The sequence below is a fragment of the Pseudomonas sp. FW300-N1A1 genome, from assembly GCF_058789115.1.
Window position 1 is genome coordinate 113,979 of sequence record NZ_JBYTBK010000006.1, and the last position, 57,671, is coordinate 171,649.

Below are 57,671 nucleotides of genomic sequence, written 5' to 3' on the forward strand. Positions count from 1 at the left end.
TCCACCAGCAGGCGGCCACGGGGGGCCAGGGTGGTCATGTTGTTGATCAGGCTGTTGGCCAGGGCATAGTTGCGGCTCTGGGCGGCCAGTTTGGCGCGTTCCCAGCGTTTCTGCTCGGTCAGTTGGCCCTGGGCGGCCCACTGGGCAAACAGTGCATCACAGGCTGCCGGCTGGGATTTGCCGGTCAGCCAGAGTTTTTCGGTGTTGGCATAGCCTTCAGCCTTGAGGTTGTGGCTGATCTGGTATTGGGCGTTGAGGCAGTCCAGTTCGGTGAAGTTGAGCTTGGGGTCGTAGTATTTGACGAAGGTCGACCAGTCGCCGCGCTCGGCCAGCCAGCGCAACCAGCGCAGCTTCATCCAGTTGGCCTGTGGCAGGTCACCGTGTTCGGCGAGGAATTTTTCGATTTCGGCATTGCTCGCGCTTTTCAGTCGCGCGGTCAGTTCGTCATAGGCCAGATACGGTTCGAGCGGGTAGTCGGCGAGCGCCTGGCTGTAGCGAAAGTACGGGCCGGTGTCACCCTTGGCCAGGGCGCGCTTGGCTTCATCGTAGTACTGGCGTTGGGTGGACAGGTCCACCGCCTGAACGGATTGAGCGGCAGTGGCTGAAAGAAGCAGGCAGGATAAAAAGCTGAAAAGGCGACTGCGCATGAGACATCCGGGCAGAGAAATCATGACAAGTGCCGGCTGGTGCCGGCACTGATTACCCGTAGCTTAGCCTTTTGCCAGCAACGGGTGAAAGCTTTGCCGGTTCGGCGGTACAAGTTCGCAACATTTAATGTGCAGAGTGCTTCGGCAGTGAAAATGCCGGCCTTCTGGAGCCTCAAGTCAGGTAGAATGCGCGCCCGGTTTTTGGAGAAGCTCATGACCCTGCTCAAATTCAGCGATGTGTCCCTTGCTTTCGGCGCTATGCCGTTGTTGGACAAGGTGTCCTGGCAGATCGCCCGTGGTGAGCGGGTGTGCATCATCGGCCGCAACGGCACAGGCAAGTCCAGCATGATGAAGCTTGTCAAGGGCGATCAGAAGCCCGATGACGGCTCTGTATGGCGCGCGCCTGGCCTCAAGATCGGCGAATTGCCGCAAGAATTGCCAGTGGCCGACGAGCGGACAGTGTTCGACGTAGTGGCCGAAGGCCTGGACGGTGTGGGCGAGCTGCTTGCGCAGTACCACCACCTGAGCCAGAACATCGTCACCGATGCCGACCTGGACAAGCTGATGCACGTCCAGCACGACCTCGAAGCCCGCGACGGCTGGCGTTTGCAGCAACTGGTCGACAGCACCCTGAGCCGTCTGCAGTTGCCGGCCGACAAGACCCTCGCCGAATTGTCCGGCGGCTGGCGTCGTCGCGTCCTGCTGGCGCAAGCCCTGGTTTCAGAACCGGACCTGCTGCTGCTCGACGAACCGACCAACCACCTGGACATCGGTGCGATTGCCTGGCTTGAAGAAGCCCTGAAAGATTTCCAGGGCGCCGTGCTGTTCATCACGCACGACCGCTCCTTCCTGCAGAACCTCGCCACGCGCATCCTGGAACTGGATCGCGGCGGCCTGATCGACTGGAACGGCGACTACGCCAGTTTCCTGGTGCACAAGGAAGCCACGTTGGCGGCCGAAGAAACCGCCAACGCACTGTTCGACAAAAAGCTGGCCCAGGAAGAAGTCTGGATCCGCCAGGGCATCAAGGCCCGTCGCACCCGTAACGAAGGCCGCGTGCGTGCCCTCAAGGCCCTGCGTGTTGAGCGCAGCGAGCGTCGTGAGCGTACCGGCAAGGCCAATATCCAGCTGGACACCGCCGACAAGTCTGGCAAGCAAGTGATGGTGCTTGAGAACGTCAGCTTCGCTCACCCGGACGGCCCGTTCCTGATCAAGGACTTCTCCATGGTCCTGCAGCGCGGCGACCGTATCGGCCTGCTGGGCGCCAACGGTACCGGCAAGACCACCTTGCTGAAACTGATGCTCAACGGCTTGCAGCCGACCAGCGGCACCGTGGAGGAGGGGACGCGCATCGACGTGGCCTACTTCGACCAGTTGCGCCACCAGTTGGACCTGGAAAAGACCGTGATCGACAACGTGGCCGAAGGCCGCGATTTCATCGATATCGACGGCCAGAGCCGCCACGTGCTGAGCTACCTGGGCGACTTCCTGTTCAGCCCGCAGCGTGCCCGCACGCCGGTCAAGGCGCTGTCCGGTGGTGAGCGTGCCCGTCTGTTGCTGGCCAAGCTGTTCAGTAAGCCGGCCAACCTGCTGGTCCTCGACGAGCCGACCAACGACCTGGACGTGGAAACCCTCGAGCTGCTGGAAGAGGTCCTGCTGACCTTCAACGGCACCGTACTGATGGTCAGCCACGACCGGGCATTCCTCGACAACGTGGTCACCAGCACCCTGGTCTTCGAAGGCGAAGGCAAGGTCCGTGAATACGTCGGTGGTTACCAGGACTGGCTGCGTCAGGGTGGCTCGCCGCGCCTGCTGGGCGTGACCGAGAGCAAGTCCGGCAAGGCCGACCTGAACTCTGCCGTGGTCACCGCGGCACCTGCGCCGGCATCGGCTGTTCAGGAAGCACCGGCGGCGAAGAAGAAACTCAGCTACAAGCTGCAGCGCGAGCTGGAAGCCTTGCCAGGGCAGATCGAGGCCATGGAGCAGCAGATCGCAGCGGTTGAGGCCCAGATGGCCGATGCCGGGTTCTATCAGCGTCCTGCTGCCGAAGCGGCGGCGGTGATCGCCCAGTTGGAGCAGTTGCAGGCTGAGCATGACGTGATGGTCGAGCGTTGGGCCGAGCTGGATGCCTGAGTGATCCTGCGATAAACCAAAAGCCCGGTGTTCAGTGATGAGCACCGGGCTTTTCATATGGGACGGGATCTGACGCATTCCCCTTGTAGGAGCGAGCGCGCTCGCGAAAGGCTCAAGGACAATGCGGTTGTTCAGGATTAGCGCATTATCGTTGGCGTTCTTCGCGAGCGCGCTCGCTCCTACAGGGAGGGTGGATCAGCTTTTGATCAGGCGCACCGCCAGTACATCGCAAGGTGCACCGTGCAGTACATCATTGGCGGTGGAGCCCAGCAGCAGTGCCAGGCCGTGACGACCATGGCTGCCGACGACAATCAGGTCGCAACCTTGCTCCTTGGCGAAATGGTGGATTTCCTGGCGTGGCTGGCCGTAGGTCAGGTGGCTGTTTTCCTTGGAAAGCTCGGGGTATTTGTTGATCAGGCGCTCGAGGCGCTCCTTGGCCTGGTCGAACTGCTGTTGTTGCAATTGCGACAGGTCCATCGGCACGTCACCACCAAAGGCCATGGCCATCGGTTCGACGATGTGCACCAGGGACAGTTTGGCGCTGTTGCTGACCGACAGTTCGCGAGCGCGGTGAATCACAGGATCGCACTCTTCGGTTAGATCTACGGCGACCAGAATGTGGTGGTAGGGCATGAGGTGCACCTCCTGAGGATTGCGATAAGGGTAAGTATGGCTGGTTTCAAGCGAATGGGTTTCGACAGGGATCAATTCGCTCATCAAGAATCGGGAGTACAGATATGACGGTCTGGATAGTGGTGTCAATCCTTGCAGTAGTGCTGAGCCCCTTGGCGTGGCTTCGGCCATCACGTCGCCAGGGTGGCCAGATGGCGCTGCGCATGGAGGCTCGGCGCATTGGCCTGGCCATGCAACTGGCGCCCCAGGTGTGGCCCCACTGGCTGGTGCCCGAGCCGCCCAGCCCCTGTGCGCAGTACCATCGGCCACGGCGCGGCAATCGGCCGGCGTGCTGGAGTTACTGGCAAAAGACCCCGGGGGTCTGGGTCAATCAGTGGCAGGAGGTCTGCGAGGATCCGGCCTTACTGATTCATTTCGAGAAGTTGCCGGCCAACGTGTACAAGGTCGAGGCCGACAAGCAGATGATTACCCTGTATTGGGGCGAGAAGGGCGAGGTCGAGGTGTTGCAGCACATCGATGCCACGCTCAAGGCACTCGCCTGAATACGTCGCTCCCCGTGGCGGCAGGCTTGGCTGGCCGCCGCAGGGGTGCGTTTTATGGCCGGGCATAAAAAGCCCGACATCATCATCGGGCTGGAGTTGGCCAGGCAGGCCGGCAATCGGCTTCGATCCGATCTCACGCTGGGTATTCGCCCAAAGCGTTGATCTTTTTCCTTCAAGTCCTGCCAGCGTAGCTGCTTGAGCGCACGTTGCGTCGGATTAGGGCGACGTTTCTAAATATTGATTCTATGAATGTCTATACAGGCTTCGGCGTGTTGCGGCTCTTCGCGTTACGGAAATGACTGCAAAGTCGAGTTTCAACCCGCATTTTGGGCGATTGACAATTGTCGGAAATTCCGTGAAGGTGGCGTACCCAAATCAAACGGGCGTATGAATTGAGCGTTTGTATTTCAGACCGCTCCTACAGAATCCCGACTATCGCGTTGGCGGGTGTGCCTGGTGGAATGGTGTCAGCATCGACGTATACGTCCATGCCGAGCCAGAACATCAGCGTCCGACGTGTACTGTTCAGCTTCCATATCGTGGAGATCAGTTGATGATTTACGAAGGTAAAGCCATCACGGTTACGGCTCTTGAAAGTGGCATCGTCGAATTGAAATTCGACCTCAAGGGTGAGTCCGTCAACAAGTTCAACCGTCTAACCCTGAACGAATTGCGTCAGGCCGTGGACGCCATCAAGGCAGATGCGTCGGTCAAGGGTGTGATCGTCAGCAGCGGTAAAGACGTCTTCATCGTCGGCGCCGACATCACCGAATTCGTCGACAACTTCAAGCTGCCGGATGCAGAGCTGGTTGCTGGCAATCTCGAAGCCAACAAGATCTTCAGCGATTTCGAAGACCTCAATGTTCCGACCGTCGCCGCGATCAATGGCATCGCATTGGGTGGCGGTCTGGAAATGTGCCTGGCAGCGGACTTCCGCGTCATGGCCTCCAGCGCGAAAATCGGCCTGCCGGAAGTCAAGCTGGGCATCTACCCAGGTTTCGGCGGTACCGTGCGCCTGCCGCGCATCATCGGTGCCGACAACGCCATCGAGTGGATTGCCGCTGGCAAGGAAAACCGTGCTGAAGACGCGCTGAAAGTTGGCGCCGTCGATGCCGTGGTTGCTCCCGAGAAGCTGGCAGAAGCCGCATTGAGTCTGATCAAGGGCGCCATCAGTGGCGAATTTGACTACAAGGCCAAGCGTCAGCCGAAGCTGGAAAAACTCAAGCTCAACGCCATCGAACAAATGATGTCGTTCGAAACCGCCAAGGGTTTCGTGGCCGGCCAGGCGGGCCCGAACTACCCGGCGCCGGTTGAAGCGATCAAGACCATTCAGAAAGCCGCGAACTTCGGTCGCGACAAGGCACTGGAAGTCGAAGCTGCAGGTTTCGTCAAGCTGGCCAAGACCTCTGCCGCGCAGAGCTTGATCGGTCTGTTCCTGAACGATCAGGAGCTGAAGAAAAAGGCCAAGGCCTACGACGAAATCGCCAAGGACGTGAAGCAGGCCGCCGTATTGGGCGCCGGCATCATGGGTGGCGGTATCGCCTATCAGTCGGCGTCCAAAGGCACGCCGATCCTGATGAAGGACATCAACGAGCACGGTATCGAGCAGGGTCTGGCCGAAGCCGCCAAGCTGCTGGTTGGCCGCGTTGACAAAGGCCGCATGACCGCCGCGAAAATGGCTGAAGTGCTCAACGGCATTCGTCCGACCCTGTCCTACGGTGACTTCGGTCACGTGGACCTGGTGGTTGAAGCCGTTGTCGAGAACCCGAAGGTCAAGCAAGCCGTTCTGGCTGAAGTTGAAGACAAGGTCAAAGAGGACACCATCCTCGCCTCGAACACCTCGACCATTTCCATCAGCCTGTTGGCCAAGGCCCTCAAGCGTCCGGAAAACTTCGTCGGCATGCACTTCTTCAACCCGGTGCACATGATGCCGCTGGTGGAAGTGATCCGTGGCGAGAAGTCCAGCGAACTGGCCGTGGCCACCACCGTTGCCTACGCCAAGAAGATGGGCAAGAACCCGATCGTCGTCAACGACTGCCCGGGCTTTTTGGTCAATCGCGTGCTGTTCCCGTACTTCGGCGGTTTCGCCAAGCTGGTCAGCGCCGGTGTGGACTTCGTCCGTATCGACAAGATCATGGAAAAATTTGGCTGGCCGATGGGCCCGGCGTACCTGATGGACGTGGTCGGCATCGACACCGGCCACCACGGTCGTGACGTGATGGCCGAGGGCTTCCCGGACCGCATGAAGGACGACCGTCGTTCGGCCGTCGACGTGCTCTACGAAGCCAAGCGCCTGGGCCAGAAGAACGGCAAGGGCTTCTACGCCTACGAGACCGACAAGCGCGGCAAGCAGAAGAAAGTGGCCGACCCGTCGGTGCTGGAAGTGCTCAAGCCGATCGTCTACGAGCAGCGCGAAGTCACCGACGAAGACATCATCAACTGGATGATGATCCCGCTGTGCCTGGAAACCGTGCGTTGCCTGGAAGACGGCATTGTCGAAACCGCTGCCGAAGCCGACATGGGTCTGGTCTACGGTATTGGTTTCCCTCCATTCCGTGGCGGCGCACTGCGCTACATCGATTCGCTTGGTGTTGCAGCATTCGTTGCCCTGGCTGACCAGTACGCTGATTTGGGCGCGCTGTACCACCCGACCGCGAAGCTGCGCGAGATGGCCAAGAACGGCCAGAGCTTCTTCGGTTAAGCGCCCAAACGACTAGAGCGAGAATATTTATGAGCTTGAATCCAAGAGACGTCGTGATTGTCGACTTCGGTCGTACTCCGATGGGCCGCTCCAAGGGCGGCATGCACCGCAACACCCGCGCTGAAGACATGTCGGCGCACCTGATCAGCAAGTTGCTGGAACGCAACGTCAAGGTTGACCCGAGCGAAGTCGAAGACGTGATCTGGGGCTGCGTGAACCAGACCCTGGAACAGGGCTGGAACATCGCCCGCATGGCGTCCCTGATGACCCAGATCCCGCACACCGCTGCCGGCCAGACCGTCAGCCGCCTGTGTGGCTCGTCCATGAGTGCCCTGCACACCGCAGCGCAAGCGATCATGACCGGCAACGGTGACGTGTTCGTCGTGGGCGGCGTCGAGCATATGGGTCACGTGAGCATGATGCACGGTGTCGATCCTAACCCGCACATGTCGCTGTACGCGGCGAAAGCCTCGGGCATGATGGGCCTGACCGCGGAAATGCTGGGCAAGATGCACGGCATCACCCGCGAGCAGCAGGATGCCTTCGGCGTGCGCTCCCACCAACTCGCCCACAAGGCGACCGTGGAAGGCAAGTTCAAGGACGAAATCATCCCGATGCAGGGCTACGACGAGAACGGTTTCCTGAAACTGTTCGACTACGACGAAACCATTCGTCCGGAAACCACCCTGGAAAGCCTGGCGGCTCTGAAGCCGGCGTTCAATCCGAAGGGCGGCACCGTGACAGCCGGTACTTCGTCGCAGATCACCGATGGTGCTTCGTGCATGATCGTGATGTCGGCGCAGCGTGCCCAGGACCTGGGTATCCAGCCAATGGCGGTGATCCGTTCGATGGCGGTGGCGGGTGTGGATCCGGCGATCATGGGCTATGGTCCAGTACCGGCTACACAGAAAGCATTGAAGCGCGCGGGTCTGGGTATTTCCGACATCGACTTCTTCGAGCTCAACGAAGCTTTTGCAGCACAGGCCCTGCCAGTGCTGAAAGATCTGAAAGTGCTCGACAAGATGAACGAGAAGGTTAACCTGCACGGCGGCGCGATCGCCCTGGGCCACCCATTCGGTTGCTCTGGCGCGCGTATCTCCGGCACGTTGCTCAATGTGATGAAGCAAAATGGCGGCACCTTCGGTGTGTCGACCATGTGCATTGGCCTCGGCCAGGGCATTGCCACCGTCTTCGAACGCGTTTAAGCGTTGCGTTGACGGAAGCCGGGGCCAAGTGCCCCGGTTTTTGTTTTTCTGAAGATTTTTTTGTTTTTTATTTGATTGGATTTCAGTGAGGCCCAAAGCATGCCGATACAACCAGGGCTCTACCAGCATTACAAAGGTCCGCAGTACCGTGTTTTCAGTGTTGCGCGGCACTCCGAGACCGAAGAAGAAGTGGTCTTCTACCAAGCCCTGTATGGTGATTACGGCTTTTGGGTGCGTCCCTTGAGCATGTTCCTGGAGTCGGTCGAAGTTGACGGCGAGCAGGTCCCACGCTTTGCTTTGGTGCAGGTCGAACCGAGCCTTTTTTCAAGGCCATAAGGGCAGGGCGCGCAGAATCCTGCGCTTGACCTCACCTTGTTGCCACTATATATAGCGGTGCCGCGTCAGGCGCCAACCGCCTTTCACTTCTAGAATTCAGGAATTTTCTGATCCATGGGCAAATCGCTGGTCATTGTGGAATCCCCGGCTAAGGCCAAGACCATCAACAAGTATTTGGGCAACGAATACGTGGTGAAGTCGAGTATCGGCCATATCCGAGACCTGCCCACCAGCGGTTCGGCTAGCGCCAGCAAAGAGCCTGCCGCCAAGCGTGGCAAGGCGGCTGCTGGTGAAGTGCCGGCACTATCGCCCAAGGAAAAGGCGCGCAAGCAGCTGGTCGCGCGCATGGGTGTCGATCCGGATCATGGCTGGAAAGCCAAGTACGAGATCCTCCCGGGCAAGGAAAAGGTCATCGAGGAGCTGCGCCGGCTCGCCAAGGATGCCGACACCATCTATCTCGCAACGGACTTGGACCGCGAGGGGGAAGCCATTGCCTGGCACCTGCGCGAAGCCATCGGTGGTGACGACAGCCGCTACAAGCGCGTGGTGTTCAACGAAATCACCAAGAAGGCGATCCAGGAAGCCTTCTCCCGGCCAGGCGAGCTAGACATCGATCGTGTCAACGCCCAGCAGGCACGTCGTTTCCTCGACCGCGTGGTGGGTTACATGGTCTCGCCACTGCTGTGGGCCAAGATCGCTCGCGGCCTGTCGGCCGGCCGTGTGCAATCGGTTGCCGTGAAGCTGGTGGTGGAGCGTGAGCGCGAGATTCGCGCGTTCAACCCGGAAGAGTACTGGGAGGTCCACGCTGACCTCGGCACCGCCAAGGGCGCCAATGTGCGCTTTGAAGTGGCCCGTGAAAACGGCGAGGCCTTCAAGCCGCTCAACGAAGCCCAGGCCATGGCCGCGCTGGAGAAGCTCAAGGCATCCAGCTACACCATCGCCAAGCGCGAAGACAAGCCGACCAGCAGCAAGCCGTCGGCCCCGTTCATCACGTCTACCCTGCAACAGGCCGCGAGTAACCGCCTGGGCTTCGGCGTGAAGAAAACCATGATGATGGCCCAGCGTTTGTATGAAGCCGGCTACATCACTTATATGCGTACCGACTCGACCAACCTCTCGGCCGATGCCGTGACGATGGCCCGTACTTATATCGAAGGCGAATTCGGCGGCAAGTACCTGCCGGAAACCCCGAATGTCTACAGCAGCAAGGAAGGCGCGCAAGAGGCTCACGAAGCGATTCGTCCTTCTGACGTGAATACCGACCCAAGCAAGCTGTCGGGCATGGAACGTGACGCTGAGCGTCTCTACGAGCTGATCTGGCGCCAATTCGTCGCGTGCCAGATGCTGCCGGCCAAATACCTGTCGACCACCGTCAGCGTCGCTGCCAGCGGCTTCGAGCTGCGCGCCAAGGGTCGCATCCTGAAGTTCGACGGTTACACCCGTGTCATGCCGCAAATGGCCAAGCCGGGCGACGACGACGTACTGCCGGACATGGCCCAGGGCGACGTGCTCAAGCTGATCCAGCTCGATCCAAGCCAACACTTCACCAAGCCGCCGGCGCGTTACTCGGAAGCGAGCCTGGTCAAGGAAATGGAAAAACGCGGTATCGGTCGTCCGTCGACCTACGCGGCAATCATTTCGACCATCCAGGACCGCGGCTACGTCGCCCTGCATAACCGTCGCTTCTACTCGGAAAAGATGGGTGACATCGTCACCGAGCGTCTGTCCGAGAGCTTCTCGAACCTGATGGACTACGGCTTTACCGCCGGCATGGAAGAGAACCTCGATGACGTCGCCCAGGGCGAGCGTGACTGGAAGAACGTACTCGACGAATTCTACGGCGACTTCAAGAAGAAACTCGAAGTGGCCGAGAGTCCGGAAAGCGGCATGCGTGCCAACCAGCCGGTCATGACCGATATTCCGTGCCTGACCTGTAGCCGTCCGATGCAGATTCGCACCGCATCGACCGGCGTGTTCCTCGGTTGCTCGGGCTACAGCCTGCCGCCGAAAGAGCGCTGCAAGGCCACCGTCAACCTGGTGCCGGGTGACGAGATCGCCGCGGACGACGAGGGTGAGTCGGAGTCGCTGGTGCTGCGTGGCAAGCACCGTTGTCCGATCTGCAGCACCGCGATGGATGCTTACCTGCTGGATGAGAAGCGCAAGCTGCACATTTGCGGTAACAATCCTGATTGCGACGGCTATGAGATTGAAGAAGGCAGCTATCGCATCAAGGGCTACGAAGGCCCGAGCCTGGAATGCGACAAGTGCGGCAGTGAAATGCAGCTCAAGACCGGTCGTTTCGGCAAGTTCTTCGGGTGCACCAACGCCACCTGCAAGAACACCCGCAAGCTGCTGAAAAGCGGTGATGCGGCGCCGCCGAAGATGGACCCGGTGAAGATGCCTGAACTCAAGTGCGAGAAGGTCAACGACACTTACATTCTGCGTGACGGTGCTTCCGGCCTGTTCCTGGCGGCCAGCCAGTTCCCGAAAAACCGCGAGACCCGTGCTCCGCTGGTGATCGAGATCGTGCCGCACAAGGATGAGATCGATCCGAAGTACCACTTCCTGTGCGATGCGCCGAAGAAGGACCCGGAGGGTCGTCCAGCGGTGATCCGCTACAGCCGCAAGACCAAGGAGCAGTACGTGCAGACCGAAGTCGAAGGCAAGCCTACCGGCTGGAAAGCGTTCTACGACGGCGGCAAGTGGGTGGTTGAAGACAAGCGCGTAGCCAAGTAATCGGGCAGCGCGATACCAAAGGCCGCATGCCAACCCTAGGGTTGGCATGCGGCCTTTGTTTTGGGCTTGCAGTCAGCTCGTCCGATCCACGACACTGTCTGACCTGCATCATGCGTTTTATTTCGTTGTGGAGACTGCCGTCATGGCCTATGAGCTCTATACCCGCACCAATCAGAAAATTTACTTCGCCGGCCTGTCGCTCGAGGCATTGGCCCGAGCGGAAGAGGGGCGGGCGATGAACTCCCTGGCGCTGATTCAGGCTGGGCGCGAATCGGCGCTGTTTCATTTGTACGGCGCGTTGCTGGGCCTGTGCCATGAAATTGCCGGTTTTTACCGGTTGCCTCAGGCCAATGCACCACGGGCAGAACTGCTGCTGACCCGTGAAGTGCTCGAGACTATCGCCATTCCGGAAATGGCTGAAATGGTCGAATTGGCGCACAACCCCGAAACCTGGCTGGCAAAGCTGATAGCCGCCCATGCCGCGTTGTTTCAACCGCCCCGCGCGCCGCACAAACCCAAGGGTGACGTGACGCAGCCGTTGATCGTGGCGGTGAGCCTTGATGACGAAGCGCCGACGGAGTTGAGCAGGGAAGAACTCGAGAGCTGGCGCCAGAACCTTAAAAGCCTGGCATTACGCTTTCGCGAAGGGCTGAACGAGTGTTGAGTGTCCGCGCGATGCGCTGATCGCTCAAGCGTGGCCATGGATCAGGGATGATCGCAAACAGTGGTTTCGGTGACATGCAGCCGGTCAAGATCCCGAGCGAAGCGGCGTCGATGCCTATATAATCCCCGCCTTTCGTGGAGAACAGACCTTTATGCCAACGTCCTTTCTAGAAATTGTCGAACTGCCAGACGGCCGTATTGAACTGCGCAGGGCTGAGGACGAGGGTTCTCTGGTGACGCTGGACTTCTCTGAAGACGCCAAGGCGTTCCTGCAAGGCCAGCACGTCGAGGTCGCCAAGGCGATGTTGAGCGTGGGCGTGCAGATGGCCGGGCGCCTGGTCGAAGGCGAATTTGAAAAGGAAGAAGGGCCACGGATTCTTCATTGATTCCGTTTGTCGGTTTTTCTTGAGGCATCATTGCACGTTATTGTGACAGATCGGCTTCTCTGTTCTGGAGAAGCCCTGCATCCTTCAAGTACGCATTGCGCGTCACTTAACCCAAGCGAATATTCAGGCTCTGTGCATCCCCGATACGGGCGGCGCTGATCAACTGTTGCCGTGCGCTGCCATTCAGCGGGTTCAGCCAGCTGACAACCGTGTGGCTGCGGCCCAGGCGCAAGGCTTCGCAGGCCAGTTGCTGGGCGCTTTGTGTTCCGCTTGGCTGCAACAGAAGAATACGCTCGCGGTTCAGGCCGGCATCGCGTAGCCAGGCTTGAGTCAGGCTGGCTGGCGGCGCAATCAGCGTCAGCCAGCGGGCGTCCTGGTCCTGGCTCAGCTCCCTGAGGATAGGGGCTAGAAGGTTCAGGCAGTTCCCGGCCGCACCACGTAACGACAGCTCACTGAAGGCTTCGGGTTCGGCACTCCAGGGTGTCTCGGCCACCTCTTTGAGGATCGGCGCCAATGGCTGGGCCAGGAACGCTTCGAACAGCGGAAGTTGTGCATGTTGTGGTGTGTGTGGAAACTGCATAACGCCTCCTTTAGCGGCGAATGACGCCGACACTCAAGCCTTCGATCACCAGTTCCTGGTCTTTCAGGTTCACTTCGATCGGGGCAAACTCCGGGTTTTCGGCCAGCAGCCAGACCTTGCTGCCGTCGCGCTTGAAGCGCTTGACGGTGACTTCGTCGCCGATCCGCGCGACGACGATCTGGCCATTGCGGGCTTCGCGAGTGGTGTGTACGGCGAGCAGGTCACCGTCGAAAATCCCCACGTCCTTCATGCTCATGCCGTGGACCCGCAGCAGGTAGTCGGCGCGTGGATGAAAGAACGCCGGGTTGATGTTGCAGGACTCTTCGATGTGCTGCTGGGCGAGAATCGGCGCGCCCGCAGCGACCCGGCCGATGATCGGCAGGGAGGACTCGTCGGCCTTGGCTTCGAAGCCCGGGATACGAATGCCCCGCGATGCACCGGGGGTCATTTCGATAGCACCCTTGCGGGCCAGGGCCTTGAGGTGTTCTTCCGCCGCGTTGGGCGATTTGAACCCCAGTTCCAGGGCGATTTCCGCGCGGGTGGGCGGATAGCCGTTGTCTTCGAGGCAACGTTTGATAAAGGCCAGAATCTCAGCTTGGCGTGGCGTCAGTTTTAGCATCTCGATCGCTCTGTCTTTTTATACAGTGACTGGGATTATATACAGTGGAGTAGGCTTGGCAATCCTCCATTTGCGCAGGGTCGCCGGACGGTCACCGACAGATCGTTGGCCCGCAAGGTGCGGGGCCGGCTACAGCCGGCGGTTTATATGGTTAAATGGCTGACTGGGCGTTCGCAAAACGAACCGGTAGACTTGACAAGATACGGACTGAAACGTATGTTTCAAACAAGTGTTTGTCAGGCGGAGTAGCCATGGCCCAGTCGGAAACCGTTGAACGCATTCTTGATGCCGCCGAGCAGTTGTTCGCGGAAAAAGGGTTTGCCGAAACTTCATTGCGTCTGATCACCAGCAAGGCTGGGGTCAACCTGGCGGCGGTGAACTATCATTTCGGCTCGAAGAAAGCCTTGATCCAGGCGGTCTTCTCGCGTTTTCTCGGTCCGTTCTGCAGCAGTCTCGAGCGTGAGCTGGAGCGTCGTTCCGCCCGGCCGGACAACAAGCCGAGCCTGGAAGAGCTGCTGGAAATCCTCGTCGAACAGGCCCTGGTGGTGCAGCCACGCAGCGGCAATGACCTGTCTATCTTCATGCGCTTGCTGGGCCTGGCGTTCAGCCAGAGCCAGGGGCACTTGCGGCGTTATCTGGAAGACATGTACGGCAAGGTGTTTCGCCGCTACATGATGCTGGTCAACGAAGCCGCCCCGCGTATCCCGCCGATCGAACTGTTCTGGCGCGTGCACTTCATGCTGGGTGCGGCGGCATTCAGCATGTCGGGGATCAAGGCCTTGCGGGCCATCTCCGAAACCGATTTCGGGGTCAATACCTCCATCGAGCAGGTCATGCGCCTGATGGTGCCATTCCTGGCCGCGGGCATGCGCGCTGAAACTGGCGTGACCGACGACGCCATGGCTGCGGCCCAATTGCGTCCGCGCAGCAAATCGGTACCGGTGGCCGCCAAGGTTTAACCGCACACGGGTGGGCGCGGCAGCTGACATCCGCTAAGCTAGCCGCCCATGCCGACTCTCGTTTCAGACCCGCTCCCGTTTCCCTCTACCGACTCCGTTGCGCCGGGCATTGCCCTTGGCGGCGCGGTCGTGTGTCTGCCTCGAGCCGGGTTCTTCAAAGACGCGCCGTGCGCGCATTTCGTTATCAAGGAATTTCTATGACTGCTGGCCTGCAAGGCTCGTTGATGGTGGACGTCGCCGGTACCTGGCTGACGGCCGAAGATCGCCAATTGTTGCGTCAGCCCGAAGTGGGCGGCCTGATCATTTTTGCGCGCAACATCGAGCATCCACGCCAGGTGCGCGAGTTGAGCGCGTCGATCCGCGCGGTGCGTCCGGACCTGCTGCTGGCGGTGGACCAGGAGGGCGGTCGGGTGCAGCGCTTGCGTCAGGGCTTCGTCCGTCTGCCGGCCATGCGGGCGATAGCCGACAATCCGAACGCTGAATACCTGGCCGAGCAGTGTGGCTGGATCATGGCCACGGAAGTATTGGCTGTGGGCCTGGACCTGAGCTTTGCGCCGGTGCTGGATCTCGACTACCAGCGCAGCGCGGTGGTCGGTACCCGTTCGTTCGAGGGCGATCCAGAGCGTGCGGCCTTGTTGGCCGGTGCTTTCATCCGCGGCATGAACAGCGCCGGCATGGCGGCCACTGGCAAGCACTTCCCGGGCCACGGCTGGGCTGAGGCGGATTCCCACGTCGCGATCCCGAATGACGAGCGCAGCCTGGATGACATCCGCGCCCATGATCTGGTGCCGTTCGCGCGCTTGAGCAAGCAATTGGCGGCGGTGATGCCGGCCCACGTGATCTACCCGCAGGTCGACTCCCAGCCCGCTGGTTTCTCGCGCCGCTGGTTGCAGGACATTTTGCGTGGCGAGTTGCAGTTCGACGGCGTGATCTTCAGCGATGACCTGTCGATGGCCGGCGCCCATGTGGTGGGCGATGCCGCCAGTCGCATCGAGGCAGCCCTGACGGCCGGTTGCGACATGGGGTTGGTGTGCAATGACCGCGCGGCGGCCGAACTGGCCCTGACGGCGGCACAGCGCATGAAGGTCAAGCCGTCGGCGCGGATTGCGCGGATGCGTGGCCAAGCCTTCGCCAGCACCGATTACCGACAGGATCCCCGCTGGCTCGCGGCCATCGGTGCCCTCAAAGACGCCCAGCTGATTGATTAAGGACTTTTTGTAATGACGGTTTACGCAATTATCGGTGGCACCGGCCTGACCCAGCTTGAAGGTCTGGACATTCGTCGGTCGTTGGCCTTGGATACGCCGTATGGCGCGCCGTCGGCCGAGATTCAGGTGGGCGAGTACGCAGGGCGTGAAGTACTGTTCCTGGCCCGTCACGGCCACCCGCACCGCTTCCCGCCGCATCAGGTGAACTATCGGGCCAACCTGTGGGCGCTCAAGCAGGCTGGCGCGCAGGCGATCCTGGCAGTCAATGCGGTGGGCGGGATTCACGCGGCCATGGGCACCGGGCATTTCTGCGTGCCTCATCAGTTGATCGACTACACCAGCGGTCGTCAGCACACCTACTTTGCCGATGACCTGGAGCAGGTCACCCATATCGACTTCAGCTATCCCTACAGCGAGCCCTTGCGCGAGCAGTTGATCGCCGCGCTGGCCGCCGAAGGCTGTGCCTACAGCAGTCATGGCGTGTACGCCTGCACCCAGGGCCCGCGCCTGGAAACCGTTGCCGAGATCGCTCGCCTGGAGCGCGATGGTTGCGACATCGTCGGCATGACCGGCATGCCGGAAGCCGCGCTGGCCCGTGAGCTGGAGCTGGATTATGCCTGTCTGGCACTGGTGGTGAACCCGGCGGCGGGCAAGTCGACTGCGGTGATCACCATGGCCGAGATCGAGCAGGCCCTGCATGACGGGATGGGCAAGGTGAAGTCGACATTGGCGCGGGTGTTGAAGGGCTGAGTATTCGTTGCGCCGGTTGACCCTATCGCGGGCAAGCTTGCTCCCACAGGTGCAGTGATCACCTTGTGGGAGTGAGCTCGTCAGGCGCCGCTAGAGCTTTGACTTGTCAGGCAGTGGCGCAAACAACGCCTCGATGTCATCACTCTGCAGCTTCCAGTCGCCCGTCGTGCGGCCATCCAGCACGCCGGCTGCCAGGTCGGATTTTTCCTTCTGCAGGTGCTGGATTTTCTCTTCGACCGTGCCGCGGGCGATCATCTTGTAGACGAACACCGGTTTCTCCTGGCCAATCCGGTATGCCCGGTCAGTGGCCTGGTTTTCCGTGGCCGGGTTCCACCACGGATCGTAGTGAATCACCGTGTCGGCTTCCGTCAGGTTCAGGCCCACGCCGCCGGCTTTCAGGCTGATCAGGAAGATCGGCCGCTTGCCGCTCTGGAATTCCTTGACCGGGGTGCGTCGGTCCCGGGTCTGGCCGGTCAGCAGTGCATACGCGATCCCGCGCTTGTTCAGTTCATCTTCGATCAGCGAGAGCATCGAGGTGAACTGGGAAAACAGCAGGATCCTGCGGCCTTCATCGAACAGCTCCTCGAGCATTTCCATCAGGCTGTCCAGCTTGCCCGAGGTGCTGCCGCGGGTGGGCAGGGCGGCTTCATTGACCAGCCTCAGGTCGCAGCACACCTGGCGCAGCTTGAGCAGCGCTTCGAGAATGATGATCTGGCTACGTGCCACGCCTTTGCGAGTAATTTCGTCGCGGACTTTCTTGTCCATGGCCAGGCGCATGGTTTCGTAAACGTCACGCTGCGCCTCGTTGAGTTCGACCCAGTGGATGATCTCGGTTTTCGGTGGCAGCTCAGTGGCCACTTGTTCCTTGGTTCGGCGTAGCAGGAAGGGTTTTATCCGCCCGTTCAGGTGCTGCAGGCGCACATCGCTGGCGTGCTTTTCGATCGGCACGCGGTAATCGCGGTTGAAGCTCTTGATGTCTCCCAGCCAGCCTGGCAGCAGGAAGTGAAACAGTGACCACAGCTCGCCCAGGTGATTCTCCAGGGGCGTGCCGCTCAGGCACAGGCGCTGGCGGGCATTGAGCTCGCGTGCCGCCTGGGCGGCCTTGCTGGTGGGATTCTTGATGTACTGCGCTTCGTCGAGCACCAGGATGTGCAAGGGTTGTCTGGCGAGGCGTTCGACATCCTTGGGCAGCAGTGCGTAGGTGGTGAGAATCAGGTCGTAGTCGCCCAGTTGCTCGAAATATTTTTTGCGTCCGGCGCCATACAGCGCCAGCACCTTGAGTTGTGGGGCGAAGTGCGCCGCTTCATCGAGCCAGTTGGGAATCAGGCTGGTAGGCATCACCACCATGCAGGGGCGGTCGAGACGTCCGGCGTTTTTCTCGCTCAGCACGTGGGCCAGGGTTTGCAAGGTTTTGCCCAGCCCCATGTCGTCCGCCAGGATGCCGCCGACTTCGAGTTGGCGCAGTGACTGCATCCAGCTCAAGCCTTCAAGCTGATACGGGCGCAAGGTGGCGTTCAGGCCCTCGGGGACTTCGGCGCTGTAGTCCCGGATGTCGCGCAGGCGCTGGGCAAAAGTGCGGATGTGCTCGCCGCCTTCCCAGAGCAGTGGCAAGTCTTGCAGAGGGTTCAGGCGCGTGGCGTCGGCGTTGCTCAGGCGCAGGGTGGTTTCACCGGGTTCTTGCAGGTAGAACTCGCCGAGGGTCGCCAGCACTGGCTTCAAGCGGCCGAACGGCAGTGCGACCTGCAGGGGGCCGTCAGCGTTCGGGCGGTGCGGGATGTTCACCAGAATCAGTTCGTCGTCACGACGCCTGGCCAGGCGCTCCGGATTGAGGATCTCGGTGTGCGAACGCATCAGGTTCAGCAGGATCGGCAGCAGGCTCAGGCGCTCACCGTTGACGATGATCCCCAATTCCAGGTCGAACCAGTCACGTTCCGGCGCCTCGTCGACCGTGGCGTACCAGTCATCGACGGCCGTCAGGTCGAACCCGAAGTCTTCGTCGATCTGCAGTTCCCAGCCCTGGGTGCGCAGCTTGGGCAGCTCATTGAGGGTAAAGGTCAGCCAGGCGCTGTCATTGACCATCTCATAGAGTTCGCCGGCGCTTTCCGGCAATGCCTTGCTTTGGCGGGTGGCGACTTTGAAACCGAGGGCGCGCAGCTTTTCCCTGTAGGTCTGTTCGACTTCAGGGTGACGTTTTATCCGCAACGTCTGCGTCTCCTGGCGAATCAGGATGTCAGCGTTCTTCTGTCCGCTGACGTATTCATCCAGGTAGCTGAAGGACAGCGCCGCGCGATGCTGGATGTAGCGCTGCATCTTGCCGTTGCGCGGTTCGAAGGCGCTGAACTCGACGCTGGCCAGCCACAGGCGCGGCACCGGTTGTACGGTGTCGATCAGCTGCTGTGGAAGCGGTGCGGGTGTGCGGTTTTCCAGGACGGCCTGGAGCTTTTCCAGCAACTGCAGGTCTGTGGCGGCCGCCGGGTATTGCAGGGTGTCCTGGACTTTGAGCAGCACCGCCGCGCAATGCTTGCAGTTCACCCGTACCGGGCAACTGCACAGGGCGTCGACCAGCAACAGTGTGCTTTTGGCCGACTCGCGCAGGGTGATGGTCTGGCGGTAGACATTGCCGCCAGAACCCTCGCAACTGGCGGTGATAGTGCTGTCGCCGACCTCGACGATCCTGACGCGGTTTTCCAGGGCGTAGCGGCGGCCACGCTCCAGGCTTTGTTCCTTGAATCGGCTGGCCCAGGAAGGGGCCAGGGGCTTGCTCAGGCTCGGGGACATAGGGACTTCAATCAGTCCGGAATGACATCGGGAGCTGGTTGCGGTGCAGGTGCCGTCAGGGACGTGATCTTGATCAACAGGCCCAGGTGGCCGTTATCGAGAAAGTTCAGCTGGCCATTTTTGGTGTGGCTCTGCTGTTGCAGGCGTTCGCTGGTGGTGACCAGGCCATTGCTGCCGAATTGATTGACCCAGAAGTCGGCGTTGACGTCGGTAAAGCGCCCCAGTTTAAGGTCCAGCGTGCCTTCGATCGGAAAGTGGCCGTATTGCTCCCGGCCATCGCTGATCGCCACTTTGCTCCCCGTTTCGTCGATGTACTGCTGCCAGGCCTTGTGCAGCAGGACGGTGTAGTCAGCGCTGGCGCTGAGTTTTTCCACGTCGGCGTTGAGGGCTGGCGTGCGCAGGCTGTCAGCACCGACCGGCTGCGCGCCTGCGGCCCAATCTTCGGGTGCGGCGGGGCTGGCAACGGCCGGTACGGCGTTCTGGCGAACCAGGATCATTTCAACCTGATACAGGTCGGCGGCAAATGCGGTGGGGGCGAGCAGCGTCATCAGCAAGGTCAGTGAGCGAAACAGGCGCATGGGGCGTCCTTCAAGCAGTTTTCGGGATGAGGTGCTCAAGCAGCGCCTCTACAGTATTAAAGCGCTCTTCCGCACGCTCCATGGGCACCATGAACTTGAACAGGGTCGCGCCTTCGAACTTGTAGCGTTTGGGCTGGCCCTGGATCAGTTTGATCAGCGTCAATGGGTCGACCGGCGTTTGCGCGCTGAACTCGATGCGGCCGCCTTGCGGGCCGCCGTCGACTTTCTTGATGCCCAGCTTCTCGGCCTGCAATTTCAGGGCGGTGATCCGCACCAGGTTCTTGGTCGGTTCCGGCAGCAGGCCAAAGCGGTCGATCATCTCCACTTGCAGGTCCTTGAGGCCATCCTCGTCGGTGGCCGAGGCAATGCGTTTGTAGAGGATCAGGCGGGCATGCACGTCCGGCAGGTAGTCCTCGGGAATCAGTGCCGGCAAGCGCAGGTTGATTTCCGGTCCGCCACCGAGCGGTTGATCGAGGTTCGGTTGTTCGCCCTTGCGGATCGATTTCACTGCGCGCTCGAGCATTTCCATGTACAGGGTGAAGCCCACCGCCTGGATCTGCCCGCTCTGGCCGTCACCCAGCAGTTCGCCGGCGCCACGGATTTCCAGGTCGTTGGTGGCGAGCACGAAGCCCGCGCCGAGGTCCTGGGTGTTGGCGATGGCTTCCAGGCGCTTTTCCGCGTCCGGGGTGATTTGCTGGCGCGGTGGCGTGAGCAGGTAGGCGTAGGCCTGGTGGTGACTGCGACCGACCCGGCCGCGCAACTGGTGCAACTGCGCCAGGCCGAACTTGTCGGCACGCTCGATGATGATGGTGTTGGCGCTCGGCACGTCGATGCCGGTCTCGATGATGGTCGAGGCGATCAGCACGTTGAAGCGCTTGTGATAGAAGTCGCTCATCACCTGTTCGAGCTCGCGTTCGCGCATCTGCCCGTGGCCGATGGCGATCCGCGCCTCGGGTACCAGTTCGGCGAGGTCGGCGGCACACTTCTCGATGGTTTTCACATCGTTGTGCAGGTAGTAGACCTGGCCACCCCGCAGCAGCTCACGCAGCAGGGCCTCCTTGACCGTGCTCTTGTTCTGCTCCATGACGAAGGTGCGCACCGACAGGCGGCGGGCCGGTGGCGTGGCGATGATCGACAGGTCGCGCATGCCCGACACCGCCATGTTCAGCGTGCGCGGAATCGGCGTGGCCGTCAGGGTCAGGATGTCGACTTCGCTGCGCAGGGCCTTGAGCTGCTCTTTCTGGCGGACACCGAAGCGGTGTTCTTCGTCGATGATCACCAGGCCGAGGTTTTTGATCTTCACGTCGTCTTGCAGCAGCTTGTGGGTGCCGATGACGATGTCGATCTTGCCTTCGGCCAGATCCGCCACTGCGGCATTCACTTCCTTGGTCGACTTGAAGCGACTCATCACTTCCACAGTCACCGGCCAGTCGGCAAAGCGGTCGCGGAAGCTGTTGTAGTGCTGCTGGGCGAGCAGGGTGGTGGGCACCAGGATCGCCACTTGGCGACCGCCGTGCACGGCAATGAAGGCTGCGCGCATCGCCACTTCGGTCTTGCCGAAGCCGACGTCGCCGCAGACCAGGCGGTCCATCGGCCTGGGCGCGAGCATGTCTTCGCGCACCGCTTCGATGGTGGTTTGCTGGTCCGGCGTTTCTTCGAACGGGAAGCCGGCGCTGAACGTGGCGTAGTCGGCCTTCGGGTCGGCGAAGGCATAGCCTTCGCGAGCGGCGCGGCGGGCATAGATATCGAGCAGCTCGGCGGCCACGTCGCGCACTTGTTCGGCGGCCTTGCGCTTGGCCTTCTGCCAGATCTCGGAGCCCAGGCGGTGCAGTGGCGCCAGGGCATCATCGCTGCCGGTGTAGCGGGCGATCAAATGCAGGTTGGCCACCGGCACGTACAGCTTGGCGCCCTCGGCGTATTCGAGGGTCAGGAACTCGGCGGCCTGGTTTTCGATTTCCAGGGTCGCCAGGCCCAGGTAGCGGCCAACGCCGTGATCGATATGCACCACCGGCGCGCCTTCGCGCAGTTCGGTGAGGTTCTTGATCACTGCATCGTTGTTGGCATCGGCGCGTTTCTCGCGACGGCGACGCTGCATCACGCGCTGACCGAACAGCGGGCTTTCGGCAACCAGCGCCAGGGCTGGATCGTCCAGCAGCAGGCCTTCGTCCAATGGCGCGATGGTGATGGCCAGGCGTTCCTTGCCGGCGACGAAGTCCGGCCAGCTGTCGACGGTCTTCGGCCGCAGCTTCAGGCGTTCCAGCAACTCCAGCAGGACTTCGCGGCGACCGGCCGACTCGGCGGTAAACAGCACGCGCCCGGAGAACCCCTCGAGGAAGTTCGCCAGTGCTTCCAGCGGCTGATTGGCCTTGGCCTCGATGGCCAGGTTCGGCAGCGGCCGGGCCGGGAAGCGTTCACGACCGGTACTGGTGTCGACGTCCTGCTGGCTGGCGACCACTCGCGGCCAGTTCTTGAGACGGGCAAAGCAGTCTTCCACCGGCAGGAACAGTTCGGCGGGTGGCAATAAAGGACGGGACGGATCGATGCGGCGCTCTTCATAGCGGTTGCGCACGTCGTTCCAGAAGTTCTCGGCCGCCTGCTCGATGCCGGGCAAGGAGAACACCTGGGTGTCCTGGGGCAGGTAGTCGAACAGTGTCGAGGTTTCGTCGAAGAACAACGGCAGGTAGTACTCGATGCCGGCAGGCGTGATCCCGCTGCTCAGGTCCTGGAAGATCGGGCAGCGCCGGAAGTCGACATCGAAGCGCTCGCGGAAACGCGCCTTGAAGCGGGTCACCGCATCCTTTTGCAACGGAAACTCGCGCGCTGGCAGCAGCTTGACCGAATCGACTTTGTCGATGGAGCGTTGGTTCTCCGGGTCGAAGGTGCGCAGGGTTTCGATTTCGTCATCGAACAGGTCGATGCGATAGGGTAGCTTGCTGCCCATCGGAAACAGGTCGATCAGCGAGCCGCGCACCGTGAACTCGCCGTGCTCGTACACGGTATCGACATAGCGATAGCCGGTGGCCTCAAGGCGTGTGCGCATGAGCTCGACGTCGAGCTTCTGGCCAATGTCCAGCACCAGGCTGCTGCCGAGCAGGAATTTGGTCGGCGCCAGGCGATGCAGGGCGGTGGTGATCGGCACAACCAGAACGCCGTGACTCAGCTCGGGCAACCGATAGAGGCTGGCGATGCGCTGGGAGATGATGTCCTGGTGGGGCGAAAAAAGATCGTAAGGAAGTGTTTCCCAGTCCGGGAAATGCAGTACCGGCAAATCGGGGGCGAAGAAACTCAGCTCCTGTTCCAGCCGTTCAGCGCTTTGGCTGTCGGCCGTCAGTAGCAGGGTGAAACGCTTGGCAGCGCTGGCGGCCTCGGCAATGGCCAGGCTCAGGGCGGCACCGGGCAGGTTGCCCCAGTGCTGTTTACCTGCCGCGGCAGGGAGAAGCGGTAGACGCAGAACGGGCACGGAAGGTTGAGCTCCAAGCGTTGCGACAAAGTCGTCAATTGTAGCGGCCTCGGGTGCCGGCTGTCAGTTGCAGACTGTGTCTATCTACACGGGTTGCGAAAAATGTAGTGGTAATGACAAAAACGGCGGGTGTTTTGCCGGATATGTAGTGCCGAAACGGGGGTGTGTTACGGAGGGTTACAGACATGGCTGCGCTGTCGTCGATTATTTGACGGCGCTGAAAGCCCCGGTTTTACTGGGCTGGCGCAGGGCGTGTTTTTTTTGCAAGAGATTTTGTTACTGCTCGAACGACAGGCGCGCATTGCTACACGAGTCACTCGGCGGCATAATGTAGCCCCTTTTTTCTGCCCCTACATGTGGAAGGTTCCCGTGACTCAGAAGCCCGACCAGTGTCTTGGTGAATGGATCGACCGTGAAGCACTCGCAGAAGCGATGATTCCGCTTATCGGTCAGCTCTACCGCAATAACAACGTGGTGAGCTCGATCTATGGCCGCAGCCTGATCAATCGTTCAGTCATTGCGATTCTCAAAGCTCACCGCTTTGCTCGTCACCGTCAGTCCGACGAAAGCGAGCTGTCCGTCCACGAAACATTCCCGCTGCTCAAGGCGATGAGCGAGCTCAAGCTCGGCGCCGCTTCGGTAGACCTGGGCAAGCTGGCGGCCAAATTCAAGGCCGAAGGCAATGGCCGTACTGCCGAGCAGTTCGTCCGTGACGAGATGGCCGACGTGGTTGGCCAGCAGAACGCTTCCGCCCGCAAAGGCACCGACGTTGTCCTGTACGGCTTCGGTCGTATCGGCCGTCTGCTGGCACGCATCCTGATCGAGAAAACCGGTGGTGGCGATGGCCTGCGTCTGCGCGCCATCGTTGTCCGCAAGGGCGCCGAGAACGATCTGGTCAAGCGCGCCAGCCTGCTGCGTCGCGACTCGGTTCATGGTCCGTTCGATGGCACCATCACCATTGATGAAGCCAACAACACCATCACCGCCAACGGCAACCTGATCCAGGTTATCTACGCCAAGGGCCCGAGCGAAGTCGACTACACCCAGTACGGCATCGAAAACGCCCTGATCGTCGACAACACCGGTGTATGGCGTGACGCTGACGGCCTGAGCCAGCACCTGGCTTGCCCGGGCGCTGCCCGCGTGATCCTCACCGCACCTGGCAAAGGCGCGCTGAAGAACATCGTGCATGGCATCAACCATGGCGATATCACCCCTGACGACAAGATCATCTCGGCGGCTTCCTGCACCACCAACGCCATCGTGCCGGTGCTCAAGGCTGTCAACGACAAGTACGGCATCGTCAATGGCCACGTCGAAACCGTTCACTCGTTCACCAACGACCAGAACCTGATCGACAACTTCCACAAGGGCAGCCGTCGTGGCCGCTCCGCGCCGCTGAACATGGTGATCACCGAGACGGGTGCTGCCACCGCAGCCGCCAAGGCGCTGCCAGTGCTCAAGGGCAAGCTGACCGGCAACGCGATTCGCGTTCCTACGCCAAACGTGTCGATGGCTATCCTGAACCTGAACCTGGAAAAGGCTACCACTCGCGAAGAGATCAACGAGTACCTGCGCCAGATGGCCATGCACTCGGATCTGCACAAGCAGATCGACTACGTCAGCTCCCAGGAAGTGGTTTCCACCGACTTCGTTGGCTCGCGCCACGCTGGTGTTGTCGACGCTGAAGCAACCATCACCCAAGACAACCGCGTTGTTCTGTACGTTTGGTACGACAACGAATTCGGTTACAGCTGCCAGGTGGTTCGCGTGATGGAAGACATGGCCGGTGTAAACCCGCCAGCATTCCCGCGCTAAGCCTTAGCCGCACATGAAGACGCCCCGACAATGTCGGGGCGTTTTTGTTTGTGCGGTCTACCATTCAACATGAATCTCAGGGGGAGCAGGATTTGTCGAGCAGGCAGCTAGGGGGTCTGTTGATTCTGATTGGCATCTTGTCCGGTTGCGGCAATGGCGACACTCAGGAAAGCTTCGGTGGCCCGATCATGGGTAGCCGCTACGCAATCCAGTATGTTCGCCATCCGGGGATGTCGGGGCCGGTCGAGGTGCAGCAGCAGGTCGAGGCGATTCTCGCCGACGTCGACCGGCAAATGTCGACCTACCGCAGTGACTCGGACATCGAGCGCTTCAACAATTTACCCGCCAACCATTGTCAGGCAATGCCTGCGTCGATCCTCGACCTGGTTCGCGTTGGCGAGCAATTGTCTTCGCAGAGCGAGGGCGCATTCGACTTGACGGTGGAGCCGCTGCTCAATCTCTGGGGGTTTGGCCCACAAGCCCGCGAGGAAAAGGTCCCGACCGCCGAAGCGCTCGCCGAGGCGCGGCAGCGAGTCGGTCATGGGCACCTGCGCATCGATGGCGATCAGTTGTGCAAGGACGCTGCGGTCGAGGTCGACTTCAACAGCATCGCCGCCGGTTACGCGGTGGATCGCATCGCGGCACAACTCGAAGCGGCCGGCATTCAAAACTACCTGGTGCAAGTCACCGGCGAACTCAAGGCGGTCGGCAAGAAGCTCGATGGCTCGCCGTGGCGCATTGCCCTGGAAGAGCCTCGGGATGACAAGCAAGTGGCCGAGCGGATCATCGCCATCGACGGTTACGGTGTGTCGACGTCCGGTGACTACCGCAACTATTTCGAGCAGGACGGGCGCCGCTACTCCCACACCTTCGATGCCCGTACCGGCAGGCCGGTCTTGCATGACCTGGCGTCGGTGACGGTGATTCATCCTCAGGCGTTGATGGCCGATGGCTTGTCGACGCTGTTGCTGATTCTGGGGCCCGAGCGCGGCCGGGATTACGCGGAAAAAAACCAGATCGCAGCATTTTTTGTGATGCGTACCGATACCGGCTTCGTCACATCTACCAGTCAGGCTTTTGATCGCCTGAACTCCGGAAAAACCCAGTGAACACGGCCCCGATCGTAAGGATTGCTGGCGTTGTAGTGCAGGCAAAACTAGCCTACGACGCTACCAAGGGTTAATGTGCGCGGCGTTGACGCTGCTATAGACTGTTCCCGGGTTTTCGACTGACCCCAAATTGTTCCTTCATGCCGCGCCGTCGGCATGATTTAGCCGCGGGTGCCAACGGGGTGCCGCGGCCTGTTCTGAGGAGTACGCATGGCTGTCTACAACTACGACGTGGTGGTGTTGGGTTCCGGCCCGGCGGGAGAAGGCGCGGCAATGAACGCCGCCAAGGCAGGACGCAAGGTGGCGATGGTTGACAGTCGTCGCCAGGTCGGCGGCAACTGCACTCACCTGGGCACCATCCCGTCCAAGGCATTGCGTCACTCAGTCCGGCAGATCATGCAGTTCAACACCAACCCGATGTTCCGGGCCATTGGTGAGCCGCGCTGGTTCTCGTTCCCGGACGTACTCAAGAGCGCCGAGAAGGTCATTTCCAAGCAAGTCGCCTCGCGCACCGGTTACTACGCGCGCAATCGGATTGACGTGTTCTTCGGCACCGGCAGTTTTGCTGACGAGCAAACCATCGAAGTGGTCTGCGCCAACGGCGTGGTCGAAAAACTGGTGGCCAAGCACATCATCATCGCCACTGGCTCGCGCCCGTACCGCCCGGCCGATATCGATTTCCACCACCCGCGTATCTACGATAGCGATACCATCCTCAGCCTCGGCCACACCCCGCGCAAACTCATCGTTTACGGCGCCGGTGTGATCGGTTGCGAATACGCCTCGATCTTCAGTGGCCTGGGTGTGCTGGTTGAGCTGGTGGACAATCGTGGCCAGTTGCTGAGCTTCCTGGACTCGGAAATCTCCCAGGCCCTGAGCTACCACTTCAGCAACAACAACATCACTGTGCGCCATAACGAGGATTACGATCACGTTGAAGGCGTGGACAACGGTGTGATCCTGCATCTCAAGTCTGGCAAGAAGATCAAGGCCGACGCCTTGCTCTGGTGCAACGGCCGTACCGGCAACACCGACCAGCTAGGCCTGGAAAACATCGGGGTGAAGGTCAACAGCCGTGGCCAGATCGAAGTCGACGAGAACTATCGCACCTGCATCCAGAATATCTATGGTGCCGGTGATGTGATCGGCTGGCCGAGCCTGGCCAGTGCGGCCCATGACCAGGGTCGTTCGGCCGCTGGCAGCATCGTCGACAACGGCAGCTGGCGCTTCGTCAACGACGTGCCGACCGGGATCTACACCATTCCGGAGATCAGCTCGATCGGCAAGAACGAGCAGGAGCTGACCCAGGCCAAGGTGCCGTACGAAGTCGGCAAGGCGTTCTTCAAGAGCATGGCGCGTGCGCAGATCGCCGGTGAGCCGCAAGGCATGCTGAAGATCCTGTTCCATCGCGAGACCCTGGAAGTGCTGGGCGTGCACTGCTTCGGTTATCAGGCATCGGAGATCGTGCACATCGGCCAGGCGATCATGAACCAGCCGGGCGATCAGAACACCCTGAAGTACTTCGTCAACACCACGTTCAACTACCCGACCATGGCCGAAGCCTATCGGGTAGCGGCATACGACGGCCTCAACCGGCTTTTTTGAGCGGCTCCGGCCGGTGGCCTGAGCCGGCCGGGGAGACCGATTTCAGCAATTCTCGAGGGTGGCAGTGGCCAAACCGGGAAAGTCTGTAATCAGGCTGTCAACGCCGAAATCAGCGAGCCTGCGCATCAGCGCGGGTTCGTTGACTGTCCACACCGACACATGCAGCCCCTGGCGCTGCGCCTTCTCCAGGCGTTCCGGCGTACACAGGGTCCAGTTCAGCGCCAGCATCTCACAGCCATAACCCTGCGCGACCTTCAGCGGGTCGAGCCAGGCGTATTCGGCCACCAGTCCACGCGACACATCCGGTACCAGGTCCAGTGCGGCCTTGAGCACTTCCCGTGAGCTCGAGGTGATCGTCACCTTGTCGAGCAGGCCGAAACGCTGCGCCATTTCGCGAATCGCCAGTACCGTGGTGGCGGCGCGGGTGCGTGAGGCGCTTTTGACTTCCAGTTGCCAGTGCTCGAAATCGCATTGCTCGAACAGCGTCTCCAGCGTCGGGATCGGGCAGGGCTTGATCCAGCCCGGGCCGCCCTTGCGTGCGTCGTAGGTCACCAGCTCTGCCGCCGTATGCTCGACCACCTTGCCGCGACGGTCGGTGGTGCGCTTGAGTGTCGGGTCGTGGATGACCATCAACTCGCCGTCCATGGACAGGTGCAGGTCCAGTTCGCAGCGGCGCACGCCGTGCTTGAGGCATTGCTGGAAACTGCTCAGGGTGTTTTCCGGTGCTTCGCCTTTGGCGCCGCGGTGGCCATAGATGAGGGTCACGGTTCTTCCTTAATTAATTGCCGGATTCGGTGTGCTCGCGTGCCAGGCGCCGTTCTTGGGCCTGTCGCTGCAAGATATAGCGGGCCAGCAATTGTCGCTGGGCATCGGTCAGGTATTGGAACTCGGTGCCGATTGCGAACGTGCCGAAACTCTCCGGTTCACAGTGAGTGACCTTGGCTCGCAACAACAGGCCCAGCGCTTGCGGCATCAACAACAGCTTGATCGCCAGATAGCTGCCGGCCGGGTAGGGGAGGTGGTGCTCGAACTCGATACCGCCTTCCGACAGCACCACGCGCTGCGGCTCATCGAACTTGCCGAGCACGGTTTGGGCGACCACCTGACTGAGCAGGTCGATGCGTTTGTTCAGCACTTTCAGGTACGCCGCAGTGTTTCGGTCGCGCTCAGTGATCTGGCGCAGCAGGTGCTGCGACTCGAATTCGCTCAGGTGCAGTTCGCTGAGCAGATTGAACAGCGGGGAAGCATCCTGCAACACTTCCTGGCCTGCGGCTTCGGGGCCGGACAGGGGCTGAATTTCCAGTGCGATCATGTCCTCGATACGGTAGTATTCGCGGCGATCTTCTTCATCTAATGTCGACATGGCGAACCCATGGTAGCGGCGGTGGTCTGAGTGTAAAGCTGGTTATCGACCCCCGCCACAAGGACGTTCCTTTTCCCTCCGAACAAGCCCCGACATGTTCAGACCACTCTTCGTATTTATCGGCACGCGTTATACCCGTGCAAAGCGTCGCAATCATTTTGTGTCATTCATTTCCCTGACTTCGATGATCGGGCTCGCCCTTGGCGTGGTCGTGATGATCGTGGTGCTGTCGGTCATGAACGGCTTCGATCATGAGATGCGCACCCGCGTGCTGGGCATGGTGCCCCATGCGACCATCGAGTCCGGTGAAGCCATCAACGACTGGCAAGGCCTGGCCGCCAAGGTCAAGCAGAACCCGCAGGTGCTGGCCGTTGCGCCGTTCACCCAGATGCAGGGATTGCTGACCAACAACGGCCAGGTCTCCAAGGTGTTGCTCAATGGCATTGATCCTGCGCTGGAGCGGCAGGTGTCGATCATCGACAACTTCATGCAGCAGGGCAAACTCGACGACCTGTCCCCGGGCAGCTTCGGCATCGTGATCGGTGACAAGGCCGCGGCCAAGCTGGGCGTGGGTGTCGGCGACAAGCTGACCTTCGTCGCCCCCGAGGTCACCGTGACGCCGGCCGGGATGTTCCCGCGCATGAAGCGCTTTACCGTGGTCGGGATCTTCCATGTCGGCGCCGGCGAGATCGACGGCTACCTGGGGGTCACCAACCTGCAGGACCTGTCGAAACTGCATCGCTGGAAGCCGGACCAGATCCAGGGCTTGCGCCTGAAGTTCGACGACCTGTTCCAGGCGCCGCGCACGGCGTGGAGCATCGCCCAGCAGTTGGGTGACGACCGTTTCTATGCCCGTGACTGGACCCGCACCCACGGCAACCTCTATCAGGCGATCCGCATGGAAAAAGCCATGATCGGCCTGTTGTTGCTGCTGATCGTTGCCGTGGCGGCGTTCAACATCATTTCCACGCTGGTGATGGTGGTCAATGACAAGAAGGGCGACATCGCGATCCTGCGTACCCTGGGCTCCACGCCGGGGCGGATCATGGCGATCTTCATGGTCCAGGGCACGGTGATCGGCGTGGTCGGCACGGCGATCGGCGCGGTGGTCGGCATGTTTGCCGCGCTGAATGTCAGCGCCGCGATCGCCGCCCTCGAGAGCCTGATCGGGCACAAATTCCTTAACGCTGACGTGTACTTCATCGACTACCTGCCTTCGCAGTTGCAAGCCCAGGATGTGTTGATGGTCTGCGGCGCGGCGTTGGTCCTGAGTTTCCTCGCCACCCTGTATCCAGCCTGGCGTGCTGCGCGCACCCAGCCGGCGGAGGCGCTACGTTATGAGTGAGTCGGGCATGAGTGATAAAGCAATCTTGAGTTGCCGCAACCTGGGCAAGTCCTACGAGGAAGGCCCGGAGTCGGTGGTGGTGCTGAACGGTTTGCAACTGGAACTGCATCCGGGCGAACGCGCAGCGATCGTGGGCACTTCGGGGTCGGGCAAGAGTACCTTGCTCAACCTGCTGGGCGGTCTCGACACGCCAACCGAGGGCAGCGTCTGGCTGGCCGGCGAAGAGCTGTCGGCGCTGAACGAGAAGAAACGTGGCCTGTTGCGCAACCGCTCCCTGGGCTTCGTCTACCAGTTCCACCACTTGCTGCCTGAGTTCACCGCCCTGGAAAACGTCTGCATGCCGCTGTTGATCGGCCGCACCGCGATCCCGGAGGCCCGTCAGCGCGCCACGGCGTTGCTGGAGCGGGTAGGCCTGAGCCATCGCCTGGAGCACAAGCCGGCCGAACTGTCCGGTGGCGAGCGTCAGCGCGTGGCCATCGCCCGTGCCCTGGTGAACAACCCCGGGTTGGTGATGCTCGACGAACCCACCGGCAACCTCGACTCCCACACGGCCCAGGGCATCCAGGACTTGATGCTGGAGCTCAGCACCTCGATGCGCACGGCGTTCCTGGTGGTGACCCACGACATGAACCTGGCGCGCCAGATGGACCGCGTCCTGCACTTGCAGGAAGGTTTTCTGACGCCCATCTGATGGGTTGAAACCCGGTGCCTGAAGCGGCACCGGGTCTTTTATATTTATACGGTGCCCCAGCGAATGTTCAGACCGTTATCGATCTTTATCGGCACGCGCTATACCCGCGCCAAGCGCCGCAATCGCTTTGTTTCGTTTATCTCGATGACCTCGATGATCGGTCTCGCCCTGGGCGTTCTGGCGATGATCGTGGTGTTGTCGGTGATGAACGGCTTCCAGCGTGAAATGAGTTCGCGCATCCTCGGCATGGTGCCCCACGCCACTATCGTCGGGGTCAAGCCGATCGACGATTGGCAGCCGGTGGCAGCGGCCGCGATGAAAAACCCGGAAGTGACCGCCGCCGTACCGTTCACCGAAATGGAAGGCATGCTGTCCTACAAAGGGTCGATGCAGCCGATCCAGATCAGTGGCATTGATCCGGCCCAGGAAGGCAAGGTGTCCATCGTGGCCCAGCACATCGTGCAGGGGCGTCTGGATGCCTTGAAGCCTGGCGAGTTCGGCGTGGTGCTGGGTGAAATCACCGCACGGCGCTTTCGCTTGAACGTCGGTGACAGGATCACCCTGATCGTGCCGGAGGTCAGCACCGCACCGGGCGGGATCACACCGCGCATGCAGCGGTTGAACGTGGTGGGGGTGTTCAAGGTCGGTGCCGAGCTGGATGGTTCGATGGCGCTGATCCATGTCGCCGACGCCGCGCAGATGCAGCGCTGGGAGCCGAATCAGGTGCAGAGCGTGCGCCTGGCGGTGAAAGACCTGTATGCCGCGCCCAAGGTGTCGAGTGATATCGCGGCAAGCCTGGGCAGCGCCTACAAGGCCGATGACTGGACCCATACCCAGGGCAGCCTGTTCAGCGCGATGAAAATGGAAAAGACCATGATCGGCCTGTTGCTGCTGATGATCGTGGCCGTGGCGGCGTTCAACATCATCGCCACCCTGATCATGGTGGTGAACGACAAGGGCGCGGACATTGCGATCCTGCGCACCATCGGCGCCACACCGCGGCAGATCATGGCGATCTTCATGGTGCAGGGCACGGTGATCGGCGTCGTCGGCACGCTGATCGGCGGCGTCCTCGGGGTGCTCGCGGCGCTGAACGTGAGTGCGCTGGTGGGCTGGGTGGAGCGGGTGAGCGGCCAGCACATCTTCAGTTCCGACGTGTATTTCGTCAGCAACCTGCCCTCGGAGTTGCAGGGCGCCGATGTGCTGCTGATCTGCTCGGCCGGTTTCATCCTGAGCTTCCTGGCCACCCTTTACCCGGCCTGGCGTGCGGCGAAGACCGAACCGGCGAACGCGTTGCGGTATTCGTAAGCTCCCTGTGGATGTTGTGTGTGGGTTCAGTCCTGGTGCGAGGCGTCGAACACACACACACCTTGTGGCGAGCGAGCTTGCTCGCGCTGGGCTGCACGGCAGCCCCGAGACCCGTCGCCGAGTGTTATCTGAAAGACTGCAATCGTCTTGTCGGGGCCGCTTCGCAGCCCAGCGGGAGCAAGCTCCCTCGCCACGCGGACAGTGTTCACCGCGGGTTGAGCTGCGTTACTGCCAACGCGTTGCGTTATTCGTAAGCTCCCTGTGGATGTTGTGTGTGGGTTCAGTCCCGGTGCGAAGCGCCGAACACACACACACACACCTTGTGGCGAGCTCGCTCGCGCTGGGCTGCACGGCAGCCCCGAGACCAGTCGCCGAGTGTTATCTGAAAGACTGCAATCGTCTTGTCGGGGCCGCTTCGCAGCCCGGCGGGAGCAAGCTTCCTCGCCACGCGGACAGTGTTCACAGCGGGTTGAGCTGCGTTACTGCCAACGCGTTGCGTTATTCGTAAGCTCCCTGTGGATGTTGTGTGTGGGTTCAGTCCTGGTGCGAGGCGTCGAACACACACACACACCTTGTGGCGAGCGAGCTTGCTCGCGCTGGGCTGCACGGCAGCCCCGAGACCCGTCGCCGAGTGTTATCTGAAAGACTGCAATCGTCTTGTCGGGGCCGCTTCGCAGCCCGGCGGGAGCAAGCTCCCTCGCCACGGAGGCAGCGTTCCTCTCCTGGGGGCGTCAGTCCCCCTTCGGCAACTCCATCACAAACCGCGTCCAGCCTGGGCCTGATTCGCAACGAATCGTCCCGCCATGGGCGCGGATGATCGACTGGGTAATCGCCAGTCCCAGCCCTGCATGTTCACTGCTGCCTTCACGGCGCGCCGGGTCGGCGCGATAGAAACGGTCGAACAGGCGCGGCAACAAGGCTTCGGGAATGCCTTCCCCGGAGTTTTCGATACTCAGCTGCAATCCTTTGTCGCCATCGACAATCCGTACCTCAACCGCGCCCTGTGGCGGGGTAAAGCGCAGCGCGTTGTCCAGCAGGTTGGAGAGGGCGCGGCGCAGCATGCTGCGGTCGCCACTGATGGGCGCGTCACCCTGGCGGGTCAACCGGACCTGCGCGTCTTCGGCCAGCGGCGCGTAATACTCCAGCAGCAGGTCCGCCTCTTCGCCCAGTTGCAGCGGTTCACGCTTGGGCATCAACAAGCCGTGGTCGGCCTTGGCCAGGTACAGCATGTCATTGACCAGTTGCGCCATCCATTGCAGTTCTTCGAGGTTGCTGTGCAGGGCTTCGCGATAGTCTTCCAGGTCCCGGGGGCGGGTCAGGGTGACCTGGGTGTGGGTCAGCAGGTTCGACAGCGGCGTGCGTAGCTCATGGGCAATATCGGCGGAAAACGCCGACAGTCGCTGGAACGAATCATCGAGCCTGCCGAGCATGGCGTTGAACGTGTGGGCCAGTTCCGCGAGCTCGGCGGGCATCTGGTCTTCAGGCAGGCGCTGGGTCAGGGAGCTGGCGGAGACGCCGGCGGCGACTTCACTCATGCGCCGCAACGGCCGCAGCCCGCTGCGCGCGGCCCAGGCGCCGAGCAGTGCAGTGGCCAGCGCGCAGAGGCTCACCGTCAGCCAGATCAAGTGCTGCATGCGTTGCAGGAAGTGCTGATGGTGGGTGATGTCGAGTAGCAGCGTCAGTTGTGCGGAGTCGGGCTGTTCTGGCTGCAGCGGCGCGCTGTAGACCCGGTAGGCCGTGCCCGCGCTTTGCACGGTATGGAGGCCGGGCAGGGCGGGCAGGTCGGTGGGCAGGTTCGGGCTGCTGTCGAACCATAGGCCGCCGTCGGCGCCGCGCACGCGCAACGCCAGGTCGGTCTGGTGGCTCATCTCATCCTGTAATTGTGTTTTGCGCTCGGCAAACAGTACGGGATCGTCGGCGCCCTGCAATGCACTGCGCAGGGCGATCAGCTTGCCGTCGAGCAGTTGCTGGTCGAGTTCAATGAAGTGTGCTTCGCTGGCGCGGCTGAACAGTACGCCGGCAAACAGCGAAACCACCGCGGTGCAGGCGGCAAACAGCAGGGCCAGGCGCGTGCCCAGGGACAGGCGGCGCATCAGGTCGCACGCTCTTCAAGCACATAGCCCATGCCGCGCACGGTATGAATCAACTTGTTCGGGAAGTCATCGTCGATCTTCAAGCGCAGGCGCCGGATCGCCACTTCAATCACGTTGGTGTCGCTGTCGAAATTCATGTCCCAGACCTGGGACGCGATCAGCGATTTGGGCAGCACTTCGCCCTGGCGGCGCAGGAGCATTTCAAGGAGGGCGAACTCCTTGGCAGTCAGGTCGATACGCTGGCCGTTGCGCTCGACCCGGCGGCGAATCAGGTCCAGGCGCAAGTCGGCCAGTTGCAGGCTGGTTTCCTGCGGCGTGGCGCTGCCGCGACGCAACAGGCTGCGCACCCGGGCCAACAGTTCGGAGAAGGCAAAGGGTTTGACCAGGTAATCGTCGGCGCCCAGTTCCAGGCCGTGGACGCGGTCTTCCACCGCATCCCGCGCGGTGAGGAACAGCACCGGAATCTCCAGGCCAGCGCTGCGCACGGCTTGCAGGATCTGCCAGCCATCGCGGCCGGGCAGCATCACGTCGAGAATCAGCAACGAGTAATCGCCGGTCAGGGCCAAATGCTGGCCGGTATTGCCATCGGCCACCAGTTCGGCGTTGAAGCCGGCCTCGGCCAGGCCCTGGCGCAAGTAGTGGCCGGTTTTCGGTTGGTCTTCGACGATCAGCAGTTTCATGGGCGACTCGAGTGGGATGGCACGGGTGCGTTATACCGTGGCGGGCGGTCGAACAGCCCAACCTTACAAAGTTGTAATCTGATTGTCAGCTGGCTGGCAGCGGCGGGACACTAGAGTTTCCCACAGGCTGAACCTCATCTTGTTGGAGTGTGATCATGTTTTTGCGTAATCGACTGGTACTGGCTGGCTGCTTGCTGGTGTTGAGTTTTCCGGTATTTGCCGCGCCGGCACAGACCTACGGGTTCGGCGCGCCGGCCCCGGCGGCGAAGGCCACGCGCACCGTTGAAATCGTCATGGGCGATATGTCGTTCAACCCCAAGGCCCTGCAGATCAAGGCGGGCGAGACCGTGCGTTTTGTGCTGATCAATAAAGGCCAGTTGCTGCACGAGTTCAACCTGGGCGACGTGACCATGCATACCCAGCATCAGGCCGAAATGCTGAAAATGCAGCAAAGCGGCATGCTCACCCCGACCGCGATGAAGACCGCCGCAGCGCCGATGGATCACGCCGCCATGGGCCATGGCTCGATGGCCGGCATGGACCATGGCGCGATGAAGCATGACGACCCAAACAGCGTGTTGGTAGAGCCGGGCAAAACCGCCGAGCTGACCTGGACCTTCAGCAAGGCCGGCAGCCTGGAATTTGCCTGCAATATCCCCAGCCATTATCAGGCCGGTATGGTCGGCAAACTGACGGTCAGTCAGTAAGCACTCAAAGGCGGGAGCAAAGGCTGATAGAATCGGCTGATTCTTCAGTCAGGTTTCCGCCATGCATCCCGCAGCCGAACACTCGCCGCTGGGCAAGTCCAGCGAATACATCGCCACCTACACGCCGTCCTTGCTGTTCCCGATCCCGCGCACCGCGAAATGGGCCGAGCTGGGCCTGACGGCCGACACCCTGCCGTACAAGGGCGTGGATTTCTGGAACTGCTTTGAACTGTCCTGGCTGCTGCCATCGGGCAAGCCGGTGGTGGCCATCGGCGAGTTCAGTATTCCGGCGGATTCGCCGAATATCATTGAGTCCAAGTCCTTCAAGCTGTACCTGAACTCGTTGAACCAAACACCGTTCGTCGACACCCAGACACTGCAAGCCACATTGGCGACCGACCTGTCGGCCGCCGCCGGCAAGCCGGTGGGCGTGCGCATTCGTAGTCTGGACGAGGTGCAGGCCGAGGGTGTCGTGGCCTTGCCGGGCGTGTGCATCGACGACCTGGACATCAGCGTCAGCAACTACGAGCACCCGCGCCCGGAACTGCTGCGTTGCGATGCTTCGCGCATCGTTGAAGAGAGCGTGCACAGCCATCTGCTCAAATCCAACTGCCCGGTCACCAGCCAGCCAGACTGGGGCAGCGTGGCGGTGGAGTACCGTGGCGCGGCACTGGATCACGCCAGCCTGTTGGCCTATCTGGTGAGCTTCCGCCAGCACTCGGATTTCCACGAGCAGTGCGTGGAGCGGATCTTCCTTGACCTGCAGCGCCTGTTGAAGCCGGAAAAACTCACGGTGTATGCGCGTTATGTGCGCCGTGGCGGGCTGGACATCAACCCGTACCGCAGTACCGAGGACGTGCAGTTGCCCAATCACCGACTGGTTCGTCAATAACGCCCTCGCCACGGGCGAGCGCGAGTAGTGAGTGCGGTTCCGGCAAGCAGAGGCGACGAACACCTGGCCTGTGGCGAGCGAGCTTGCTCGCGCTGGGCTGCGTAGCAGCCCCTTGAACAGTCGTCGAAGTCTTGCTGAAAGGGTGCAATCATCTGGTCAGGGCGCGTCAGCGCGAGCATGCCTGCTCGCCATGCGGGAGCTGCGGTGTTGGCTCAGTCGCGCGCAGTGCGCTAAAAACGAAAAAGCCCCACCATCGCTGGCGGGGCTTTTTTGCATGCGTCGGGGTCAGATCCCCATGTTGCCCAGGGTCTGCACAATGTTGCGCAAGGTCGCGGCCAGCGCCGGGTGGTCGAGTTCGAAGCGTTCTACGGCCAGGTTCACACCATCGGACAGGCTGCTGTCCTGCGTGGCGCTTTCCAGTTTGATCTGCGCTTCGATTTTCTGCATCAGTTCCAGCAGGTGGTCGCGTTCTTCCTGCGTGAGCGGCGGGTTCTGCTCCAGTTGCTCGCGCAGGGTAGTGAGTTGTTCTTGCAGTTCGCGGGCAGGCATGACGTCTTTCCTTTTATCGATAGGCACTGGCATAGACCGCAAGGGTGGATCAAAGGTCTACGTCTGGCCTTTAGATTAATCCACTGGCGGTCGAAGTGCATGATCTTGATCAACAATGACCGATCAGGGCTTCTCGCCCTTGCGTCGACGCAGGCCGATGTCCGACAGGCAGGTGTCGAGTTCGCCCAGGTGATCGATGACCGAGTGCACGCCCAGGCCGAACAGTTGCAGGGTCGCCTTGCCACGCTTGAGTTCGCGTTCCTGCTGGCTCAGGGCATGCCATTCATTCGGCGCCAGTCCGCACAGTGAGCCGCAGGACGCCAAGCCGATGGTCCAGAGTCCGGCATTGAGGCCCGATTGCAGCAGGCGCGGTTCACCGCTGACCAGTACGCAACCGTCCAGGCGATCGATATTGAGCGTCATCAGGGCTTGCCAGCAGGCATCGGGAGCGGGCCACTGGCCGACACTCGGGGTGCGCGGGCTGGCAGTGATCCAGTCTGGCAGCGAGGCGGCCAGTGCCTGGCTTTGTCTGGGAGGCAACTCCTCGAGCCAGGCACAGGGAATGCCTTGCAGTTGCAGGGAGAGCAGCGCTTGCTCGGCCCCTGGTGTTGGCAGTGCGTGCCGGGTGCAGTCGGCGCCGTCGTGTCGGGTGCGGGCGCCGAAATCCACCAGGCAGCCGCTCAGGCCGAAGAGTACGGCGGTGGGGTGGGGGATGGGGTGTGGGACTGTCTGAACGCGGGGCATTATTACATCCCTGAAATAATCAGAGAGGTTAAGGCAGCAGAGTGACAGTTGAGTGACAAAAAAGGCTCTGATTATAGGCTGATGAGTTGTAGGGGATTTCCCTGAGTGCGGGCATCCGTCTTATACTAGGCGGCTTATTGCCTGGGTTTTGCGACCCGGGCCAGTACCAACCACGGAGTTTGCGTCTATGCGCTGGAGCAATTGCCTGGCTCGAGTATGTGTGTTTGCCGGCGTTTTGCTGGTCCCGTTCGCTGCCCAGGCGGCCACCGAAGAAGACCCTTGGGAAAGCATCAACCGCCCCATCTACACCTTCAACGATGTGCTGGATACCTATGCCCTCAAGCCTCTGGCACAGGGTTACCAATTCATCACGCCGCAGTTCCTTGAAGACGGCATTCACAATATGTACCGCAACATCGGTGACGTCGGCAACCTGGCCAACGACATCCTGCAGGCCAAGCCACATGCCGCGGGTGTCGACACCGCGCGCCTGATGCTCAACACCACCCTGGGCCTGGCCGGCTTTTTCGATGTGGGCACCAAGATGGGCCTGCAGCGCAACGACGAAGACTTCGGCCAGACCCTCGGCTACTGGGGCACGCCCAGCGGTCCTTACGTGATGCTGCCGTTCTTCGGTCCGAGCACACTGCGTGATGCGCCGTCCAAGTACATCGACGGCTATGCCCAGCCTTACCGCTACATGAACGACATTCCGGCGCGCAACATGGCGATCGGCATGGACGTTATCGACACCCGCGCCAGCCTGTTGTCGAGCGAGAAGCTGATCAGCGGCGACAAGTACGTGTTCATTCGTAATGCCTACCTGCAAAACCGCGAATTCAAGGTCAAGGATGGCCAGGTTGAAGACGATTTCTGAATCGACTCCGGCATGACAGGAAGGCGGCCAGATGGCCGCCTTCTTTGTCTGGATCGTCGTTTGATTCGGCGTGGTGTCGTCGCCATTACCCCACTTGAATCACGCCACCTCGGTATCGGCCTTCCAGGCGCTGTTGCCTCCGCATCCATCCGCATGCGGCTGAAATCGCGCTTTTAACGGTAGTCACGATCGGTTTGGCCCACGGGTACGATCCTTCCATTGTGTCGCGGATTTAACCGTTCTTATAACTCCTGGTGATTTGCGACGCAAAGACGCCGGATGACCATCGGCGCAAGCTTGAAACACCTCGCGGATGGGAGTACCGTCTGCGCCTTAGAAGGGCACCTCTGGTGAACACGTGTGTAGGGCAAATGCTCGAAAGCAGTGCAACAGAGAGGCTAGAAAGCGAATCCAGTAGTGTGCGCCGGGCCAATTGCCTCGCCAGCTACGCCAACCTAATTCTGGCGCCGTTTGCCCACATGCAAAAAACCAGTGCCACGCTGCTGATAATCGATGACGACGAAGTAGTGCGCGCGAGTCTCGCGGCCTATTTGGAAGACAGTGGGTTCAGCGTCCTTCAGGCCAGTAATGGCCAGCAGGGGCTCGCGGTATTCGAGCAAAATCAACCCGACCTCGTGATCTGCGATCTGCGCATGCCGCAGATGGGCGGGCTCGAACTCATTCGTCAGGTGACCGACCTTTCGCCGCAAACCCCGGTGATCGTGGTGTCCGGTGCCGGCGTGATGAACGACGCGGTCGAAGCCTTGCGCCTGGGCGCGGCGGATTACCTGATCAAGCCGCTGGAAGACCTGGCCGTGCTCGAGCACTCGGTACGCCGGGCGCTGGACCGCGCGCGCCTGCTGGTGGAAAACCAGCGCTATCGCACCAAGCTAGAAACCGCCAACCGCGAACTCGAAGCCAGCCTCAACCTGTTGCAGGAAGACCAGAACGCCGGGCGTCAGGTGCAGATGAACATGCTGCCGGTCAGCCCTTGGGCGATCGACGAGTTCAAGTTTGCCCACCAGATCATTCCGTCGCTGTACCTGTCGGGCGATTTTGTCGACTACTTCAGGGTCGACGAGCGTCGGGTAGCCTTCTACCTGGCGGACGTTTCAGGGCACGGCGCGTCCTCGGCATTCGTCACGGTGCTGCTGAAATTCATGACCACGCGCTTGCTGTTTGAATCCAAGCGTAATGGCACCTTGCCGGAATTCACCCCTTCAGAAGTTCTCGGCCATATCAACCGGGGCCTGATCAGCTGTAAGCTGGGCAAACATGTCACGATGGTCGGTGGCGTCATCGACGAGGAGACGGGTTTGTTGACCTATAGCATCGGCGGACACCTGCCGTTGCCAGTGTTGTACACGCCAGATAGCGTGGGTTATCTCGAGGGTCGCGGTCTACCGGTGGGCTTGTTCAACGAAGCCACCTACGAAGACCACGTCATCAAGCTGCCGCCGGTGTTCAGCCTGACGCTGATGTCCGACGGTATTCTGGACCTTTTGCCAGAACCCACACTCAAAGAAAAAGAAGCCGCCTTGCCGCAACGGGTAAGATCGGCGGGCGGCAGCCTGGACGGTCTGCGGCAGGTTTTTGGATTGGCCACGCTAGGGGAGATGCCGGATGATATCGCCCTGTTGGTGTTGAGCAGGAATCTTCAATGAGTACCGGTAGAATCCAGTTCGCCGAGCAGGATGGCACCTTCGTCCTGAAGTTCGTCGGTGAAGTTCGCCTGACCCTGTGTTCGGCGTTGGATGCGACTATAGAGCGGATCTTCACCGCGTTGAACTTCAACGCGATCGTGATCGACCTGACCGAAACCCGCAGCATCGACAGCACCACGCTGGGCCTGCTGGCCAAGCTGTCGATCATGTCGCGGCAAAAGGTCGGCCTGCTGCCGACGGTCGTCACCACCCACGAAGACATCACCCGTCTGTTGGAGTCCATGGGCTTCGAGCAGGTGTTCAACATCGTTGACCGCCCGGTGCCATGCCCTGAGTGCCTGACCGACCTGCCAGACCAGGACCAGTCCGAAGAAGTGGTGCGGATCAAGGTGCTTGAGGCACACAAGATCCTCATGGGCCTGAACGACTCCAACCGCGAAGCGTTCCACGACCTGGTGAATGCCCTGGAGCGTCACTGATCCGTTGAGGTGACGGGGTGCAGTACCGCCCCCACTTGGCCCAGCGTCGAACACAATCCCCAGTCGCCCAAAATTCCCTGTGGGAGCGGGCTTGCCCGCGAAGAGGCCGGTCCAGCCACCCCGTTTTCCGGAACCTGATCCAGACAACCTGCGCACACAAAAAAGGGGCGAATCCCTCAAGATTCGCCCCTCTTTTTTGCATTTCAGCCCCAGGTGATTACAGTTTGGCCTGCAACAGCGCCTCCAGCTTCTCCTGGTCCCGCGCGAACTGGCGAATGCCTTCGGCCAGCTTCTCGGTCGCCATCGCATCTTCGTTCGACGCCCAGCGGAACTGCGCTTCGGTCAGGCCCTGGCGCGCTTCACCGGTATGGCCTGGCGCCAGCTTGCGTTCCAGCTTGCCGGTGTCGGCTGCCAGCTTCTCGATCAGGTCCGGGCTGATGGTCAGGCGATCACAGCCAGCCAGTTGCTCGATCTGATTGAGGTTGCGGAAGCTCGCGCCCATGACCACGGTCTTGTAGTCATTGGCCTTGTAGTAGTTGTAGATGCGCGTCACCGACTGTACGCCCGGATCATCGGCGCCGGTGTAGTCGTTGCCGTTGGCCTTCTTGTACCAGTCGTAGATGCGGCCCACGAACGGCGAAATCAGGAACACACCGGCCTCGGCACAGGCAATCGCCTGGGCGAAGGAGAACAGCAGGGTCAGGTTGGTCTGGATGCCTTCCTTTTCCAGTTGCTCGGCGGCGCGAATGCCTTCCCAGGTGGAAGCGACCTTGATCAGCACACGCTCGCGGCCGATGCCGGCCTTGTCGTACAGCTCGATCAGGCGGTGCGCGCGTTTCAGCATCGCGTCGGTGTCGAACGACAGGCGTGCATCCACTTCAGTGGAAATACGCCCCGGGATCACTTTCAGGATCTCCTGGCCCACTGCGACAGCAAAACGGTCGCTGGCCAGGCCGACATCGCCCTTGCAGTCATGGACGCAAGCGTTCAGCAGCTCGGCATAAGCAGGAATAGCGGCCGCCTTGAGCAGCAGGGACGGGTTGGTGGTGGCATCCACCGGTTTAACGCGGGCGATAGCCTCGAAGTCGCCGGTATCGGCCACGACGGTGGTGATTTGTTTGAGTTGTTCCAGCTTGGAAGTCATGAGCGTGCTCTATCCTGTGGGTCTGTTGACATTACCCGAGCGCTGACAGCCACTCAAGGGCGCGAATGCGTAACAACGGCCTGGGCGGCAACTACCTGGAAACAGGTGTTTGAAAGGCCCGGCGCTATCCGTTAACTACGATGTCGAAACAGGCCACAGGTTCAATACAAACGACGGTCAGCGCCCCTCGAGCAGCGCCGCCGCTTGATCCAGCAATACCAGCGGCTCCTTGGCCTTGTGGATGTCCACCGACAGCAGCTGGCGAAACTTGCGTGCCCCCGGAAACCCGGTGCCCAGGCCCAGCACGTGCCGGGTGATATGGTGCATCGCACCACCCGCGTCCAGGTGCGCAGCGATATACGGTCGCAACTGCGCCAGCGCCTCAGCACGGCTAATCACCGGCGCAGTGCTACCGAACAACTGCTGGTCCACCTCGGCCATCACATAAGGGTTGTGATACGCCTCACGACCCAGCATCACCCCGTCGAAGGTCTGCAAATGCTCGCGGCAGGCCTCCAGCGTCTTGATCCCGCCGTTGAGAATGATCTCCAGCTCCGGGAAATCCGCCTTCAACTGCGCGGCCACGTCATAGCGCAGCGGCGGAATGTCCCGATTCTCCTTCGGCGACAAGCCCTCGAGAATCGCAATCCGCGCATGCACGGTAAAACTGGTGCAGCCGGCATCTCGCACCGTACCGACGAAATCACACAGCTCGGCATAACTGTCGCGGCCATTGATCCCGATCCGGTGCTTCACCGTCACCGGAATCGACACCGCATCGCGCATCGCCTTCACGCAATCGGCCACCAACTGCGGATGCCCCATCAGGCACGCGCCAATCATATTGTTCTGCACCCGGTCACTCGGACAGCCGACGTTGAGGTTCACCTCGTCATAACCATGCTCTTGCGCCATGCGCGCACAGGCCGCCAAATCCAGCGGGACACTACCGCCCAACTGCAACGCCAACGGATGCTCGGCCTCGTCGTGACGCAGGAAACGCTCGTGATCGCCGTTGAGCAGGGCGCCTGTGGTGACCATTTCGGTGTAGAGCAGCGCATGCCTGGAGAGCAGGCGCAGGAAGAAACGGCAGTGGCGGTCGGTCCAATCCATCATGGGGGCGACGGAGAAACGGCGGGAGAGGGCTGGGGCGGTGTTTGGCGCTGTTGATTGGGGCATGGGTATCTGAATAAAAGAGGGTGAGGCGGGTGTGGAGTTTATCAGGAATGAGGGGCGGAGGTTTGTAGCGCTGCTGGTTGCCGTGATTGGGAGGTCATAGTCGTTGGCCTTCATTCGATGAATGATCAAATAAATCAGTCTCCTTTTGTTCTTTTTGTTCTCCTTTTGTTCTTTTGTTGCTGAGCTCGGGGTAGCAGTTGGCGATCTCGACGACGCTGCCGGACTGCTGCAGGGCTTTCTCGCGCTGCTGTGCTTGATTGAGCAGCTGGTCGTCGTGGTTCCACGCAAATCGGGTAGCAGTCAACGAATCTGTCAGGAGCTTCGCTTGACGCTATCGATACTGTGGAAGGTGTTGAAATAATGGTGTGGGGGAAGTTGATGCTATGTTGGATGGCAGGCGAAATGGCGACCGTGCCACTAAACCGGTCGCCGAGGAGATTACCGAGACTCGGTAAGATAGAAGTTGTGATCTAGATCGATGAAAACTAAATAGAACGTATTCAAGTCGTAATCTGGAAATGTTTTGTTTGATTTATCTATGTGTGAGCCAGGCACCGTGAAGCCAATTAATCTTGATAGGTTTTCCATTCTGAACCTACACCAACTAACGTCGTGAGGAACAAATTTTGGATGTTTGAAATTGCTCTTTTTAGGGAATGTTTCGTAATCGGCGAGAATTTTTAGTCCATGACCACCGCAGCGTTGGTTGCGCCAGTAGTTTAAATCATTTCGTGTGTATGCTTTGATTTTGTCAATTATGTCTGTTAGGGCTTCTGGGCGTAACGCGGCGAAACTCGAACCGTATTCTTGTGAGCCGTCGAAAAAAGAAAGGTTGAATTTACATCTTGTTTTTATGTCGCAGTTTTCTAGGCTTGTTGTCGGGAACTGTTCTATAAACTTCTTTTTGAGGGCGTTATTATTGTATTTTTTCATAGGTTTGGAATGCCGCCAAGTTTTCCATCTCGATAAAGTCCCGAAATGGAGCGGTCATTTCGAATGATGTCGCCGGGAATTTCATCAAGTCTATAGCAGAAGCTTTCGCCGCTTTCTTTGGAGACAAGATACGTCCGATATTTCCCCAGATAATCCATTATCTCAAGATTGTGAGAAGTAAATATAAACTGAGCGTTTTTTGGATTGGTTTCTTTGTTAATGAAAAGATCGAGGATTTGGGGCAAGAGAGCAGGGTGATAGTTGGTGTCAAATTCGTCCATGATTAGGGCGCCACCGCTAGTAAGCACAGTCCAGTACTGATAAAGCCGTCGGTAAAGCGCGGTAGTACCGTCGGACTCGTCCCAGTAAGTCAATTTTTCCGATTTGGAGCCATTCAACTCGAAAGGATGGAGGAACATTGGGAAGTATCGAGGTTCACCTTTCTCGTTTTCTGTCTCGAAAATTTCAACATCGGATATGCCTAGATCACAAGATTTAATGATGTTTTTTGCGAATTCCAAGGCGTCGTTGTTCTTGTAGTAATATTCACTGATTACGTTGTAATCATAGACGTAGCTGTCTTCCATTACGCCAAGCGAACTAACATTGCCTTTAAATTTATGGAAGAAAGACTTTATGTTGTGTAAGTCTTGGCCTAATCCTTTCATGTTGTACTGTAGAGCGGTGTCTACTAATGATGCGTTGCTGCGCAGCGTTATTAGGTCTAAATCACTAAGTTCGGCCACTCTGCTTTTTAACTCATCGTTTTTTCTTTCGATGATTAGCGTTTTGCGCGAGATTTTTTTGTAAATCGCTTCGCGAATCACTTTTGTTTTTGTGGCCGAAAGCTCGTAGATATAGCGAATGCCATTGCTTTCAAAGTCTATGTAAATGTCAGTCGGTTTTTTGCTTGTGAAAAAAGGATTAAGAAAAAGGGGGCCTTCGGGTGGTTGGTTGAAAGAGCGTGCAACAAAGTACGATAAAAACTGAAGGCACTTAAGGATGTTTGTTTTTCCAGAGGCGTTACCGCCCTTAATTCCCAAGATTGTAGAAACTTTCCTTGAGTTGGATATGCTTTTTGGCACCTTCGAATTGAATTCAAGTGATACTTGAAACCCATCCTTAAATGAAAAGTAATTATTAGCGCCGAAAGAGTAGATCATCTGAAGCCGTCCTTAAACGTGGAACGCGTCAAAAATGACGCGATCGTAGGATAAGGCATCGCGCTCTCGATAGCTACACGTGAATTTGGCCCTTGAATCTACTCAACCCCGACAGTCACTCCGTCAAAAGGCAAACGGCCAATGATGTGGGTTTCCAAGGTTTTGGGAGGTAACTCAGACGAAGTGCGCGGGCGACTCGAATGTCCTGGTGCTTCCGCTTGCTGATTCATCCCGGCAACCTTGGTCAGCAGCGACCGGCAAGAAAGCCCAAACACCCAGGAATGGCGCTGAGCGCAGCGATACCCATCGATGGAAGCAGGTCCTGACTTACCAGGCAGCGAACAGCACAGTGCTCTGCGATAGAGGCTGCGCTGAATATTCGCCTATCGAGACAGCTAACTTGGCAAGCACGAGTCGAATGACAGGGCTATCGCTGCACTCAACCCATCCTGCGTACAGCTCACACTCCATACCATTGCATTATAGGGCTGTTCAGATTGGTTATATCCGCGCTCCAACATTCGGCTACCGTGATCATTAATACGGTGTGTTGAAGCGATGTTTGCCTTTGCTGCGATACACCCACAGCCCCCAAGCACGAGGAAACCATGATGAGCTCCCACAAAGCTGTCGCTGTTTCTCTGGCCTTGCTCAGCGCAGCCTTCATGGCATCTGCCGCCCAGGCCGAGGGAGCGGGTTTGATTACCGCCACCCCATCCGAACTCAAGTGGACAGCGGCGCCGTCGGTGGGGCCCGGTGCGATGATTGCAGTGATTGAAGGTGACTTGAAAGCCGCCGAGCCCTTCACTCTGCGCTTGAAGCTGCCGGCAAATACGAAAATCGGCGTGCATACCCATCCCGTGACCGAGCGCGTAACCGTTATCTCGGGCACCTTCTACTTTGCCACCGGCGACAAATTCGATCCGGCACGGGCCAAAGCCTATCACCCGGGTGACGCCCTGATCATTCCCGTCGGCATGTCGATGTATGGCGCCAGCCGAGAACAGGAAACCGTGCTCCAACTCCACGGCACGGGGCCTTGGGGGATCACCTACCTCAACCCGGCGGACGACCCCAGGAACAGCAAGATGTAGCGAGCGTTCTCGCCTGAATGGGTATCCGGTCTTATCAGACCCCTACAGTTGGAATTTCGGGACAAGCTCAGACTGCGGCAACACGCCCGGCGTGTTGCCGCAGTCTTCAGTCGGCTGTGGAAAGCCCATGCTTGTGTGCGTAGGCGTACAGATCTATGCGGTTCGTCAGGCCCAGCTTGCTGTAGATCGATGTCAAATGGTTGCGCAGCGTGTGCTCGCTGATGTGCAGCCTCTCGGCCACCAACTTGCCAGGGGCTGAGGGGTCGCTGGCCAGCGATGCAATGGTCTGTTGCTCGCGGCGCGTTAGCTTGGCGATTTTTTGCTGCTCCGGGTCTTTATCGTGCTCGGCTTTCTTGCGCGCCAGTTCAAGAAAGATACGGCTGGTCGCATTGCGATCAATCCAGAGTTCGCCGTCATGCACTTTTTCTATGGCTTTGAGCAATGTGGATGCGGATGCCGACTCCCGCTTATCCACCACACCACGTGCGCCCGCCAGCACCGCACGGTCATGCAGCGCCAAGTCGCTCGACCCTGTCACCACCAGAATCCTGGCTTTGGTCTGGCTGTGCAAGTCGGCCAGCGACTCGATACAGTCCTCGCCGTCCAGGTCCAGCACCACCACATCTGGCGCGTCTTGGTGCAGTGAAAGCAGGTATTGCGCCACCGACGCCGCCGAACCCACCAGCGCCAACTTCGGTTGAGCGCTTTCCACCAGACGCTCAAGGCCCCAGGCCACGAGCGGTAGAGCGACTAACTGGACTTGAATTGGCATGCGGGATGCTGCCTCTTTAGGCGGGTTGTGTTAGCTGCTCATGATAGCAATCGTTCCAGCCTGTCGCTTTTTTCTATAGCGCTTCAAGCAGCCCCTCCCATGACATTTGTCCCATAAAACACTGTTTTCATGGGGGATTGACTCCCAGAAAAAAGGGATAGCGCGCTCATGTAAAAAACAGCGGTCGTTTTTAGACTGCAGCCATGAAAGACGCATACCGAACTGAGCCCCGTGAACAAGTCACCCTGTCGCTGCAACTGACCGGCGGGAGCGAAGGTGTCACCCGTGACATCAGCGCCTCCGGTTTGTATTTCGAAACCGATAGCGAGCAGCAGGTGGGTAGCTTGATTGACTTCGAGATTGAACTCGACACCCCCGGCGGCCCCATGAAGTTCAAGGCGCAAGGACAAATCGTGCGCATTGAGCCACAGGGCGGCAGGACCGGGGCGGGCGTGAAGCTGCTGGCCAGCCGGCTGGTGCCGGTGGAGTGAGCTGTTCGTGGGTTGAGGAAGAATCGGCTTGTGGCGGTTAGCGGCCACAGCGGTTTTTTACTCGGAGTGACATTCTTGGGAGAAAGACATGGCTAGCACCACTACTACCAGCGGCGGAACCGTTACCTCGTTTTCCAACACGCCCCAGGCGCAGGATGACATCTTCACCACCACTGAAGATACGCTGGGGGTCATGTATTGGGATGTCATGTCTAATGATCTCGGCGGCAGCGCGAAGACACTCTGGTCACTCGACAACGCGGAAAGTCTTTCTACTGCCACCAAGTCTTATGCTCCGGCCGATCTCCTGACCCAGGATACGGTGAGGGCTGAGGTGACGAGTTCTGACACCAGTTTGAATGGTGCAAAGATCTGGATCACCTCGGACGGTAAGGTCGGCTACGACGCCGCTACTTTGTCGGGTGCTTTCAAGGTGCAACTCCAGGCGCTTGCTGCTGGCGAGCTCCTGACGGACAGCTTTACCTATGCGATTCGTCTCGGCAACGGAACGCTCGGTTGGGCCACCACGACGGTGCAGTTTTCGGGCGTGAATGATGGTGTGACGATGAGCATCGGCGCGCAGGCCGGCATGGTGACCGAAGACGCCGTTACCACGGCGAGCACGACCGACTCGCTGACGGCCAGCGGCACGATTGCCTTTAACGACGTCGACCTGAGCGACACGCACATGGCGACGTTCGCGCCGGCGGGGGACAACATTACTTATCTTGGTACGTTCGCGCTCTCGCCGGTAAGCGAAGCCGCGAACGTGGCCAACGGTTCGGTGCAATGGACGTACAACCTGAGCAATGCGGCAGCGCAGTACTTGGCCCAGGGACAGGCAGTTACCGAAACTTACCGGGTCACCATCAGCGATAGTCATGGTTCGTCGGTAACGCAGAATGTGACCATCACCATCACCGGCACCAATGACGCGCCGACGGTGACGGCGGCAGAGGTCGAAAGCGGTGCGGTGGCCGAAGACGGCACCACGGTGGCCAGCGGCAGCTTCGCCTTCGGCGACGTGGATCTGGCCGATGACGCGCATGTGGCCAGCGTGAGCGCGCCGGCCGGTACGCTGGGTACGCTGGTAGCCAATGTGAGCGACGAGAGCACAGGCGACGCTGCGGGCAGCGTGGGCTGGACCTATACGCTGAGCAACAGCGCGGCGCAGTACCTGGCCGAGGGCCAGATCAAGACCGAAGTGTTCACGGTGACGCTGACCGACGACTTCGGGGCGACGGTGACCAAGGACGTGACAATCACCCTCACCGGCACCAACGACCAGCCAACGCTGACAATCGGCGACACGACCGGTGCGATGAACGAAGGCAACGGCGCAGCCACGCTGAGCGACAGCGGTGTGCTGAGTTTTGCGGACCTGGACAGCAATGACGCAGTGACGGTCAGCCAGACCTCCAACAATGACCTCACCTGGAGCGGCGGTACCCTCGACGCGGCGCAGGCCGCAGCGCTGGTGGCCGGCTTCTCGGTCGATCAGGACAGCTGGAACTACAGCAGTAGCCAAAACCTGGACTTCCTGCGTGCCGGCGAAACCATCAGTTTCTCCTACGCCGTGATAGCCAGCGACAACAGTGGCGCGGGCAACGCGGTCTCGGCAACGCAAACGGTGACGATCACCCTGACTGGCACCAACGACCAGCCGACGCTGACGATCACTGACACGACCGGTGCAATGAACGAAGGCAACGGCGCAGCCACGCTGAGTGACAGCGGTGTGCTGAGCTTCGCCGACCTGGACAGCAATGACGCAGTGACGGTCAGCCAGACCTCCAACGACGACCTCGCCTGGAGCGGCGGTACCCTCGACGTGACGCAGGCCGCGGCGCTGGTGGCGGGCTTCTCGGTCGATCAGGACAGCTGGAACTACAGCAGTAGCCAAAACCTGGACTTCCTGCGTGCCGGCGAAACCATCAGTTTCTCCTACGCCGTGATAGCCCGCGACAACAGTGGCGCGGGCAACGCGGTCTCGGCAACGCAAACGGTGACCATCACCCTCACCGGCACCAACGACCAGCCAACGCTGACCATCACTGACACGACCGGTGCCATGAACGAAGGCAACGGCGCAGCCACGCTGAGCGACAGCGGTGTGCTGAGTTTTGCGGACCTGGACAGCCATGACGCAGTGACGGTCAGCCAGACCTCCAACGACGACCTCGCCTGGAGCGGCGGTACCCTCGACGTGGCGCAGGCTGCGGCACTGGTCGCCGGCTTCTCGGTCGATCAGGACAGCTGGAACTACAGCACTAGCCAGAACCTGGACTTCCTGCGTGCCGGCGAAACCATCAGCTTCTCCTACGCCGTGGTAGCCAGCGACAACAGCGGCGCGGGCAACGCGGTCTCGGCAACGCAGACGGTGACCATCACCCTCACTGGCACCAATGACCAGCCGACACTGACCATCACTGACACGACCGGTGCAATGAACGAAGGCAACGGCGCAGCCACGCTGAGCGACAGCGGTGTGCTGAGTTTTGCGGACCTGGACAGCAATGACGCAGTGACGGTCAGCCAGACCTCCAACAATGACCTCACCTGGAGCGGCGGTACCCTCGACGCGGCGCAGGCCGCAGCGCTGGTGGCGGGTTTCTCGGTCGATCAGGACAGCTGGAACTACAGCAGCAGCCAGAACCTGGACTTCCTGCGCGCCGGCGAAACCATCAGCTTCTCCTACGCCGTGATAGCCAGCGACAACAGCGGCGCGGGCAACGCGGTCTCGGCAACGCAGACGGTGACGATCACCCTGACCGGCACCAACGACCAGCCGACACTGACCATCACCGACACGACCGGGGCGATGAACGAAGGCAACGGCGCAGCCACGCTGAGCGACAGCGGTGTGCTGAGTTTTGCGGACCTGGACAGCAATGACGCAGTGACGGTCAGCCAGACCTCCAATGACGACCTCGCCTGGAGCGGCGGTACCCTCGACGCGGCGCAGGCCGCAGCGCTGGTGGCGGGTTTCTCGGTCGACCAGGACAGCTGGAACTACAGCAGCAGCCAGAACCTGGACTTCCTGCGCGCCGGCGAAACCATCAGCTTCTCCTACGCCGTGATAGCCAGCGACAACAGCGGCGCGGGCAACGCGGTCTCGGCAACGCAAACGGTGACGATCACCCTCACTGGCACCAACGACCAGCCGACGCTGACCATCACCGACACGACCGGTGCGATGAACGAAGGCAACGGCGCGGCCACGCTGAGCGACAGCGGTGCGCTGAGCTTCGCCGACCTGGACAGCCATGACGTAGTGACGGTCAGCCAGACCTCCAATAACGACCTCACCTGGAGCGGTGGAACCCTCGGCGCGGCGCAGGCTGCGGCGCTGGTGGCGGGCTTCTCGGTCGATCAGGACAGCTGGAACTACAGCACTAGCCAGAACCTGGACTTCCTGCGCGCCGGTGAAACCATCAGCTTCTCCTACGCCGTGGTGGCTAGCGACAACAGCGGCGCGGGCAACGCGGTCTCGGCGACGCAAACGGTGATCATCACCCTGGCCGGGACCAACGACCAACCGACACTGACCATCACCGACATGACCGGTGCGATGAACGAAGGCAACGGCGCAGCCACGCTGAGCGACAGCGGTGCGCTGAGCTTCGCCGACCTGGACAGCAATGACGCAGTGACGGTCAGCCAGACCTCCAACGACGACATCGCCTGGAGCGGCGGTACCCTCGACGCGGCACAGGCCGCGGCACTGGTCGCCGGCTTCTCGGTCGATCAGGACAGCTGGAACTACAGCACTAGCCAGAACCTGGACTTCTTGCGCGCCGGCGAAACCATCAGCTTCTCCTACGCCGTGATAGCCAGCGACAACAGCGGCGCGGGCAACGCGGTCTCGGCGACGCAGACCGTCACCATCACCCTGACCGGCACCAACGACCAGCCGACACTGACGATCACTGACACGACCGGTGCGATGAACGAAGGCAGCGGCGCAGCCACGCTGAGTGACAGCGGTGTGCTGAGCTTCGCCGACCTGGACAGCAATGACGCAGTGACGGTCAGCCAGACCTCCAACCATGACATCGCCTGGAGTGGCGGTACCCTCGACGCGGCGCAGGCCACGGCGCTGGTGGCCGGCTTCTCGGTCGATCAGGACAGCTGGAACTACAGCAGCAGCCAGAACCTGGACTTCCTGCGCGCCGGCGAAACCATCAGCTTCTCCTACGCCGTGGTGGCCAGCGACGACAGCGGCGCGGGCAACGCGGTCTCGGCAACGCAGACCGTCACCATCACCCTCACCGGGACCAACGACCAGCCGACGCTGACCATCACCGACACGACCGGTGCGATGAACGAAGGCAACGGCGCGGCCACGCTGAGCGACAGCGGTGCGCTGAGCTTCGCCGACCTGGACAGTCATGACGTAGTGACGGTCAGCCAGACCTCCAACGACGACATCACCTGGAGCGGCGGTACCCTCGACGCGGCGCAGGCCGCAGCGCTGGTGGCCGGTTTCTCGGTCGATCAGGACAGCTGGAACTACAGCAGCAGCCAGAACCTGGACTTCCTGCGCGCCGGCGAAACCATCAGCTTCTCCTACGCCGTGGTAGCCAGCGACAACAGCGGCGCGGGCAACGCGGTCTCGGCGACGCAGACCGTCACCATCACCCTGACCGGCACCAACGACCAGCCGACACTGACGATCACTGACACGACCGGTGCGATGAACGAAGGCAGCGGCGCAGCCACGCTGAGTGACAGCGGTGCGCTGAGCTTCGCCGACCTGGACAGCAATGACGCAGTGACGGTCAGCCAGACCTCCAACGACGACCTCGCCTGGAGCGGCGGTACCCTCGACGCGGTACAGGCTGCGGCGTTGGTGGCCGGCTTCTCGGTCGATCAGGACAGCTGGAACTACAGCAGCAACCAGAACCTGGACTTCCTGCGCGCCGGCGAAACCATCAGCTTCTCCTACGCCGTGATAGCCAGCGACAACAGCGGCGCGGGCAACGCGGTCTCGGCAACGCAAACGGTGACGATCACCCTCACTGGCACCAACGACCAGCCGACACTGACCATCACTGACACGACCGGTGCGATGAACGAAGGCAACGGCGCGGCCACGTTGAGCGACAGCGGGGTGCTGAGCTTCGCCGACCTGGACAGTCATGACGTAGTGACGGTCAGCCAGACCTCCAACGACGACATCACCTGGAGCGGCGGTACCCTCGACGCGGCGCAGGCCGCAGCGCTGGTGGCCGGTTTCTCGGTCGATCAGGACAGCTGGAACTACAGCAGCAGCCAGAACCTGGACTTCCTGCGCGCCGGCGAAACCATCAGCTTCTCCTACGCCGTGGTAGCCAGCGACAACAGCGGCGCGGGCAACGCGGTCTCGGCAACGCAGACGGTGATGATCACCCTGACCGGCAGCAACGACGCGCCAGTGCTCAGTTTCGCGACGGGCAATGATGCCGGTGCGGTACAGGAGGACACCAAGCTCACCGTGAATGGTCAGTTCAGCTCGGCCGACATCGATCACGATGCCACGGCGACATGGACCATCAATGGCTCGTCAACAAGCACCTACGGCTCGATCGCAGTGGACAACACCGGCAAGTGGACTTACACGCTGGCCAATGGCACCAATGGAGTCGCCAGTGCGGTGCAGTCGCTGAAGGCTGGAGAGAGTCACGATGAGGTGTTCAGCGTGCAGGTCAGTGACGGCCTGGGTGGCGTAGACACCCAGCTGGTGACCATCACCATCACCGGCACCAATGATGATCCGGATATCCATCTGGTCACGAGCGACAGTGCGAGCGCGACGCTGACGGAGACTAATGCGGGGCTCACCGCTAGCGGCACGCTGAGCGTCAATGACGTCGATCTCTCGGATTCGATCAGCACGTCAATCACCGGAGTGGTTGCAACAGGCACTACTGCGGGGCTTGGCCTGACGAACGCACAACTGCTGAGCATGCTGAGTGCAACACCCACGTCCGGCCTGGCGGCTGACAGTGGCGACGCGCACAACCTGATCTGGAGCTTCGACTCCGGCATACAGGCGTTCGACTATCTCACTGTCGGCCAGTCCCTGGTGCTGACTTACACGATGCAGAGCGCAGACAACAATGCTGCGTCTGACACACAGACAGTCACAGTGACTATCAACGGCACGAACGACGACACGACAGCGCCGACGGTAACGGGCGCCAGCTATGGCACTAACGATGGCACGCTCAAGGCAACTGAGACGGTGACACTGAGCGTAACTTTCAGCGAGGTCGTACTGGTCACAGGTTCGCCGACGCTCAACCTGAACACCGGCGGGACGGCAAGCTACACGAGCGGCTCGGGCACTAATACGCTGACGTTCACTTACACGGTAGGGGCCGGTCAAAATACAGCCGACCTTACCCTGGCGGCGTCCCCATTCACTCTTGGTGGTGCGACGATCAAAGATGCGGCGGGGAACAATGCCATTCTTACAGGAGCCAATGGCGTCAATCCAACCGGCACATTGATAGTCGATACTGCTGCACCCGTCGGGGCGGGTGGGGGGGGTAACGGATACTACAATTCAGGTAGCAATGTTTTCACAATAGGTGTGACTGACACTTCAGGTTCAGGCGTGGTGTCAGTGACCGTTCATGATAACCATCCCACTTCACCTGTCGCAGACTTCTCCTTAGTGCTGGTTAATGGAACTGCAACCAATGGTAATTGGGCGATAGATGGCGATACCAGCTCCGCTTTAGGAACCTCAGACAATATAGATGGGCACAATGTCACAGTGACCATGACTGACCTGGCGGGTAACACAAGCACGAGTTCGGGAGCTGCTCCAGCGGGGATCGCTGGAGAGCCCATCAACCTTGCACTGGCTGATCGGGCGGTGGGCGCAAGTGACTCTATCGATGTGACGATAACGGGGATGCCGTCAGGCTGGACACTGAACGCCGGAACCAACAACGGCGACGGTAGCTGGACAGTGCGCACCGACGATCCCGGCTCACTGACTGTGACAACGCCAACTGACTTCGTCGGTGCGCTGGTGCTCGGCGTCAGCATGACCTGGACCAACGCCGATGGCAGCATTGGCAATACCTTCGTTTCCGACAACGTCGAAGCCTACGCCCCAGGCTCACCGATCTTCGCTTTGTCAGCGGACGACAACCTGACCGGCTCCAGCGGCGCCGACCTGTTCGTGTTCGCCCAGCCGATCGGCAACAATGTCATTCACAACTTCGATGCGGCGACGGACAAGATCGACTTGATCGGCTTCATGGGCGTCAGCGAGTTTGCGGATGTGAGTGTCGTCAACGACGCGAGCGGCAATGCCGTGGTCAGCATCGGCGCCGGCCAGACGATCACCGTCAAAGGCGTGGATGCGGCGGCGTTGAGCGGGGCCAACTTACTGTTCGATGTGGACCCGGTCACGACTAATACGGGCACCATCACCATTGCCGACGGTGCGATCATGCCGTTCGGTGGCAGCATCGACAACAGCGGCACCATCATGCTCGGCTCCACCGGCAGCGGGACCCATCTTGAGATTCTGTTCCGTGGCGCGACGTTGACCGGAGGCGGGCAAGTGGTTCTGTCCGACAGCGCGCAGAACGTGATCTTTGGTGGCAGCGCGGACACGGTGCTCACCAATGCCGACAACACCCTCGCGGGTGCCGGCCAGTTGGGGGCGGGGCAGATGATGCTGGTCAACGCGGGCCTGATCCATGCCAGTGGCGTCAATGCGCTGGTGATCGATACGGGCAGCAACGCCGTCACCAACACGGGCGTGCTGGAAGCCAGCGGCAGCGGCGGATTAGTGATTGAAAGTGCGCTGGTCAACAGCGGTAGCCTGTGGGCGAACGATGGCAATATCATCATCCACGCAGATGCCAGCGGCGCGGGAAGCGCGACTATCAGCGGTTCGGCGATGCTCGAATTCGGTGCTGCCTCCGATCAGCACGTGACGTTCGACAGCGGCGCGGCAGGTACGCTCAAGCTCGATGTGTCGGCGGCGTTCAGTGGCAGCGTCAGCGGTTTTACCGCGGGCGACAAGCTGGACTTTGGCGATATAGCGTTCGGCGCCAATACGCAGATCACCTATGCAGCGAATGACACAGGCACCGGCGGCATGCTGATCGTGAGCGACGGCGCGCATGTGGCGCAGGTCGCGCTGAGTGACCAATACGCGGCGGCGGGCTTGCAGGCGAACGCCGAGGGCAGCGGCAGTGAGTTGGCCTACGATGCAGCGGCGGCAAACCACACGATGCTGGGCGGCCTGGCCAACGACATTCTGGTCGGCGGCGCGGGTGATGATCTGTTCCTCGGCGGGCTGGGTAACGACACGCTCAACGGTGGCCTCGGCAACGATACCTTCGTGTTTGCAGCGGCGGGCTTCGGCAATGACTCGATCCAGGGCTTCGACGCCAATCCGACCGGAGGGCAGGACTTGCTCAATATCGCGGGGCTGGGGATCAGCAGCGAGACGTTCGCTGCCAGCGTGAGCATTGCGGCTGACGGGGCGGACACGGTGATTGGGATCGGAGTGGAGTCTATTCGCCTTGTCGGTGTCAGCAGTGAAGGCATCGATCAGGCGGACTTTATCCTGACGGTATGATGCTTTTGCTACTGGCCGCACGTTGCTACGCGGATGCAGACCCCATCACGGATAAGTCCGCGATGGGGTCTGTGCGAGGTGTTTTTTTCGTCATTCCACCCGGAACGAGGGGGCGCCTTTGGAGTCCGTGCAGTCTCCTTTCTCGGGTACTGCACGAGCAGGGTGAGTGCGGGGTGATGCTCGATGCCTGTCTGCTGGAAAGACTCAGCTATGTAATAGAGGGGGAGGCGGGGCAAACGTTTATCAGGAATGAAGCACAAGGGTGTGTAGGTTCGTGCCAGGCCGGTCTTGAGCGCTTGGGTCAGACGGCTAAAGGGGGGGGCTTCTTGGTCGAATGTGATGAGTAATGGTCGGTAGGCAGTTCCCGTTAAACAGGTGCCGACCGTTACAGATACAGCGGTGCATCCATCCGATCATGCAAGATACGAATGATCGCAATCCCGTAAGCTGTGATCCGGAAGTAAATCATATGCCGCTCAATGCTGCGGCGGCGATAACCAGGGCGGATATGGTCGCAGGCCGATGCTGTTTTGGGCCGTTGCGCTAACTCCGTAAAAGCGGCCGTCATGATGTCGATGTAACGGTTAGCCTGAGCTACATCCCACTGCTGGACAGTGTAAACCCAGATCCCCTCAAGATCCCGCTCGGCGGCAGGCGTTAGACGATATTCAGCCATGCGCGGTCAGCATCCGCCGCTTGAATGCTTCGGAGTCGAATTGACGGGGTTTGCCACTGGATTCCCCCTCTCTCAGTGCTGCGCGAATAGCCTCAACCTCGGCGCTTCGCTCTTGTTCGCGCCGGATCAGGTCGCGGATGTATTCGCTGTCATTGGTGTAATGACCCGCTTCGATCTGAGCCTTGATCCAGCTGTCTTGTTGGTCGGTCACAGTGATGGTTTTTCGCACGGTTGCCATGATTGAGCCTCCTGAGCAGTAATCAATGGCGTGAAATTATCATACTATTGGTGCGGAATCGAGAATGCGTGGGCGCTTGTTTCTTCATGTGGAGAAGGCTTCCTGGTCTAGTGTGGTGAGTGATGGTCAGTAGGTTGTCTGTAGGCTGCCCCTCAACAGAATCTCGCCATGTGAACCATCTCGAACATTTCATGCCGTAACCACCGCTTAGTGTTTTCCCTCGCCGTCCAGACCGCGTATTATCCCGACATATTTTCTGCAGACTTCCTACGCCCAGCGTTTAGGTGACTTGTCTTGCTTTCCACAGGTGCTTGGCAAGGTAACCTCCAGATCACAGAATAATCCTCAGGTAACGTTTAACGACTTGCCCAAAATATATCGGCCAGGCATGCGGCTGTCCGCAGGATGGGACGGTGTCCGGTAGTGTTTTAAAGGAATGGATTTTGACAAAGCCTAGACAGGTAGCAATTGTTGGTTGTTCTTTTCGTTTCCCCGGTTCCACGACCAGCAATTTCTGGCAGAACCTGATGGCAGGGCGGGACCTGGTGAC

46 protein-coding genes (2 of these 46 cut by a window edge) are annotated in these 57,671 nt (G+C 60.3%); 26 read left to right on the forward strand and 20 right to left on the reverse strand.

Annotated elements, in window-relative coordinates:
• Positions 1 to 647, reverse strand: the beginning of a protein-coding gene (locus AC3WQN_RS07170; protein WP_103400198.1) for a transglycosylase SLT domain-containing protein. The gene continues 1,282 nt to the left of window position 1, outside the view; the window shows 647 of its 1,929 coding nt (coding positions 1–647); its start codon is at positions 645 to 647; its stop codon lies off the left edge, out of view.
• A gap of 213 nt (positions 648 to 860) precedes the next feature.
• On the opposite strand from AC3WQN_RS07170, the gene AC3WQN_RS07175 reads away from it, so the two are divergent.
• Complete coding sequence (locus AC3WQN_RS07175) at positions 861 to 2,780, forward strand: ATP-binding cassette domain-containing protein (protein ID WP_103400200.1); 1,920 nt, start codon at positions 861 to 863, stop codon at positions 2,778 to 2,780.
• Positions 2,781 to 2,975: 195 nt separating this feature from the next.
• Here the strand turns inward: AC3WQN_RS07175 and AC3WQN_RS07180 are convergent, their stop codons facing one another.
• A complete protein-coding gene (locus tag AC3WQN_RS07180) occupies positions 2,976 to 3,413 on the reverse strand; it encodes a universal stress protein (protein WP_095148092.1) in 438 nt (145 codons plus the stop codon).
• A 104-nt stretch (positions 3,414 to 3,517) separates the two neighbouring features.
• Here AC3WQN_RS07180 and AC3WQN_RS07185 point away from each other — a divergent pair, with 104 nt between their 5' ends.
• The 7 genes from AC3WQN_RS07185 to AC3WQN_RS07215 all read left to right on the forward strand — a co-directional run bounded on the left by AC3WQN_RS07185 (position 3,518) and on the right by AC3WQN_RS07215 (position 11,982).
• Positions 3,518 to 3,955 carry a hypothetical protein gene (locus tag AC3WQN_RS07185; protein ID WP_103400201.1) on the forward strand — a complete coding sequence of 146 codons (438 nt, stop codon included), beginning with the start codon at positions 3,518 to 3,520 and terminating at the stop codon, positions 3,953 to 3,955.
• A gap of 553 nt (positions 3,956 to 4,508) precedes the next feature.
• Complete coding sequence (fadB, locus tag AC3WQN_RS07190) at positions 4,509 to 6,656, forward strand: fatty acid oxidation complex subunit alpha FadB (protein WP_103400203.1); 2,148 nt, start codon at positions 4,509 to 4,511, stop codon at positions 6,654 to 6,656.
• Positions 6,657 to 6,685: 29 nt separating this feature from the next.
• A complete protein-coding gene (fadA, locus tag AC3WQN_RS07195) occupies positions 6,686 to 7,861 on the forward strand; it encodes an acetyl-CoA C-acyltransferase FadA (protein WP_095143124.1) in 1,176 nt (391 codons plus the stop codon).
• Between the two features lie 99 nt (positions 7,862 to 7,960).
• The gene (locus AC3WQN_RS07200; protein WP_103400204.1) at positions 7,961 to 8,197 is read left to right on the forward strand and encodes a DUF1653 domain-containing protein; all 237 of its coding nucleotides are present in this window, start codon (positions 7,961 to 7,963) and stop codon (positions 8,195 to 8,197) included.
• A gap of 114 nt (positions 8,198 to 8,311) precedes the next feature.
• Positions 8,312 to 10,933 (forward strand): type I DNA topoisomerase, encoded by a 2,622-nt coding sequence (gene topA, locus AC3WQN_RS07205; protein ID WP_103400205.1) that lies wholly within the window; start codon positions 8,312 to 8,314, stop codon positions 10,931 to 10,933.
• A 142-nt stretch (positions 10,934 to 11,075) separates the two neighbouring features.
• Positions 11,076 to 11,597 carry a DUF6586 family protein gene (locus tag AC3WQN_RS07210; protein ID WP_103400206.1) on the forward strand — a complete coding sequence of 174 codons (522 nt, stop codon included), beginning with the start codon at positions 11,076 to 11,078 and terminating at the stop codon, positions 11,595 to 11,597.
• A 151-nt stretch (positions 11,598 to 11,748) separates the two neighbouring features.
• The gene (locus AC3WQN_RS07215; RefSeq protein ID WP_095082274.1) at positions 11,749 to 11,982 is read left to right on the forward strand and encodes a hypothetical protein; all 234 of its coding nucleotides are present in this window, start codon (positions 11,749 to 11,751) and stop codon (positions 11,980 to 11,982) included.
• Positions 11,983 to 12,088: 106 nt separating this feature from the next.
• On the opposite strand, the gene sulA is transcribed toward AC3WQN_RS07215, so the two are convergent.
• Positions 12,089 to 12,562 carry an SOS-induced cell division inhibitor SulA gene (gene sulA / locus AC3WQN_RS07220; RefSeq protein ID WP_095082275.1) on the reverse strand — a complete coding sequence of 158 codons (474 nt, stop codon included), beginning with the start codon at positions 12,560 to 12,562 and terminating at the stop codon, positions 12,089 to 12,091.
• Between the two features lie 10 nt (positions 12,563 to 12,572).
• Positions 12,573 to 13,181 carry a transcriptional repressor LexA gene (lexA, locus tag AC3WQN_RS07225; RefSeq protein WP_095143127.1) on the reverse strand — a complete coding sequence of 203 codons (609 nt, stop codon included), beginning with the start codon at positions 13,179 to 13,181 and terminating at the stop codon, positions 12,573 to 12,575.
• Positions 13,182 to 13,432: 251 nt separating this feature from the next.
• Here lexA and AC3WQN_RS07230 point away from each other — a divergent pair, with 251 nt between their 5' ends.
• The 3 genes from AC3WQN_RS07230 to AC3WQN_RS07240 all read left to right on the forward strand — a co-directional run bounded on the left by AC3WQN_RS07230 (position 13,433) and on the right by AC3WQN_RS07240 (position 16,098).
• The gene (locus AC3WQN_RS07230) at positions 13,433 to 14,140 is read left to right on the forward strand and encodes a TetR/AcrR family transcriptional regulator (protein ID WP_103400207.1); all 708 of its coding nucleotides are present in this window, start codon (positions 13,433 to 13,435) and stop codon (positions 14,138 to 14,140) included.
• 197 nt (positions 14,141 to 14,337) lie between these two features.
• Positions 14,338 to 15,348 (forward strand): beta-N-acetylhexosaminidase, encoded by a 1,011-nt coding sequence (gene nagZ, locus AC3WQN_RS07235; RefSeq protein WP_095143129.1) that lies wholly within the window; start codon positions 14,338 to 14,340, stop codon positions 15,346 to 15,348.
• A gap of 12 nt (positions 15,349 to 15,360) precedes the next feature.
• Positions 15,361 to 16,098 (forward strand): S-methyl-5'-thioinosine phosphorylase, encoded by a 738-nt coding sequence (locus AC3WQN_RS07240; RefSeq protein ID WP_095143130.1) that lies wholly within the window; start codon positions 15,361 to 15,363, stop codon positions 16,096 to 16,098.
• A gap of 90 nt (positions 16,099 to 16,188) precedes the next feature.
• Here AC3WQN_RS07240 and AC3WQN_RS07245 read toward each other — a convergent pair whose 3' ends face one another.
• From AC3WQN_RS07245 to mfd, 3 genes are read right to left on the reverse strand one after another with little or no spacing between them, the layout of a single operon-like run.
• Positions 16,189 to 18,876 carry a DEAD/DEAH box helicase gene (locus tag AC3WQN_RS07245; RefSeq protein WP_103400208.1) on the reverse strand — a complete coding sequence of 896 codons (2,688 nt, stop codon included), beginning with the start codon at positions 18,874 to 18,876 and terminating at the stop codon, positions 16,189 to 16,191.
• A gap of 11 nt (positions 18,877 to 18,887) precedes the next feature.
• Positions 18,888 to 19,454, reverse strand: coding sequence for a CsiV family protein (locus AC3WQN_RS07250; protein ID WP_103400209.1), 567 nt, complete (start codon positions 19,452 to 19,454; stop codon positions 18,888 to 18,890).
• A gap of 10 nt (positions 19,455 to 19,464) precedes the next feature.
• The gene (gene mfd / locus AC3WQN_RS07255) at positions 19,465 to 22,914 is read right to left on the reverse strand and encodes a transcription-repair coupling factor (protein ID WP_103400210.1); all 3,450 of its coding nucleotides are present in this window, start codon (positions 22,912 to 22,914) and stop codon (positions 19,465 to 19,467) included.
• Between the two features lie 354 nt (positions 22,915 to 23,268).
• Here mfd and AC3WQN_RS07260 point away from each other — a divergent pair, with 354 nt between their 5' ends.
• The 3 genes from AC3WQN_RS07260 (at position 23,269) to sthA (ending at position 27,446) form a co-directional block, all read left to right on the forward strand.
• A complete protein-coding gene (locus AC3WQN_RS07260) occupies positions 23,269 to 24,732 on the forward strand; it encodes a glyceraldehyde-3-phosphate dehydrogenase (RefSeq protein ID WP_095082285.1) in 1,464 nt (487 codons plus the stop codon).
• 122 nt (positions 24,733 to 24,854) lie between these two features.
• Positions 24,855 to 25,841, forward strand: a complete 987-nt coding sequence (locus AC3WQN_RS07265) for an FAD:protein FMN transferase (RefSeq protein ID WP_103400229.1) — start codon at positions 24,855 to 24,857, stop codon at positions 25,839 to 25,841.
• Positions 25,842 to 26,051: 210 nt separating this feature from the next.
• The gene (sthA, locus tag AC3WQN_RS07270) at positions 26,052 to 27,446 is read left to right on the forward strand and encodes a Si-specific NAD(P)(+) transhydrogenase (RefSeq protein ID WP_103400211.1); all 1,395 of its coding nucleotides are present in this window, start codon (positions 26,052 to 26,054) and stop codon (positions 27,444 to 27,446) included.
• Between the two features lie 42 nt (positions 27,447 to 27,488).
• Here sthA and AC3WQN_RS07275 read toward each other — a convergent pair whose 3' ends face one another.
• Positions 27,489 to 28,211 (reverse strand): glycerophosphodiester phosphodiesterase, encoded by a 723-nt coding sequence (locus AC3WQN_RS07275; protein WP_095082289.1) that lies wholly within the window; start codon positions 28,209 to 28,211, stop codon positions 27,489 to 27,491.
• Between the two features lie 13 nt (positions 28,212 to 28,224).
• Positions 28,225 to 28,809: a PilZ domain-containing protein gene (locus tag AC3WQN_RS07280; protein ID WP_103400212.1), complete on the reverse strand. Its 585-nt coding sequence runs from the start codon at positions 28,807 to 28,809 to the stop codon at positions 28,225 to 28,227.
• A gap of 94 nt (positions 28,810 to 28,903) precedes the next feature.
• On the opposite strand from AC3WQN_RS07280, the gene AC3WQN_RS07285 reads away from it, so the two are divergent.
• From AC3WQN_RS07285 to AC3WQN_RS07295, 3 genes are all read left to right on the forward strand, one after another.
• Entirely contained in the window at positions 28,904 to 30,154 is a 1,251-nt protein-coding gene (locus tag AC3WQN_RS07285) for a lipoprotein-releasing ABC transporter permease subunit (protein WP_103400213.1), read from the forward strand.
• A gap of 7 nt (positions 30,155 to 30,161) precedes the next feature.
• On the forward strand, positions 30,162 to 30,845 hold the full coding sequence (lolD, locus tag AC3WQN_RS07290; RefSeq protein WP_176465248.1) for a lipoprotein-releasing ABC transporter ATP-binding protein LolD: 684 nt from the start codon (positions 30,162 to 30,164) through the stop codon (positions 30,843 to 30,845).
• Positions 30,846 to 30,908: 63 nt separating this feature from the next.
• Entirely contained in the window at positions 30,909 to 32,153 is a 1,245-nt protein-coding gene (locus AC3WQN_RS07295; protein WP_103400214.1) for a lipoprotein-releasing ABC transporter permease subunit, read from the forward strand.
• Between the two features lie 731 nt (positions 32,154 to 32,884).
• Here the strand turns inward: AC3WQN_RS07295 and AC3WQN_RS07300 are convergent.
• Together AC3WQN_RS07300 and AC3WQN_RS07305 are read right to left on the reverse strand one after the other, a co-directional pair.
• The gene (locus AC3WQN_RS07300) at positions 32,885 to 34,246 is read right to left on the reverse strand and encodes a heavy metal sensor histidine kinase (RefSeq protein ID WP_103400216.1); all 1,362 of its coding nucleotides are present in this window, start codon (positions 34,244 to 34,246) and stop codon (positions 32,885 to 32,887) included.
• The gene (locus tag AC3WQN_RS07305; protein WP_103400217.1) at positions 34,246 to 34,926 is read right to left on the reverse strand and encodes a heavy metal response regulator transcription factor; all 681 of its coding nucleotides are present in this window, start codon (positions 34,924 to 34,926) and stop codon (positions 34,246 to 34,248) included. The genes AC3WQN_RS07300 and AC3WQN_RS07305 overlap by 1 nt, the downstream gene beginning before the upstream one ends.
• Before the next feature lie 155 nt (positions 34,927 to 35,081).
• Here AC3WQN_RS07305 and copI point away from each other — a divergent pair, with 155 nt between their 5' ends.
• On the forward strand, positions 35,082 to 35,633 hold the full coding sequence (copI, locus tag AC3WQN_RS07310) for a copper-resistant cuproprotein CopI (protein WP_103400218.1): 552 nt from the start codon (positions 35,082 to 35,084) through the stop codon (positions 35,631 to 35,633).
• A gap of 61 nt (positions 35,634 to 35,694) precedes the next feature.
• Positions 35,695 to 36,525: an NADPH-dependent 7-cyano-7-deazaguanine reductase QueF gene (queF, locus tag AC3WQN_RS07315; RefSeq protein WP_095148099.1), complete on the forward strand. Its 831-nt coding sequence runs from the start codon at positions 35,695 to 35,697 to the stop codon at positions 36,523 to 36,525.
• A 285-nt stretch (positions 36,526 to 36,810) separates the two neighbouring features.
• Here queF and AC3WQN_RS07320 read toward each other — a convergent pair whose 3' ends face one another.
• Positions 36,811 to 37,074, reverse strand: a complete 264-nt coding sequence (locus AC3WQN_RS07320) for a DUF4404 family protein (protein WP_095082301.1) — start codon at positions 37,072 to 37,074, stop codon at positions 36,811 to 36,813.
• A gap of 123 nt (positions 37,075 to 37,197) precedes the next feature.
• Positions 37,198 to 37,818 carry an HAD superfamily inactivated hydrolase PcrP gene (gene pcrP / locus AC3WQN_RS07325; protein WP_103400219.1) on the reverse strand — a complete coding sequence of 207 codons (621 nt, stop codon included), beginning with the start codon at positions 37,816 to 37,818 and terminating at the stop codon, positions 37,198 to 37,200.
• 187 nt (positions 37,819 to 38,005) lie between these two features.
• Here pcrP and AC3WQN_RS07330 point away from each other — a divergent pair, with 187 nt between their 5' ends.
• The 3 genes from AC3WQN_RS07330 (at position 38,006) to rssC (ending at position 40,838) form a co-directional block, all read left to right on the forward strand.
• Positions 38,006 to 38,695, forward strand: coding sequence for an MlaA family lipoprotein (locus AC3WQN_RS07330; RefSeq protein WP_095148100.1), 690 nt, complete (start codon positions 38,006 to 38,008; stop codon positions 38,693 to 38,695).
• 479 nt (positions 38,696 to 39,174) lie between these two features.
• Positions 39,175 to 40,359: a two-component system response regulator RssB gene (rssB, locus tag AC3WQN_RS07335; RefSeq protein ID WP_095082305.1), complete on the forward strand. Its 1,185-nt coding sequence runs from the start codon at positions 39,175 to 39,177 to the stop codon at positions 40,357 to 40,359.
• Positions 40,356 to 40,838 carry an anti-sigma factor antagonist RssC gene (rssC, locus tag AC3WQN_RS07340; RefSeq protein ID WP_095082307.1) on the forward strand — a complete coding sequence of 161 codons (483 nt, stop codon included), beginning with the start codon at positions 40,356 to 40,358 and terminating at the stop codon, positions 40,836 to 40,838. The genes rssB and rssC overlap by 4 nt, the downstream gene beginning before the upstream one ends.
• Positions 40,839 to 41,055: 217 nt before the next feature.
• Here rssC and tal read toward each other — a convergent pair whose 3' ends face one another.
• From tal to AC3WQN_RS07360, 4 genes are all read right to left on the reverse strand, one after another.
• Entirely contained in the window at positions 41,056 to 41,982 is a 927-nt protein-coding gene (tal, locus tag AC3WQN_RS07345) for a transaldolase (RefSeq protein WP_103400220.1), read from the reverse strand.
• A gap of 177 nt (positions 41,983 to 42,159) precedes the next feature.
• A complete protein-coding gene (dusA, locus tag AC3WQN_RS07350) occupies positions 42,160 to 43,161 on the reverse strand; it encodes a tRNA dihydrouridine(20/20a) synthase DusA (RefSeq protein ID WP_103400221.1) in 1,002 nt (333 codons plus the stop codon).
• A gap of 94 nt (positions 43,162 to 43,255) precedes the next feature.
• Positions 43,256 to 43,465 (reverse strand): hypothetical protein, encoded by a 210-nt coding sequence (locus tag AC3WQN_RS07355; protein ID WP_146038374.1) that lies wholly within the window; start codon positions 43,463 to 43,465, stop codon positions 43,256 to 43,258.
• A 625-nt stretch (positions 43,466 to 44,090) separates the two neighbouring features.
• Positions 44,091 to 45,257, reverse strand: coding sequence for an AAA family ATPase (locus AC3WQN_RS07360; RefSeq protein ID WP_103400223.1), 1,167 nt, complete (start codon positions 45,255 to 45,257; stop codon positions 44,091 to 44,093).
• Between the two features lie 611 nt (positions 45,258 to 45,868).
• Here AC3WQN_RS07360 and AC3WQN_RS07365 point away from each other — a divergent pair.
• Entirely contained in the window at positions 45,869 to 46,351 is a 483-nt protein-coding gene (locus AC3WQN_RS07365; RefSeq protein ID WP_103400224.1) for a cupin domain-containing protein, read from the forward strand.
• A 106-nt stretch (positions 46,352 to 46,457) separates the two neighbouring features.
• Here AC3WQN_RS07365 and AC3WQN_RS07370 read toward each other — a convergent pair whose 3' ends face one another.
• On the reverse strand, positions 46,458 to 47,123 hold the full coding sequence (locus tag AC3WQN_RS07370) for a response regulator transcription factor (protein ID WP_103400225.1): 666 nt from the start codon (positions 47,121 to 47,123) through the stop codon (positions 46,458 to 46,460).
• Positions 47,124 to 47,326: 203 nt separating this feature from the next.
• On the opposite strand from AC3WQN_RS07370, the gene AC3WQN_RS07375 reads away from it, so the two are divergent.
• Entirely contained in the window at positions 47,327 to 47,614 is a 288-nt protein-coding gene (locus tag AC3WQN_RS07375; RefSeq protein WP_095148104.1) for a PilZ domain-containing protein, read from the forward strand.
• Positions 47,615 to 47,702: 88 nt separating this feature from the next.
• Positions 47,703 to 56,207, forward strand: a complete 8,505-nt coding sequence (locus AC3WQN_RS07380) for a VCBS domain-containing protein (RefSeq protein WP_492589188.1) — start codon at positions 47,703 to 47,705, stop codon at positions 56,205 to 56,207.
• A gap of 385 nt (positions 56,208 to 56,592) precedes the next feature.
• Here AC3WQN_RS07380 and AC3WQN_RS07385 read toward each other — a convergent pair whose 3' ends face one another.
• Together AC3WQN_RS07385 and AC3WQN_RS07390 are read right to left on the reverse strand one after the other, a co-directional pair.
• Complete coding sequence (locus tag AC3WQN_RS07385) at positions 56,593 to 56,883, reverse strand: type II toxin-antitoxin system RelE/ParE family toxin (protein WP_103402233.1); 291 nt, start codon at positions 56,881 to 56,883, stop codon at positions 56,593 to 56,595.
• Positions 56,876 to 57,121, reverse strand: a complete 246-nt coding sequence (locus tag AC3WQN_RS07390) for a type II toxin-antitoxin system ParD family antitoxin (protein ID WP_095082320.1) — start codon at positions 57,119 to 57,121, stop codon at positions 56,876 to 56,878. The genes AC3WQN_RS07385 and AC3WQN_RS07390 overlap by 8 nt, the downstream gene beginning before the upstream one ends.
• 443 nt (positions 57,122 to 57,564) lie before the next feature.
• On the opposite strand from AC3WQN_RS07390, the gene AC3WQN_RS07395 reads away from it, so the two are divergent.
• Positions 57,565 to 57,671 carry the start of a type I polyketide synthase gene (locus tag AC3WQN_RS07395; protein ID WP_103402234.1) on the forward strand. It continues 7,417 nt past the right edge of the window, so only the first 107 of its 7,524 coding nucleotides appear in the window; its start codon is at positions 57,565 to 57,567; its stop codon lies off the right edge, out of view.

Bases quoted from the DNA above. Each gene is read 5' to 3' on its own strand.
- dusA (WP_103400221.1), bottom strand. From the start codon at position 43,161: ATGCCCCAATCAACAGCGCCAAACACCGCCCCAGCCCTCTCCCGCCGT.
- AC3WQN_RS07375 (WP_095148104.1), top strand. From the start codon at position 47,327: ATGAAAGACGCATACCGAACTGAGCCCCGTGAACAAGTCACCCTGTCG.
- fadB (WP_103400203.1), top strand. From the start codon at position 4,509: ATGATTTACGAAGGTAAAGCCATCACGGTTACGGCTCTTGAAAGTGGC.
- tal (WP_103400220.1), bottom strand. From the start codon at position 41,982: ATGACTTCCAAGCTGGAACAACTCAAACAAATCACCACCGTCGTGGCC.
- AC3WQN_RS07180 (WP_095148092.1), bottom strand. From the start codon at position 3,413: ATGCCCTACCACCACATTCTGGTCGCCGTAGATCTAACCGAAGAGTGC.
- queF (WP_095148099.1), top strand. From the start codon at position 35,695: ATGCATCCCGCAGCCGAACACTCGCCGCTGGGCAAGTCCAGCGAATAC.
- AC3WQN_RS07245 (WP_103400208.1), bottom strand. From the start codon at position 18,876: ATGTCCCCGAGCCTGAGCAAGCCCCTGGCCCCTTCCTGGGCCAGCCGA.
- AC3WQN_RS07285 (WP_103400213.1), top strand. From the start codon at position 28,904: ATGTTCAGACCACTCTTCGTATTTATCGGCACGCGTTATACCCGTGCA.
- copI (WP_103400218.1), top strand. From the start codon at position 35,082: ATGTTTTTGCGTAATCGACTGGTACTGGCTGGCTGCTTGCTGGTGTTG.
- AC3WQN_RS07390 (WP_095082320.1), bottom strand. From the start codon at position 57,121: ATGGCAACCGTGCGAAAAACCATCACTGTGACCGACCAACAAGACAGC.
- fadA (WP_095143124.1), top strand. From the start codon at position 6,686: ATGAGCTTGAATCCAAGAGACGTCGTGATTGTCGACTTCGGTCGTACT.
- AC3WQN_RS07200 (WP_103400204.1), top strand. From the start codon at position 7,961: ATGCCGATACAACCAGGGCTCTACCAGCATTACAAAGGTCCGCAGTAC.
- AC3WQN_RS07365 (WP_103400224.1), top strand. From the start codon at position 45,869: ATGAGCTCCCACAAAGCTGTCGCTGTTTCTCTGGCCTTGCTCAGCGCA.
- AC3WQN_RS07330 (WP_095148100.1), top strand. From the start codon at position 38,006: ATGCGCTGGAGCAATTGCCTGGCTCGAGTATGTGTGTTTGCCGGCGTT.
- AC3WQN_RS07300 (WP_103400216.1), bottom strand. From the start codon at position 34,246: ATGCGCCGCCTGTCCCTGGGCACGCGCCTGGCCCTGCTGTTTGCCGCC.
- AC3WQN_RS07295 (WP_103400214.1), top strand. From the start codon at position 30,909: ATGTTCAGACCGTTATCGATCTTTATCGGCACGCGCTATACCCGCGCC.
- AC3WQN_RS07260 (WP_095082285.1), top strand. From the start codon at position 23,269: ATGTGGAAGGTTCCCGTGACTCAGAAGCCCGACCAGTGTCTTGGTGAA.
- pcrP (WP_103400219.1), bottom strand. From the start codon at position 37,818: ATGCCCCGCGTTCAGACAGTCCCACACCCCATCCCCCACCCCACCGCC.
- AC3WQN_RS07280 (WP_103400212.1), bottom strand. From the start codon at position 28,809: ATGTCGACATTAGATGAAGAAGATCGCCGCGAATACTACCGTATCGAG.
- AC3WQN_RS07240 (WP_095143130.1), top strand. From the start codon at position 15,361: ATGACGGTTTACGCAATTATCGGTGGCACCGGCCTGACCCAGCTTGAA.
- AC3WQN_RS07305 (WP_103400217.1), bottom strand. From the start codon at position 34,926: ATGAAACTGCTGATCGTCGAAGACCAACCGAAAACCGGCCACTACTTG.
- nagZ (WP_095143129.1), top strand. From the start codon at position 14,338: ATGACTGCTGGCCTGCAAGGCTCGTTGATGGTGGACGTCGCCGGTACC.
- AC3WQN_RS07360 (WP_103400223.1), bottom strand. From the start codon at position 45,257: ATGATCTACTCTTTCGGCGCTAATAATTACTTTTCATTTAAGGATGGG.
- sulA (WP_095082275.1), bottom strand. From the start codon at position 12,562: ATGCAGTTTCCACACACACCACAACATGCACAACTTCCGCTGTTCGAA.
- AC3WQN_RS07320 (WP_095082301.1), bottom strand. From the start codon at position 37,074: ATGCCTGCCCGCGAACTGCAAGAACAACTCACTACCCTGCGCGAGCAA.
- rssB (WP_095082305.1), top strand. From the start codon at position 39,175: ATGCAAAAAACCAGTGCCACGCTGCTGATAATCGATGACGACGAAGTA.
- AC3WQN_RS07215 (WP_095082274.1), top strand. From the start codon at position 11,749: ATGCCAACGTCCTTTCTAGAAATTGTCGAACTGCCAGACGGCCGTATT.
- AC3WQN_RS07385 (WP_103402233.1), bottom strand. From the start codon at position 56,883: ATGGCTGAATATCGTCTAACGCCTGCCGCCGAGCGGGATCTTGAGGGG.
- AC3WQN_RS07370 (WP_103400225.1), bottom strand. From the start codon at position 47,123: ATGCCAATTCAAGTCCAGTTAGTCGCTCTACCGCTCGTGGCCTGGGGC.
- AC3WQN_RS07210 (WP_103400206.1), top strand. From the start codon at position 11,076: ATGGCCTATGAGCTCTATACCCGCACCAATCAGAAAATTTACTTCGCC.
- AC3WQN_RS07230 (WP_103400207.1), top strand. From the start codon at position 13,433: ATGGCCCAGTCGGAAACCGTTGAACGCATTCTTGATGCCGCCGAGCAG.
- AC3WQN_RS07175 (WP_103400200.1), top strand. From the start codon at position 861: ATGACCCTGCTCAAATTCAGCGATGTGTCCCTTGCTTTCGGCGCTATG.
- AC3WQN_RS07250 (WP_103400209.1), bottom strand. From the start codon at position 19,454: ATGCGCCTGTTTCGCTCACTGACCTTGCTGATGACGCTGCTCGCCCCC.
- lolD (WP_176465248.1), top strand. From the start codon at position 30,162: ATGAGTGATAAAGCAATCTTGAGTTGCCGCAACCTGGGCAAGTCCTAC.
- rssC (WP_095082307.1), top strand. From the start codon at position 40,356: ATGAGTACCGGTAGAATCCAGTTCGCCGAGCAGGATGGCACCTTCGTC.
- topA (WP_103400205.1), top strand. From the start codon at position 8,312: ATGGGCAAATCGCTGGTCATTGTGGAATCCCCGGCTAAGGCCAAGACC.
- AC3WQN_RS07380 (WP_492589188.1), top strand. From the start codon at position 47,703: ATGGCTAGCACCACTACTACCAGCGGCGGAACCGTTACCTCGTTTTCC.
- AC3WQN_RS07185 (WP_103400201.1), top strand. From the start codon at position 3,518: ATGACGGTCTGGATAGTGGTGTCAATCCTTGCAGTAGTGCTGAGCCCC.
- sthA (WP_103400211.1), top strand. From the start codon at position 26,052: ATGGCTGTCTACAACTACGACGTGGTGGTGTTGGGTTCCGGCCCGGCG.
- lexA (WP_095143127.1), bottom strand. From the start codon at position 13,181: ATGCTAAAACTGACGCCACGCCAAGCTGAGATTCTGGCCTTTATCAAA.